Annotated in this window: 41 protein-coding genes (1 of these 41 only partly in view); 29 read left to right on the forward strand and 12 right to left on the reverse strand. The window is 43.2% G+C overall.

The window, feature by feature from the left end:
* From lgt to H6G05_RS06085, 6 genes are all read right to left on the reverse strand, one after another.
* A protein-coding gene (gene lgt / locus H6G05_RS06060) for a prolipoprotein diacylglyceryl transferase (protein WP_190577205.1) crosses the window boundary here: on the reverse strand, positions 1–535 show its 5' portion. It extends 320 nt beyond the left edge of the window; only the first 535 of its 855 coding nucleotides appear in the window; the start codon lies at positions 533–535; its stop codon lies beyond the left edge, outside the window.
* Positions 536–611: 76 nt separating this feature from the next.
* Entirely contained in the window at positions 612–1,541 is a 930-nt protein-coding gene (locus H6G05_RS06065; protein ID WP_408962462.1) for a vitamin K epoxide reductase family protein, read from the reverse strand.
* Between the two features lie 143 nt (positions 1,542–1,684).
* Positions 1,685–2,716 carry a tetratricopeptide repeat protein gene (locus H6G05_RS06070; RefSeq protein WP_190577207.1) on the reverse strand — a complete coding sequence of 344 codons (1,032 nt, stop codon included), beginning with the start codon at positions 2,714–2,716 and terminating at the stop codon, positions 1,685–1,687.
* A gap of 158 nt (positions 2,717–2,874) precedes the next feature.
* Positions 2,875–4,821 carry a heavy metal translocating P-type ATPase gene (locus H6G05_RS06075; protein WP_190577208.1) on the reverse strand — a complete coding sequence of 649 codons (1,947 nt, stop codon included), beginning with the start codon at positions 4,819–4,821 and terminating at the stop codon, positions 2,875–2,877.
* A gap of 147 nt (positions 4,822–4,968) precedes the next feature.
* A complete protein-coding gene (locus tag H6G05_RS06080; RefSeq protein WP_199310356.1) occupies positions 4,969–5,364 on the reverse strand; it encodes an ArsR/SmtB family transcription factor in 396 nt (131 codons plus the stop codon).
* An 82-nt stretch (positions 5,365–5,446) separates the two neighbouring features.
* Positions 5,447–6,931 carry a multicopper oxidase family protein gene (locus H6G05_RS06085; RefSeq protein ID WP_190577209.1) on the reverse strand — a complete coding sequence of 495 codons (1,485 nt, stop codon included), beginning with the start codon at positions 6,929–6,931 and terminating at the stop codon, positions 5,447–5,449.
* A gap of 245 nt (positions 6,932–7,176) precedes the next feature.
* Between H6G05_RS06085 and H6G05_RS06090 the strand changes: the two genes are divergently transcribed.
* From H6G05_RS06090 to H6G05_RS06100, 3 genes are all read left to right on the forward strand, one after another.
* On the forward strand, positions 7,177–10,308 hold the full coding sequence (locus H6G05_RS06090) for an efflux RND transporter permease subunit (RefSeq protein WP_190577210.1): 3,132 nt from the start codon (positions 7,177–7,179) through the stop codon (positions 10,306–10,308).
* A gap of 172 nt (positions 10,309–10,480) precedes the next feature.
* Complete coding sequence (locus tag H6G05_RS06095) at positions 10,481–13,612, forward strand: efflux RND transporter permease subunit (RefSeq protein ID WP_190577212.1); 3,132 nt, start codon at positions 10,481–10,483, stop codon at positions 13,610–13,612.
* 8 nt (positions 13,613–13,620) lie between these two features.
* Positions 13,621–14,121 carry a hypothetical protein gene (locus H6G05_RS06100; protein WP_190577214.1) on the forward strand — a complete coding sequence of 167 codons (501 nt, stop codon included), beginning with the start codon at positions 13,621–13,623 and terminating at the stop codon, positions 14,119–14,121.
* Positions 14,122–14,306: 185 nt separating this feature from the next.
* Here H6G05_RS06100 and H6G05_RS25265 read toward each other — a convergent pair whose 3' ends face one another.
* Positions 14,307–14,456, reverse strand: a complete 150-nt coding sequence (locus H6G05_RS25265) for a hypothetical protein (protein ID WP_242025289.1) — start codon at positions 14,454–14,456, stop codon at positions 14,307–14,309.
* A 25-nt stretch (positions 14,457–14,481) separates the two neighbouring features.
* Between H6G05_RS25265 and H6G05_RS06105 the strand changes: the two genes are divergently transcribed.
* Together H6G05_RS06105 and H6G05_RS06110 are read left to right on the forward strand one after the other, a co-directional pair.
* Positions 14,482–14,997: a DUF305 domain-containing protein gene (locus H6G05_RS06105; RefSeq protein ID WP_408962463.1), complete on the forward strand. Its 516-nt coding sequence runs from the start codon at positions 14,482–14,484 to the stop codon at positions 14,995–14,997.
* A gap of 101 nt (positions 14,998–15,098) precedes the next feature.
* On the forward strand, positions 15,099–16,166 hold the full coding sequence (locus H6G05_RS06110) for a F510_1955 family glycosylhydrolase (protein ID WP_242025292.1): 1,068 nt from the start codon (positions 15,099–15,101) through the stop codon (positions 16,164–16,166).
* Positions 16,167–16,189: 23 nt separating this feature from the next.
* Here H6G05_RS06110 and H6G05_RS06115 read toward each other — a convergent pair whose 3' ends face one another.
* Positions 16,190–16,663: a hypothetical protein gene (locus H6G05_RS06115; RefSeq protein ID WP_190577218.1), complete on the reverse strand. Its 474-nt coding sequence runs from the start codon at positions 16,661–16,663 to the stop codon at positions 16,190–16,192.
* Between the two features lie 216 nt (positions 16,664–16,879).
* Between H6G05_RS06115 and H6G05_RS06120 the strand changes: the two genes are divergently transcribed.
* The 4 genes from H6G05_RS06120 to H6G05_RS06135 all read left to right on the forward strand — a co-directional run bounded on the left by H6G05_RS06120 (position 16,880) and on the right by H6G05_RS06135 (position 20,810).
* Positions 16,880–17,641, forward strand: coding sequence for a DUF305 domain-containing protein (locus H6G05_RS06120; protein ID WP_190577220.1), 762 nt, complete (start codon positions 16,880–16,882; stop codon positions 17,639–17,641).
* 117 nt (positions 17,642–17,758) lie between these two features.
* The gene (locus H6G05_RS06125; RefSeq protein ID WP_190577222.1) at positions 17,759–17,986 is read left to right on the forward strand and encodes a hypothetical protein; all 228 of its coding nucleotides are present in this window, start codon (positions 17,759–17,761) and stop codon (positions 17,984–17,986) included.
* Between the two features lie 72 nt (positions 17,987–18,058).
* The gene (locus H6G05_RS06130; RefSeq protein WP_190577224.1) at positions 18,059–20,293 is read left to right on the forward strand and encodes a heavy metal translocating P-type ATPase; all 2,235 of its coding nucleotides are present in this window, start codon (positions 18,059–18,061) and stop codon (positions 20,291–20,293) included.
* 10 nt (positions 20,294–20,303) lie between these two features.
* Positions 20,304–20,810, forward strand: a complete 507-nt coding sequence (locus H6G05_RS06135; RefSeq protein WP_175358519.1) for a cupredoxin domain-containing protein — start codon at positions 20,304–20,306, stop codon at positions 20,808–20,810.
* 34 nt (positions 20,811–20,844) lie between these two features.
* On the opposite strand, the gene H6G05_RS06140 is transcribed toward H6G05_RS06135, so the two are convergent.
* The 3 genes from H6G05_RS06140 to H6G05_RS06150 form a co-directional block, all read right to left on the reverse strand.
* A complete protein-coding gene (locus H6G05_RS06140) occupies positions 20,845–22,269 on the reverse strand; it encodes a TolC family protein (RefSeq protein WP_190577226.1) in 1,425 nt (474 codons plus the stop codon).
* A 237-nt stretch (positions 22,270–22,506) separates the two neighbouring features.
* Positions 22,507–22,980: a hypothetical protein gene (locus H6G05_RS06145; RefSeq protein ID WP_190577228.1), complete on the reverse strand. Its 474-nt coding sequence runs from the start codon at positions 22,978–22,980 to the stop codon at positions 22,507–22,509.
* A 277-nt stretch (positions 22,981–23,257) separates the two neighbouring features.
* On the reverse strand, positions 23,258–24,241 hold the full coding sequence (locus H6G05_RS06150; protein WP_190577238.1) for an SDR family NAD(P)-dependent oxidoreductase: 984 nt from the start codon (positions 24,239–24,241) through the stop codon (positions 23,258–23,260).
* A 303-nt stretch (positions 24,242–24,544) separates the two neighbouring features.
* Here H6G05_RS06150 and H6G05_RS06155 point away from each other — a divergent pair, with 303 nt between their 5' ends.
* The 20 genes from H6G05_RS06155 (at position 24,545) to H6G05_RS06250 (ending at position 54,817) form a co-directional block, all read left to right on the forward strand.
* Positions 24,545–24,793, forward strand: a complete 249-nt coding sequence (locus H6G05_RS06155; protein ID WP_055076498.1) for a helix-turn-helix domain-containing protein — start codon at positions 24,545–24,547, stop codon at positions 24,791–24,793.
* Positions 24,794–24,969: 176 nt separating this feature from the next.
* Positions 24,970–25,551: a hypothetical protein gene (locus H6G05_RS06160; RefSeq protein WP_190577239.1), complete on the forward strand. Its 582-nt coding sequence runs from the start codon at positions 24,970–24,972 to the stop codon at positions 25,549–25,551.
* A gap of 4 nt (positions 25,552–25,555) precedes the next feature.
* Positions 25,556–25,876 (forward strand): hypothetical protein, encoded by a 321-nt coding sequence (locus tag H6G05_RS06165; RefSeq protein ID WP_126390629.1) that lies wholly within the window; start codon positions 25,556–25,558, stop codon positions 25,874–25,876.
* Complete coding sequence (locus H6G05_RS06170; protein ID WP_190577240.1) at positions 25,863–28,610, forward strand: hypothetical protein; 2,748 nt, start codon at positions 25,863–25,865, stop codon at positions 28,608–28,610. The genes H6G05_RS06165 and H6G05_RS06170 overlap by 14 nt, the downstream gene beginning before the upstream one ends.
* Before the next feature lie 31 nt (positions 28,611–28,641).
* Complete coding sequence (locus H6G05_RS06175) at positions 28,642–29,607, forward strand: hypothetical protein (protein ID WP_190577241.1); 966 nt, start codon at positions 28,642–28,644, stop codon at positions 29,605–29,607.
* Positions 29,608–29,618: 11 nt separating this feature from the next.
* Positions 29,619–30,656 (forward strand): hypothetical protein, encoded by a 1,038-nt coding sequence (locus tag H6G05_RS06180; protein ID WP_190577242.1) that lies wholly within the window; start codon positions 29,619–29,621, stop codon positions 30,654–30,656.
* Between the two features lie 5 nt (positions 30,657–30,661).
* Complete coding sequence (locus tag H6G05_RS06185) at positions 30,662–31,495, forward strand: hypothetical protein (protein WP_190577243.1); 834 nt, start codon at positions 30,662–30,664, stop codon at positions 31,493–31,495.
* A 31-nt stretch (positions 31,496–31,526) separates the two neighbouring features.
* On the forward strand, positions 31,527–33,026 hold the full coding sequence (locus tag H6G05_RS06190; RefSeq protein ID WP_190577244.1) for a TrbI/VirB10 family protein: 1,500 nt from the start codon (positions 31,527–31,529) through the stop codon (positions 33,024–33,026).
* A 39-nt stretch (positions 33,027–33,065) separates the two neighbouring features.
* The gene (locus H6G05_RS06195) at positions 33,066–33,641 is read left to right on the forward strand and encodes a hypothetical protein (RefSeq protein WP_190577245.1); all 576 of its coding nucleotides are present in this window, start codon (positions 33,066–33,068) and stop codon (positions 33,639–33,641) included.
* A 2-nt stretch (positions 33,642–33,643) separates the two neighbouring features.
* The gene (locus H6G05_RS06200; protein ID WP_190577246.1) at positions 33,644–34,909 is read left to right on the forward strand and encodes a hypothetical protein; all 1,266 of its coding nucleotides are present in this window, start codon (positions 33,644–33,646) and stop codon (positions 34,907–34,909) included.
* Between the two features lie 6 nt (positions 34,910–34,915).
* Positions 34,916–36,844, forward strand: coding sequence for a type IV secretory system conjugative DNA transfer family protein (locus H6G05_RS06205; RefSeq protein WP_190577247.1), 1,929 nt, complete (start codon positions 34,916–34,918; stop codon positions 36,842–36,844).
* 9 nt (positions 36,845–36,853) lie between these two features.
* Complete coding sequence (locus H6G05_RS24970; protein WP_199310358.1) at positions 36,854–38,065, forward strand: hypothetical protein; 1,212 nt, start codon at positions 36,854–36,856, stop codon at positions 38,063–38,065.
* 9 nt (positions 38,066–38,074) lie between these two features.
* Entirely contained in the window at positions 38,075–38,782 is a 708-nt protein-coding gene (locus tag H6G05_RS06215; RefSeq protein ID WP_190577248.1) for a hypothetical protein, read from the forward strand.
* A gap of 37 nt (positions 38,783–38,819) precedes the next feature.
* On the forward strand, positions 38,820–41,087 hold the full coding sequence (topA, locus tag H6G05_RS06220; RefSeq protein ID WP_190577249.1) for a type I DNA topoisomerase: 2,268 nt from the start codon (positions 38,820–38,822) through the stop codon (positions 41,085–41,087).
* 159 nt (positions 41,088–41,246) lie between these two features.
* Positions 41,247–44,570: an HsdM family class I SAM-dependent methyltransferase gene (locus H6G05_RS06225; protein ID WP_190577250.1), complete on the forward strand. Its 3,324-nt coding sequence runs from the start codon at positions 41,247–41,249 to the stop codon at positions 44,568–44,570.
* Entirely contained in the window at positions 44,567–45,391 is an 825-nt protein-coding gene (locus H6G05_RS06230) for a hypothetical protein (RefSeq protein WP_190577251.1), read from the forward strand. Before H6G05_RS06225 ends, H6G05_RS06230 begins: the two co-directional genes overlap by 4 nt.
* Positions 45,392–45,502: 111 nt before the next feature.
* A complete protein-coding gene (gene mfd / locus H6G05_RS06235) occupies positions 45,503–48,844 on the forward strand; it encodes a transcription-repair coupling factor (protein ID WP_190577252.1) in 3,342 nt (1,113 codons plus the stop codon).
* Between the two features lie 60 nt (positions 48,845–48,904).
* Complete coding sequence (locus H6G05_RS06240; protein ID WP_190577253.1) at positions 48,905–50,851, forward strand: P-loop NTPase fold protein; 1,947 nt, start codon at positions 48,905–48,907, stop codon at positions 50,849–50,851.
* A gap of 40 nt (positions 50,852–50,891) precedes the next feature.
* Complete coding sequence (recD2, locus tag H6G05_RS06245; protein ID WP_190577254.1) at positions 50,892–53,096, forward strand: SF1B family DNA helicase RecD2; 2,205 nt, start codon at positions 50,892–50,894, stop codon at positions 53,094–53,096.
* A gap of 104 nt (positions 53,097–53,200) precedes the next feature.
* Entirely contained in the window at positions 53,201–54,817 is a 1,617-nt protein-coding gene (locus H6G05_RS06250; RefSeq protein WP_190577255.1) for an alpha/beta hydrolase, read from the forward strand.
* On the opposite strand, the gene H6G05_RS06255 is transcribed toward H6G05_RS06250, so the two are convergent.
* On the reverse strand, positions 54,814–55,776 hold the full coding sequence (locus H6G05_RS06255; protein WP_190577257.1) for a hypothetical protein: 963 nt from the start codon (positions 55,774–55,776) through the stop codon (positions 54,814–54,816). The two genes, H6G05_RS06250 and H6G05_RS06255, sit on opposite strands and share 4 nt — an antisense overlap.
* Between the last annotated feature and the right edge of the window lie 164 nt (positions 55,777–55,940).

Here is a 55,940-nt window from a genome sequence, read left to right on the forward strand (position 1 = left end):
ATGACTCGCTTGCAAATTCAGGGGGACGGCGATCAATGGGAATAAATAATTTCCAAGGGAGATCGGTGGGTCGACCAAAAGCCTCAGAATTAAAGAAATTGCCCCAACGCCCGATCGCTTGACCTAAAATCAGCGCAGGCATAATAATATCCGCCATTAACCATGCTGAGATTTTTTGACGTTGACAAAAAATAATTGTGGCAACTGCACCGCCAATAATTGCACCATGAATCGCGATGCCGCCTTCCCAAATTGCAAAAGCCTTATAAGGTTGATTTTGGAAACGTTGCCATTCAAATAAAACATAATATAGACGGGCGCAGGGAATAGCGCCAACTATTAGCCAAATTACGAGATTGCCGACCACATCTGGCTCGATACCACGTTTTTTTGCAAGGTTTTGGGCTAATAATGTGCCGATAATAACTGCGGAGGCAATCAACATTCCGTACCAACGGATCGAAAGTGATCCGATTCCAAAAGCGATCGGACCTGGAGATGTAAACTCAAATGCAAATGGTAAGAAGTTAAGCATTAGAAATGATGTTGTGTGAAGTTGAAACAAGAATCTATTCAAAAACAAAAAATGCTATAAACAGCATTTTTGAGCGTTAATGATCAGGCAGCATATAAAGGAAGTTACGATCGCCTTGATAGCCTGACAAATCAGCAAGCTTTTGAAGTGTTTGCTCACCCTGATAAAACTTGCCATTGATATCCCATGTAGGTACTGTCTGAATTTTGGCTGCTTCACATAATTGAGGTTGAGCATTCTTTCCATCGGGTAAGCATTCAATCCAATTCAATTCAGCTAAAGCTTCTTTGCCAAATAATTGCTTTTGCTTGTAGCAATGAGGACAGGTATAGAGGACATACATCTTTGCGCCTATTTGCTTGAGATGCTTTGCTAGGGCAATTTCGGCAGCACCTGAAGTTGTCGTAACTTCCCATCCTATTCCCCGTTTAGGTCTTGCTGTTGGTGATTGGATGATTTGTTTCCCTGTGACGGCATCAACGGGTAAAGTCGCACTAGCGATCGGTTTATTCACACTTCCATAAACAACAAATGTACCAACAATAGTAAGAGTGGCGATGAGCGCACCTGTGAAGAATAATTTTCCGATGTCTTCCCATTTGCGACCAATGACCGATAACACAAATAGACTGGTAGATAGAAGCGCAGAAGCGATGCAATAAACACAAGCTGCCTGAATTACCGTAACTAACAAATAAATCAAGTAGCCACTAAATATCATCATGGCAGTACCACCCATAAAGAGTAGTAATCCTGTCCAGTTATCTAGCTTAGTACGAAGTTCTTTTTGTTCCTGCTTAACCAATAAGGGCGCGATCGCAAAAGCAATCATACTGGCATATCCCAAGCAACCAAACAGAGATAGCGGCAAGCCAAAAATTTTGGCATAGGGAGAAGTAAGCACGACATCGCAGGCATTGGTCGGGCAGGCGACCGATGATTGGGAAAAACTGACAAAGGTTAGATAGGCAGTAATAACCACTCCTAACGTGGAAATACCGGCCATAATCGGGCGTTGATATCGCTGTAACCAACTATGCGATCGCTGTTGCTTGCGGAGTTCTTTGACTTTTTGAGCGGTGGATGAGATGGTCTCTTCAGGAATGTTTTCGTTCATAATTTCTAATTCAGATTTGATTAATAAATTGACTATTTGAGATCTTTAATGGCTGCTTGGACTTCGTTTATAGCTTTAAGATCACCTAGGCGGGTATATAGTTCTTCTGCCCGTTGAAATGACATCACAGCCTCTTGGTTACGCTTTTGTTGTGCCAAGATTTTACCCATATTAAAGTGGGCAAGGGCATCTTCAGGATTGTTTTTGATGATTTCACGGTAGGTAATGATTGCCATAGAAAGTCTGTTTTGCCCAGTATATAAAGTTGCGATTACTTGTTGTATAAGGGGATTGGGTCTAAGTTTGGCAGCAGTCTGATAAAAACCAATAGCTTCATCTAATTTGCCTTGTGTAGTTAGAGCTTGGGCGAGCATTAAATTTGTTTCAAGATGACGAGGATTAATTTTAAGAATCTGCTGATACCTTGCGATCGCCTCTTCTGTTGTAATCTTTGCGCGGTCTAAACTTACGCTAGTAAATAGAACATCTGGATTTGTGGGGGCAAGGCGCACAGCTTTGGCATAAATATCTGAGGCAGCTTGGATGTTCTGCTGCTTTTCAAAAACATGACCTAGATCAAGATATGCTTTCACATTGCTTGGAGCAATGGTAATCAGTTGTTGATATGCTCTAGCCGCATTTGCAAGATCATTTTGACTATCGAAAATATAGCCAATACTTTGATAAGCATCAATATTTTTAGGATCGATGGCGATCACCCGCTGATAAAATCCCAATGCTTCTGTAAAGTTTTTCTGCTGTGTGTATATGAAACCTAGACCAATTAGAGATTTTACATCTTTGTTATCTAAACGGATGGCTTGTTGAAATGCGGCGATCGCCTCTGGAAACTTACTTTGTTGGGTAAACAGAAAGCCAATACTTGCTTGAATTTTGGCATTTTTAGATTCGATGGTGGCGGCTAGTTGATAGTCAGCTAATGCACTGGCTATATCCTTTTTATCCCACAACTCTTTACCATGTTTGACTAAATCTGTAACCCTAGGCTTAGTTTTGTCTGATGGCGAGATTACGTGGGAAAACGCTGCCGTATTCCCAGACATTAAAAACACAAAAAAAGTAATGAATATCTTTTTGAACATAAATTAGATGAAATTTATTTAAGAACTTTAGTTAATAAGTAGATACGCCAAAGAGAAGTTAACACTTTTAATAAAAGTTTTTAACAAACATCAATTGGCTCATACAAGAGTAATAGGTACTATTTTAAAACTCTGGACGCATTGGCGATCGCCAACAAAGCCATACCGACATCGGCAAAAATCGCTTCCCACATATTCGCCACACCAAAGGAGCCAAGGACAATGAATAATCCCTTGATTCCCATAGCTAGGTAGATATTTTGAAGGACGATGCGGTGCGTTTTTTGTCCGATGGCGATCGCTTCAGATACCTTAGAAGGAGCATCAGTCATAAGCACCACATCCGCAGTCTCAATCGCTGCATCAGAACCCAATCCACCCATAGCAATCCCAACATCAGATCTAGCGAGAACAGGAGCGTCATTGATGCCATCACCGACAAAGGCAACTTTCTCTCCCTTTTTGACATTTTTTAAGAGCTTGTTGAGGACATCAACTTTCCCTTCAGGTAAGAGATCAGCGTAGTAGCTATTTACGCCTAAACGTTCGGCAATAATCTTTGCCACACTGTCGCGATCGCCTGTGAGCATGACTGTATGAATGCCCTGTTGTTTTAGTGATCGGATTGCCTGATCTGCATCATCTTTGAGTTCGTCAGCAATCTGAATATAGCCAGCATAAACATGGTCAATTGCTAGATGTACAATTGTGCCTTTATTGGAAGGAATTGTGTAAGCAATTTTTTCGCGTTGTAAAAAGCGTTCATTACCCGCAAAGATAGTTTGATTGTTAATCTGCGATCGAACACCATGACCAGCAATCTCTTCAAACTCACCAATATCAGACAGATCAGGAGCTTTCCCGTATGCTTCCAGAATCGACTTGGCAACAGGATGATTCGATCTCGCTTCTACTTTTGCGGCAATCTCTAGTAGTTCTGATTCTGTAAATCCATTGCTAGGAGCAATCTTAGCCACCTTAAAGTTGCCTTGAGTTAAAGTTCCTGTTTTATCAAAAGCAACTACCTTCACCGCCGCTAAGGTATCTAGGAAGGTTGACCCCTTAACCAAAATGCCACGCTTCGCTGCACCACCAACACCCCCGAAATATCCTAATGGAATACTAATCACCAAACCACAAGGACAGGAAATCACCAGAATAACTAAGGCTCGATAGAACCATTCGGCTTGCGTCGCCCCTTGCATTACCAATGGTGGAATCGTTGCCACTGCTAAAGAGATAAACACCACAATCGGCGTATAGATTCGAGCAAACTGCGTGATAAATTTCTCGGTTTCCGCCTTCTGACTACTGGCATTTTCGACTAAATCGAGAATCTTGGAAATTGAAGACTCACCATAAACCTTGGTCACGCGCACAGTGAGATATCCTGTCTCATTGATCATGCCCGATAAAACCGTATCGCCAATGCCAACAGCACGAGGGACAGATTCTCCCGTCAGCGCCGCCGTATTTAGTTGAGCATTACCTGCAATGACTTCACCATCAAGGGGGATTTTCTCTCCTGCTTTGACGATGATTACTTCACCTACAGATACAGATTCTGGAGAAATTTGCTCCACACCTGACTCGGTTTGACGAAAAGCGACATCGGGACGAACTTCTAAAAGAGACTTGATTGATCGCCGCGAATTGCCGATCGCCATGTCTTGAAACAATTCACCGATTTTGTAAAACAGCATGACCGCAACTGCTTCAGGTAATTTGTGAATGGCAAATGCGCCTACTGTAGCGATCGTCATTAAGAAATTCTCATCAAAGAAGCGACCACGCAGAATATTTCTTCCCGCAATTTTGAGAACGCTCCATCCACTCAGTAAGTAGGCAACTGTGAATATCGCATGATCTACTACCCAATAGTTCATCTCATGTAATCGCTCTTCAAAAATGAGACCAATTGCGAATAGCACAATTGTCGCTCCAACTGCGATCACTTCTCTCTTGATTCCTGAAGAGTCATCACCATGACTATGATCATGGTCGTGATCATGATCAGACTTCTTAGAATTTTTAGGCTCATTATCACCGCAACAACTTTTTGCCATGCATACCTCTGAATGATTGAACAACTATTCAATAGATTAGCAAAGAATTTAATTTATAGCCAGTATTGTTAAAATATAAAGCCCAGAAGAGAAACGGCGCGAAGCGCCGTTTCTCTTCTGGGCTTTTGGGCAAAAAATCAATAAACTTTACAATTCGCCCTCTTTTAAATGGTCTGCGACTTCTCGATAAAGATTAACTATATGCTTGTCTGCAAGGCTGTAGTAAACATTACGCCCTTCCTTACGGTAAGTTACCAATCTAGCCGATCTCAAAATTCGCAGTTGATGAGACACCGCAGAATCGCTCATTTTCATAGCTATAGACAAATCACAAACACATAACTCTTGTCCTGCAAGAGCAGATATGAGACGCAATCGGTGAGGATCAGACAGCACTGCAAAAAAATCTGCCATTTGTTGTGCTTCTTTGGACGAGAATATCTCAGACTGACAAGCAACCACCTTATCTAAATGCACCAGATGAATCTCACAGTTTGGTGCATCATCAGTTGTTATAGGCTGTGTTTTCGACTTGGCTGGCATGGCAATAAAAATTGATAATCATTTTCAACTTTAATCTTACCAGAGCCTTATTTTTACTTTGAACCTTAATTTAGTCCTTAAGCTATGCTTGCATATCCACAAGCCCCATCATGCCAAGATCTTCATGGTCAAGTATATGACAGTGATATACTGTTTTTCCTACAAAATCGCGGAACGGAATCCGAATCCGTACTGTTTCCTTAGCGCGAACACGCAGAGTATCTTCCCATGCTTGATAGGGATCGGGTTTGCCATTGCGATCGATTACTTGGAAAGGATTTGTATGCAAATGAAACGAGTGTTCCATCCCATCGGGATCTACGTTTGCAATCTCCCAATCTTCAGTAGTTCCCAATTTTACGGTGGCATCCACTCGATTCATATCAAAGGTTTTGCCATTAAATAGAAATGTCATTTGCATCCCCATTCCTGTCCCCATTGCCATCGACATTTCAATGCGGCGAGTTTTGACTGGTTGAGGTAATATTTCAACGGGAATGAGTTTTTGTGGTAATGGGAGGGGCTTTGCTAGTGCGTCTTTATAGGTAATCGTAGCGATAACTTGAGTTGCATTAGCTTCTGTTATACGATTGCCCATCATCATGCCGCCGTTATTCATGCCTCCCATCATCGCTAATCCACCGCGATCGTAAGGTAAATTTAGCAATCGATATTGTTTGGGAGTGCGATCGCCCCGAACTAATACTTCTGCGCGTTCACCGGGGGATAACAGTAGTTCTTTTAGCTCGACAGGTTCGGCGATCGCACCACCGTCAGTAGCAATCAAATAAAACGGATGATCTTCGAGACTGAGACGATAAAAACGAGATGTTGAAGCATTGATCATCCGCAAGCGCAACAAACCGCCAGAGGCTAAAGAGAATGTGGGATTTACTTGTCCGTTAACGGTAAGAATTGAGCCTTCCCGTCCGCGCATAACGTCCATATGATTAGGGACAGGAATTTTGCCATTTGCATCAAGTGCAAAATCTTTCAAAAATAAAAACTCTTCTTTAGCGGCTCGGATTTCGGGAATATCATCCAATGCACCACGCACAATAAAGATACCTCCCAATCCGCCAAACACTTGTTCTGCAACCGTTTCATGTATGTGGGGATGATAGAAAAATGTTCCTGCAGGATGATTTTTTGGCAGAGTAAATTCATAAATCTCGGTTGCGCTGGGCGGAACGGAAAGAAAGATATTGTCAGCTTTTCCAGTCGGTGGAATGTGCAGCCCATGATAGTGGAGATTTGTAGCTTGGGATAGCTTGTTGGTAAAATGGATGCGTACAGAGTCCCCAGCTTTTGCTTCTAATCTTGGTCCTGGAATTTGTCCGTTATAGGTCAATAAGTTGCCCTGCTGTTGCCCCAATTTGATGAGACTGGGACGTGCTTCTAAAGCCACATCTAATAAACCGTCGGGATTAGTTGTAAATACTTCAGCACCATTAGTTTTTTGAGTAAGTTGCCTTGAGGTACTAGCCCAACTGCATTGGGTTAATAGTACAGATCCAGTAGCACCAGCACTAAGGGAGAGAAACCTACGTCGATTAATGGAATTCATATACTTTTGTTCGGGCTATGAGCTAGGAACTAATGGCATAGAGACTTGATTGAAGAGGGTAATGTATCTCTAGTCATTACTTTTATATCTAGTTTGACTTGGCACAATGAAATCAGTATGAAATCTCCTGTTTGCTTACAAACCTTAATAAAGTGAAAGCTAATGATTCAGTTAATTTCATAGTGGCTTCATAATTCTATGAAAGTATGATTTGAGTTCTAATTTGCTGTAATAATTAAATCACCATGCTAAGTTCCATCATTAAATGGGCGATCGCCCGCCGTTGGTTGGTGATTGTCGGTGCGATGATTCTTAGTATTTGGATATTTCGTACTATTGTCCAAATGCCTTTGGATGTGTTTCCCCCCTTTGCACCACCGCAAGTTGAAATTCAAACCGAAGCACCAGGATTAGCGCCCGAAGAAGTGGAATCACTGGTAACTTTGCCCATTGAGAGTGCGATTAATGGTACTGCTGGAGTGAGTGCAGTGCGGTCTTCGAGTGCCGCTAGCATCTCAGTTGTGCGCGTAATTTTTAATTGGGGAACTGATATTTATCAGGCGAGGCAGTTGGTAACGGAGCGATTACAGTCTGCTCGGAGTAAATTGCCAGCATCGATCGAGACTCCGCAAATTGCTCCCATTAGTTCGCCAATCGGCACAATTCTTACCTATGCATTCACATCGAAAAATAATGACTTAATGGAAACTCGGCGACTTGTGGATTGGCAAGTCACTAACCGACTGTTGGCAGTACCAGGAGTAGCACAGGTAATTGTTTTTGGTGGGGATGTGCGTCAATATCAAGTGCTGGTTGCTCCTGAAAAATTACAAGCTTTTAACGTCTCACTGCAAGATGTATCGGATGCAGTGGCGGCGGCAAATGTGAATGCTCCAGGGGGATATTTGATTACGCCCGATCGCGAAAAGTTGATACGTGGCATTGGGCGCATTGAGGATATTGAGGCTCTCAAACAATCAGTAATTAAAGCTCGTAATGGTGTGCCTGTAAGAATTAGCGATATTGCCGATGTAAAAATTGGGGCGGCGGTGAAACGTGGTGATGCCAGTGTCAACACGCAGAAAGCAGTGGTAGCAATCATCAATAAACAGCCGCAAGCGGATACACCCACTGTCACCCGTGCCGTAGAAGCTGCGATGAATGAGTTAAAAGTAGGATTGCCTGCTAGTATTCAAGTGGAAACTACTTTCCGTCAAGAAGCTTACATTGATGCATCAATTGAAAATGTTAAGGAAGCCTTAGTCGAAGGCAGTATTATTGTGGCTCTAGTTTTAATTCCATTTTTGATGAATTGGCGGAACTTAGCCGTATGTTTAGCAGCTTTGCCTTTGTCTTTGTTGATCGGCGTGTTAGCACTCAATTGGCTAGGACAAGGCTTAAACACAATGACCTTGGGTGGTTTAGCGGTGGCGATTGGTTCGGCAGTGGATGATGCGATCGTTGATGCCGAAAATGTGTACCGATGCCTCCGCGAAAATAAACATTCTGATCATCCCCGACCCGTTTTAGAGGTGGTTTTTGATGGCTGTCAGGAAGTGCGCGATTCCGTATTTGGAGCCACGATTATCACAATCGTTGTCTTTTCACCGATCTTTGCGCTCACGGGTGTGGAAGGCAGTATTTTTATTCCGATGGGTTTGGGGTACTTAGCCGCAGTATTAGCATCTAGCTTTGTGGCGCTCACGGTTACACCTGCTCTCTGTGCAATTTTGCTGCCTCACGGACATTTACCTGAACGGGAACCTTGGGTAGCGCGATTTTTCAAAAAACTATATTTACCGCTCATCAAATTTGCGATGCGCCGATCGCAGATAATCATTGCGATCGCGGCGGCAAGCTTACTGATATCAGCGATCGTTGTGCCATCCTTTGGGCGCATCTTTTTACCAGAATTTCAGGAGCAGTCTCTAGTCAATACATTACTGCTCTACCCTGGCTCATCTCTAGAAGCAACTAATAGCGCAGGCTTAGTGCTAGAGAATAAGCTGAAAGACAATCCCAACTTCCGCAATATTCAAGTGCGTTCGGGAAGAGCAGAAGGTGATGCCGATGCCGCAGGGGTAAACTTGGCACATATTGATGTGGAGTTGAGTGAAGCTGGCATGAAAGATCGGAAGGCAAGTATCGATTTATTGCGTCAAGAGTTTGGGAAAGTGATCGGTGCGGCTCCCAATGTGGGTGGATTTATTTCGCACCGCATGGATGAAGTGTTGTCAGGAGTGAGAAGTGCGATCGCTGTCAAAATATTTGGTGCAGATTTAGCGCAACTGCGGATACTTGGACAGCAGGTAAATGATGTGATGCGATCGGTTGAAGGTGTAGTCGATCTGCAACTAGAACCACAAATTCCTGTGGAGCAAGTGCAGATTCAGTTCGATCGCATGGCGGCAGCAAGGTATGGATTAACTGTGGGTAAGCTTTCGGAAACCATTGAAATAGCGCTGAATGGGCTGGTGGTTTCTCAAGTTTTAGAGCAGCAGCAAACTTTTGATCTAGTCGTATGGCTGAAGCCTGAAGCCCGCAAGAGTATAGATACCATCGGTAATTTAATGGTTGATACATCTGATGGCAATAAAATTCCCCTAGCTCAAGTGGCAAAACTAATCGATGGAAAGGGAGCAAATACAATTAACCGCGAGAATGTCTCTCGATTGCTAGTGGTCGCGGCTAATGCACAGGGGCGAGATTTACGTTCTGTAGTGAGTGATATTCAGGCAAAAGTCAAAGAACAGATCCAAATCCCTACGGGTTACTACATTCAATATGCAGGACAATTTGAAGCTGAAGGAAGAGCTTCTCAGAATATTTTGCTGTTTAGCGCGATCGCCTTTGTTGCTATCACCGTAATCATGTATCTTTCGGTGAAATCCGTCGCATCTACAGTGATGATTATGATTAATTTACCTCTGGCATTAGTGGGCGGCGTGATTGCTGTCGCGCTAACGGGAGGAGTTTTGTCGATCGCTTCCCTAGTCGGATTTGTGACCTTGTTTGGGGTTGCTACTCGCAATGGTTTATTGTTAGTCGATAACTACAACACCAAATTTGCATCAGGAATGCCCCTAAGAGATTTGCTGATTCAAGGATCTATGGAACGACTCAACGCGATTCTGATGACCGCATTTACTTCAGCATTAGGATTAGCGCCGCTAGTAATAGCAGGTGGTGCTGGGAAGGAGTTATTACAACCATTATCAATTGTCGTTCTGGGTGGGCTGTTCACATCTACCGCCTTAACTTTGTTAGTATTACCAGCTTTGTACTCTCAATTTTGGAAGTACCTCATACCTACTCAAGTTCAATTAGATACTCAAGGTAAAACTGGTAGCGATCTAGATGGCAGGATTTTAGGGTAAGGATGTGCGGCGCTTCGCGCCATCCTTACCTCTAGATCACCACCGTAAATCTCCAGTCTTGAAAAAGGCAAATGTTTGAATTTTTTATTTGTGATAGCTTGCTCCAGCTAGTTTCACAGTGTTTTCATAATTGTATGTAAGAATCATAATTTAGTTCACCATAATTCAATTCATGCTCAATGCCGTTGTCAAATGGTCGATCGCGCAGCGTTGGCTGGTAGTGATTGCCTCAATCTTAATCTTACTCTGGGGATTTCGGGTACTAACCCAAATGCCCCTAGATGTATTTCCTAACTTTGCGCCGCCACAAGTGGAGATTCAAACTGAGGCGACAGGGCTAGCTCCTGAAGAAGTAGAATCTTTGGTGACACGACCGATTGAGAGTGCCATTAATGGAACCCCTGGTGTAGAAAAGGTACGTTCATCTTCGGCAGTGGGCATTTCGGTTGTGAAAGTAATTTTTACATGGGATACAGATATCTATCGGGCGAGACAATTAGTTACAGAAAGATTACAACAGGCTCAGAGTCAGTTACCTAAAGGCGTTGGTATACCCCAGATTTCTCCGATAAGTTCACCAATTGGGGCGATCGCTAAATATGCCTTCACGATAGAAGAAGGTGGTAAAACTGACTTAATGGAAGTACGGCGAATTGTTGATTGGCAGGTAAAAAATCGATTGTTAGCCGTTTCAGGGGTAACACAGGTTGTAATTTTTGGTGGTGATATTCGTCAGTATCAGGTATTAGTCGATCCAGTTAAATTGCAGCAGTACGATGTGACCTTATCAGCAGTTACCGAAGCAGCCCGAAAAGCAAATGTGAACGCGGCGGGTGGATTCTTGACTAGTCCAGATCGAGAACTCTTGATACGCGGGATTGGACGGATTGAATCAGCAGAACAATTGCAGAAATCGGTAATTAAATCGCAAAAAGGAGTGCCAGTATTACTCAGTCAAGTCGCCGATGTCAGAATTGGTGCAGAGCTAAAGCGGGGAGATGGGAACCTCAATGGCAAAAAATCGGTTGTGGTAATTGTGAACAAACAGCCTAACGCTGATACGCCATCAGTTACCAAAGCCTTAGAAATAGCGATCGCGGAAATTAAACAAGGACTGCCAAGCGATGTAAAAGTCGAAACGACTTTTCGTCAAGAAGAATTTATCGAAGCATCCCTTAAAAATGTCGAGGAATCCTTGCGGGATGGCACGATTATTGTCTCCGTCGTTTTGATTCTATTTTTGATGAATTGGCGCACTGCCATAATTTCCTTGAGTGCGATTCCGATTTCGCTATTGCTAGGGATGATGGTGCTGTCATGGACAGGACAAGGCATCAACACGATGACATTGGGAGGATTAGCGGTCGCGATCGGTTCGGTGGTGGATGATGCGATCGTGGATATGGAAAATGTCTATCGCCGTTTGCGAGAGAATCAACTCGCAGGCACACCAGTACCGCCTTTAGAAGTAGTTTTTAACGGCTCAGTGGAAGTTCGAGTTAGCGTTCTCTTTTCGACTGTGATTATTGCGGTGGTATTTGCGCCAATTTTTGCCTTATCGGGAGTGGAAGGTCGAATTTTTACGCCGATGGGTGTAGCTTATTTGCTCTCGATTGTTGCATCGACGCTAGTAGCACTAACTTTAACTCCTGCTCTTTGTGCCTTGCTTTTGGTAAATCGTCCCTTACCTCCCGATGAGACTTGGTTAGCGCATAAATCTCAACAAATCTATCGTCCTGCTTTAGTCTTCGCCATTCGTCGCCCTAGTATTGTTTTGGGAGTAGCGATCGCGGCTTTGATTGCTTCGATGATTATCTTGCCATCCCTCGGTCGAGTATTTTTACCCGAATTTCAAGAGCGATCGCTAGTTATTTCCACAGTTCTTTATCCTGGGGTTTCACTGGAAACAACCAATCAGGTTAGTTTGGTTGTTGAAGAGCATCTTAAAGATGACAAACATTTCAATGCTTTGCAACTGCGATCGGGACGCGCCCCTGGGGATAGCGATGTCGGAGGTGTAAACTTTGCGGAACTGGATGTAGAACTGAGTGAATCAGGGGTAAAAACACGTGAGGAAAGCGTCGAAATTCTTCGCAAAGAATTTGCAAAAATCCCGGGGGTGGCGGTAAATATTGGCGGCTTTATTTCCCATCGACTTGATGAGGTGCTTTCTGGTGTGCGAAGTGCGATCGCCGTCAAGATCTTTGGTGCTGATTTAGAACAGTTGCGAACCATTGGGCAACAGGTGCAAGCCGCAATGAATAACGTTAATGGCATCGTAGATTTGCAAGTGGAACCACAAGTCCCGATTAAACAATTACAGATTCGATTTGATCGGGATGCTGCATCTCGTTATGGATTGCAAGTCGGCGATTTGGCAGAAACTATTGAAACGGCTCTGAATGGCAATATTGTCTCTCAGGTTTTGGAACAACAGCAGGTATTTGATTTACTAGTGTGGCTAAAAGAAGATTCGCGCAATAATCTGGAAACAATCAGTAATTTATTAGTAGATGTGCCTGATGGCAAGAAAGTTCCACTTTCACAAGTTGCTAAAGTTTCTTTCGGTGAGGGACCTAACACGATTAATCGAGAAAACGTTTCACGTTTGATCGTGGTTTCCGCAAATGTGAATGGTCGAGATTTAGGCTCAGTGATTAAAGATATTCGCGATCGCATTAAGACTCAAGTGCAATTACCCTCTGGTTATTACATCCAATACGGCGGTCAGTTTGAATCTCAAGAACGCGCGACTGAGACTTTATTATTTGCTGGGGCGATCGCCTTTTTTGCCATCACCATCTTGATTTACTTCGCAGTTAAATCTATCCCAGCTACTTTTATGATCATGATTAATCTTCCACTTGCTCTCGTTGGTGGTGTAATATCTGTAGCACTGGGAGGTGGGATTATCTCAGTCGCTTCAATGGTAGGATTTATTACGCTTTTTGGAGTTGCGACTAGAAATGGATTGCTGTTAGTGGATAACTACAACACCAAATTAGCAAAGGGGATGTCCTTACAAACGGTACTAGTGGAAGGTTCCCTAGAGCGCCTTGTTGCGATCCTGATGACCGCCCTCTCTTCAGCCTTGGGCATGGTTCCTCTGGTTATTGGCACTGGCGCAGGCAAAGAGATTCTGCAACCGTTAGCGGTTGTAGTTTTAGGCGGGCTGTTTACTTCGACAGCCCTCACCTTGCTGGTTTTACCAGCTTTATATTCCCAGTTTGGGAAATACATCATTCCCAAATCTAATTTGGATAGACAGGTTGAAGTACTGTCTATCCAAGAATCTATCTCCTAAGGAAATCTATGCGATTATTTCAACCGATTCTTCTCAGTCTGAGTTTGGCTAGTTTAGCTGTACTAGCAGCCTGTAGTAACAGTACCCCAACGACGACAAGCTCAACACCTGCAACTACAGTAGCTAAGTCTGTTGAGACACCTAAAGCTAGTTCTTCTCCTAGCATGACAAAATCTGAAACTAAGAGTGATAATCCTAAAAAGGGAGGACAGGTGATTGAATCAGGAATCTATCATTTAGAGTTAGTTCCAGAGCCTGAAGAGAATGGTATCCATCTTGATTTCTTTCTACAAAAGGGTGACAATCACGAAGCAATTCCTGATGCCAAGGTAACTGCACAGGTACAGCTACCTGATGGCACTCAAAAGAATCTTGATCTAAAATACGATGCCCCTGAAAAGCACTATACAGTAGCGCTATCAGGTAAAGCGGTGGGCGAGTATAAAGTCGCGATTTTGTCAGATATTAAAGGTGAAAAGGTAAACGGGCGATTTAACTTTAAGTTGTAGTCATGTTCTTCTAAAAATAGAGATCAGGAAGGGGAAAACATCTTTCCCCTCTATATTCTTGATATTTAAAATCGAGCTACCTAGAAAATAGCTCGATTTCATCTTGATTTCATTATCTGGCTTTAAACTATTCAGTAACTAAGAAATTTGAGTTCTATGAATTTCACTAAATTGAACATCCTATCTCACAGTTTGAGTCTAGTAGCAATTATCTCGATTGCAACTGGAGCTTTAGCAGCCTGTTCCACAACAACTCCAGAAACATCTGCTTCTACTTCTACTGTTGCGATTAAACCTAGCTCTACGCCTGCGGCTGAGACGTCAATGCCTAGCATGGACAATACGCATAACATGAGCAATATGCATATGACAATGGATTTAGGACCAGCCGATGCTAATTTTGACCTTCGATTTATTGATGGTATGATTCCGCATCACAAAGGTGCAGTTGAAATGGCAAAAGAAGCTCAACAAAAATCACAGCGTCCTGAAATTAAAAAACTAGCCGATGAGATTATTACCGCTCAAGCTAAAGAAATTACTGAACTACAGACTTGGCGCAAACAATGGTATCCCAATGCTAGCAACAAGCCAATGGCACACAATGCTCAAATGGGACATATGATGGAGATGAGCGATGAACAAATGAAAGGCATGATGATGAGCCAAGACTTAGGGGCGAAGGATGCTGAATTTGATCTACGCTTTATCAATGCGATGATTCCTCATCATGAAAGCGCGGTGACGATGGCGAAAGACGCTTTAGCTAAGTCAACCCGTCCCGAAATTAAAAAGCTTGCACAAGATATTATTTCTTCTCAGCAAGCAGAAATCAAACAAATGCAAGAATGGAAGCAAGCTTGGTATAAGAAATAATAGAAATCAGGAGAGGCGGCGCGAAACGCCCCCTCTCCTGATTTCTAAATTCTTTGACGCGCCTAAAATGAGCTTGAAAGTAAACTTGGAGAAAACAGTCAATGAATGATCAGAAGCCAAATAATCATGAAAGCGGAAAATTGAAAGAACCGCAAAATTCCAGTATGTCTGGAATAAAGATGATGATGGCGATGATGATTGCCTGTTGTGCTATTCCAATCGCTTTGATCTTTTTTACAGGAGGCGGTTTAGGCTGGTGGCTAGGACGCTCTAATCAACAAATAGCTAGCAATCAACCAACTAGCCAGCCAAGCACTCCCAAAAAATCGCCAAAGTTAGCTAATAATGTCACCCTAACTCCTGCCCAAAGTTGGCAAGCCGATAACCACATTCATGGTTTAACTATTAATCCTGAAAACCCAAATATTATCTATATTGCTAGCCATAATGGACTGTTGCAACGTGCTGAATCAGGACAATGGTTTTGGGTCGGCAAAGATCGATCAGACTACATGGGCTTTACTGGCGATCGCACTAACTTTCAACGCTTTTACTCTAGTGGACACCCTTCAAGTGGCGGCAATCTTGGTTTCCGTATTAGTGAGAATGGAGGTGAAGACTGGCAGTTTATCGCAATGGAAGGAGTGGATTTTCATGCTTTAGGTATTTCTCCAAGTAATCCCAAAGTTCTTTATGGATGGGCTAGTTCAGGGGCAAAAGGTTTGTTTGTCAGTTCCGATAGCGGCAAAACTTGGACACAACCCAAGATGATAGGACTAACTGACTCCCCATTCGATCTAGTTGTCGATCCTGAGAAACCCGATCGCGTGTTTGCGACCACCCGTTCAGGTATGTATGAGAGCGTAAATCGTGGTGATGACTGGACTGCGATCGGTGAAACTCAAACTGCGCCAATTCTGGCTTTGAATTTGGTCAAGCAAGGTGATCGCACAATTATGTACGGCTATCGCTTTGATAAATTAAATTCTGGTATCTATCTTAGTAATGATGAAGGTAAGACTTGGGAGAAACTTTGGTTAGAAACAGATGGAGTGATCGTCAAGCTAGCTGTTGCTCCTAGCAATTCCCAAATTCTTTATGCTGCTAACGAAAAGAATCAAGTTTTTCAATCTCAAGATGCTGGCAAAACTTGGAAAATATTGAGCTAAGAATAAGTAAAGTTACACTTGATTTACGCAGACTGGGCTGTACTCAACATATAACGTTTAGCCATATATAGAACTAGCGGTGGCAAGATTATCCATTGCAATAGTGGCAGCCAGCTAATGGCAATAACTGGGACGAGGAACACTGAAACGCCGTAAAGTTTAGCAATGTGGATGCGATAAATTTCTGAAATGAGGGTGTATATCCAACCTAGAGCCGTAAATAGTAATGTTGATTTCCAATTATTTCTGAGCATCCATTTGCGCGATCGATATAACCCAGCTACCATCCATCCACTAATCACAGTAATTACTCCATCTCCTACAGTGCAGTGGGTAATGTAGTTAACCTTGTCTGATAGAGAAGACATCGCGTAGAAGTCAAAGTAGGGTGATTCCCAAACTTCATAAACGAAGTGCAGTAAAAAGGCGAATAAAAACAAGTTTGTTTCTGGTGCAGCCAAAATTTGAGCTATCCATTGGTTTATCAGCTTTTTCATCACAATGCTATTTTATCTACAGAATTTTTGCTCAACATTACAGAAAGATTAAAAGTAACCCTCTATTGTACTAAAGAGTAGATTAAATATTGGTTAACAATCATTTTGTTTTGTAATGTAATCAATCAATTTAATTAAATCAATCTGCAAATCAATCACAGGGTTGAAATAATAAAAGAGAACCAGCCTATGTCATTCCTTAACTGAAATAGAATTATGAAAAACAAGTTTTTGATCTACAGCCTAGCAGGGCTTCTTAGTAGTGTTGCTGTGACTGGTTTTGCCGATAGCATACAGGCTCAATCACCGACTACACCTGAAAGTTCTCAACAATCCCGATCAATGCAAGTCGATCAGCATTTTATCGAAATGATGATTCCTCATCACCAAGATGCGATCGCTATGGCTGACCTTGCTTTAACTCGTTCTCAACGCCCAGAAGTTAAAAAAATCGCTGAAGCGATTAAACAAGATCAAACTCGTGAAATTCAGGAAATGCGTACTTGGTATAAACAATGGTACGGCAAAGAAGTTCCTCTAACCTCCATGACTGACATGGGGATGATGGGAAACTCTCCTAAACAAGGTTCTGGCTCTCCCATGATGAATATGGATAAAAACATGATGAGCATGATGAGCGAAGGCTCTCCCATGATGAGCATGGGAAAGGACAGTATGAGTATGAGTTATAACATGATCGCCATGGGACATAGCATGATGAGCATGGGACAGAACATGATGAATATGGGGCATAGCATGATGAGTATGGACATGGATGCGCTCAAGACGGCTTCGGATTTTGATAAGGAATTTGTTCGCCAAATGGTTCCGCATCATCAAATGGCGGTGATGATGGCTCAGATGGCATCGGGACGTACTACTCGTCCAGAAATCCGTACTTTGGCTCAGTCAATCATCAAATCTCAGAATGCTGAAATCATGCAAATGAAGGGATGGCAGCAAGCTTGGAATCGATAATCTAGTAAAGTTAAACGTTCATTTTCAATAGATTAGCACTTACGCAAAAGAACGAACCGTAGGGGCAATTCATTAATTGCCCCTACGGTAAAATAATTAATTTAGAGGATGAATTTAATGAATCTTAAAGAGCCAAGTAATCAGGACAGTAATGAATCGAAAGATTCTGATAAGTCTGGAATGAAGATGATGATGTGGATGATGATCGCCTGTTGTGCTATTCCACTTGCCATCATCTTTTTTACAGGAGGAGGTTTAGGCTGGTGGCTAGGACGCTCTAACCAACAACCATCTAACCCGCAACCAACAATCCAGCCACCCAATTCCCAAAAATCCCTGAATTAGTAATGTTATTCTAGATTTCGCTCAAAATTGCTAAGTCGATAAAATAAAACATTGATTTAAAAAGGATTCAAAATGAGTAAAGTTACACTTAACTTACGTGGAATGCATTGCGCTTCCTGTGCTAATAGTATTCAATCAGCGACTCGTTCTATCTCTGGTGTTGTTAGTAGTAATGTTAATTTTGCCACCGAAGAAGCGGTGGTTGAATTCGATGATCAAAAAACATTTACTTCTGCTATTCAGAAAGTAATTAAGGATATTGGCTATGAAGCGATTCTGCCAGATCAAGTAGATGCCGACTCTGACAAGAAAGCTAGACTGACTGAGAATCAAGACTTAACCCGTAAAGTGTGGGTGGGTGGAGTGATTAGCGTAGTTCTAGTAACTGGCGTGCTGTCCATGATGACAGGGATACAGATCCCTTTGATTCCCGATTGGTTGCACAATCCTTGGTTACAACTTTCTCTGGCTCTGCCCGTGCAGTTTTGGTGCGGTAGTTCCTTTTATACTGGTGCTTGGAAAGCCTTTAAGAATCACACAGCTACGATGGATACATTGATTGCATTAGGAACTCTTGCAGCATTCTCCTATTCACTTACTGTCACCTTCAATCCTAGTTTCTTCATCTCTCAGGGCTTGAATCCTGAAGTTTATTATGAAGTGTCGGTAGTTGTGATTACGTTGATTCTTTTAGGTAAATTATTTGAGAATCGTGCCAAGGGAGAAACTTCGGAGGCAATTCGTAAGTTAATTGGATTGCAAGCAAAGACAGCGCGAGTCTTGCGTGATGGCAAAGAGTCAGACATTCCCATTGAAGATGTGCAAATTAACGATATCGTGCTGGTGCGCCCAGGAGAGAAAATTCCCGTCGATGGTGAGGCGATCGCAGGTAACTCGACAGTCGATGAGTCAATGGTGACAGGCGAAAGTATTCCCATTGAGAAAAAGGTGGGCGATCGCGTAATTGGCGCAACGATGAATAAATCTGGCAGTCTGCAAATCAAAGCGCTTCATCTTGGTAAAGACTCAGTTCTCTCGCAAATTGTGGGACTTGTGAAGGATGCTCAAGGCTCAAAAGCACCGATCCAGAGACTTGCTGACCAAGTGACAGGTTGGTTTGTGCCAGTCGTAATTTCTATTGCGATCGCTACATTTGTAATTTGGTTTGAGATTATGGGCAACATCACCCTAGCCACAATTTCTGCTGTGGGTGTACTGATTATTGCCTGTCCTTGCGCTCTTGGCTTAGCGGCTCCCACTTCGATCATGGTTGGAACTGGTAAAGGCGCAGAAAATGGAATTTTAATTAAAGATGCAGGTAGTTTGGAACTTGCTCATAAAATTCAAACTATTGTTTTAGATAAAACGGGAACTTTGACCGAAGGGAAGCCAGTTGTTACGGATGTCTTTGCCCTTAACAAGAATGATGATGAATTATTGAAATTAGTCGCAGCAATTGAGCGTAATTCGGAACATCCTTTGGCTGAAGCGGTTGTGAACCATGCTAAGCAGGAGAATATTACTATTCCTGAAGTGACTGAGTTTAGCGCGATCGCAGGTAGTGGCGTGCAAGGAAAAGTAAATAACTCATTAGTACAAGTTGGCACAAGGCGATGGATGGATGAATTAGGAATTAACACAAGTGAGTTGCATCAATATCAAGACTCATGGGAAACAGGCGGCAAAACTGTCGTCTTAATCGCGGTTGACAATGTGGCTCGAGGCTTGATTGGTATTGCTGATAAGCTCAAACCTTCATCTCAAACAGCAGTGGCAGATTTGCAGAGAATGAAAATAGAAGTAGTAATGCTGACAGGAGACAATCAATCAACTGCCGAGGCGATCGCTCGTGAGGTTGGGATTAAACGAGTATTTGCGGGAGTTCGACCCGATCAAAAAGTTGCCAAAATCAGAGAACTGCAAGCTGAGGGTAAAGTCGTAGCGATGGTCGGTGATGGCATTAATGACGCTCCTGCCTTAGCTCAAGCTGATGTTGGTTTAGCGATTGGTACAGGAACAGATGTGGCGATCGCGGCTAGTGACATCACTCTAATCTCAGGCGATCTGCAAGGAATTGTGACCGCGATTCAACTCAGTCGAGCTACGATTAGTAATATTCAACAAAATCTGTTCTTTGCTTTTATTTACAATGTCGCAGGAATTCCCATCGCCGCAGGGATTCTTTACCCGTTATTTGGCTGGCTGCTCAATCCAATTATTGCGGGTGGTGCGATGGCGCTTAGCTCTCTCTCTGTCGTCACCAATGCTTTAAGGTTGAGAAATTTTCATCCTTCTTCAATTAAATAAGAGAATAACCATGAAAAAACATCAAGCGATCGCTATTCTAATAAGCATTGGCTTATCCGTTGGTATAGTTTCTAGTATGTCTGCACAGGATATGACAAAGCACAATTCAAGCTCCAAGGGATTTCAACCGATTGAACAACCGATCGCTCTTAAAATTGCGATCGCTGTAGGTGGTTTATCACTAATGGTTACGCAATTATGGTGGTTCCTTTTGAGTAAACCCAAATCGCAACAAGCAGAAATTAGTGATGGCATTCAGGAAGTCACAATCACCGTCGATGGTGGCTATGTACCTTCTTTGGTAACAGTTAAACGCGGTCAGCCCGTTCGATTGCAGTTCGATCGCCGAGATCCAAGTAGTTGTCTAGAGAAAGTTCTCTTCCCTGACTTCCATGTTGCTCAAGACCTAGTTCTTAATCAAACTACACCTGTAGAATTTACGCCGCAAACTGTGGGAATGTTTCAGTTTAGCTGTGGCATGGGGATGTTTCACGGCGCGATCGCTGTGGAGAATTAGTCCAGACAATTTGGAGATTAAGAAATTTTAATTATTATTTGGAAACCTCTTTGGATGAGTTTCTATTGCTTACTGCACGCTGTAAAGCAGCTAGAGCGCGGTTGTAATTAAGAATGGATTTGATACGATTTACTTCTGCACGAGTAAGTTCATTTTCAGCAATGATCACATCAAGCTGAGTAGCTACTTCTGCCTTAAACTGCAAACGGGCTATTTCTAAACCTTCTTTTGCCTGTTTTAACGCAAAATCTGATGTCTTGATATTTTTAGTGTTTGCCTGTAATGTTTTGTAAGCTCGCTCTACTTGAAAGCGAATCTGATTTCGGGTATCAATAAAACGAGTTTCGGCGATCGCCTTATTTGCTTCTTCTTGTTGCGCCCCTGCTAAGGCTGCTCCACCATCAAATAAGTTCCAACGCAATCTAATGCCAACAGCATAGCCATCTACTGTATTGAAGCGATCGCTCAAGTTGTCTCGCACTTGATAGTTGGCAAATAGACCAATTTGGGGCTGCGTTTCGCTAAGCGCAATAGTGCGTTGCTGTTCGCTAATTTGACGTTGTGAAAGTTGTTGCTCTAATTCGGGACGATTTTTAAAAGCGAGAATGATGCTCTCTTCAAGGGATTGTTGCCACTGTCCTTGTGCCTGCACTGGATCGGAGGCTGTGAAATCAATAGATTGTACTAAACCGAGTAGTGGCAATAATTGACGACGTGCAATTTCTAAAGCGCTCTGTGCTTGAACAAATTCTTGTTCAGCATTAGCCAGTTGAACTCTTGATTTGAGAATGTCGTATTTTGAAACCCTGCCTCCTTTTTCTAATGCTTCAGCGTCAACCAGACTTTTTTGAGCATTTTGGGTTGCTGCTTGGGTAATTCTTACTTGCTCCGCAGTTTCCTGTAGATCGTAGTAAGCATTAGATATCTCTAGTCGAACTTGCTCTTTTAGTCGGGTTACTTCTAATTGGTCAGAGCGCACTAATGCTTCAGCGGCAGAAATCTTTGCAGATCGTCTTCCGCCATTAAATAGGTCATAGCTCAATTCGAGCTTACCTGTAAGCAGGTTTCCTGTTTGCTCAACCTCACCTTTTTTCAACTCATCAAGAGTATCTTTCGCATCTCGTTCGTTTGCAAATTCTGTTTCTAAATTAAGAGTAGGGAGTTGGGTTGCTTGGACTTGCCTTAATGCAGCTTCACTACGTTGAAGTGTACGTTCAGCAATCTGTAATTCACGGTTATGTTCTTGGGCTATTTGGATTGCTTGTTCTAAGGTAATTGGCTGTACAATTTGTAGCTTGACCTCTTCAGGCTTTGTTGGTAACTGTAAGGGATCAACTTTCTGATCTAGCTTAATTGGCTCTAGATATCCCTGACCATCAGAGCTTTTAGGGGGTAATGGGGAATTAGTTATCGAAGGCTCAGCAGTAATTTCTCTTACCCAGAATAAAGAAAATGTCATACTAGTGCTAATCCCAATAAGAGCAGCGATCGCAAAGCATTCTAGGGAGAATATTGGTTTTTTAATGTGTTGATGCAAGATTCAGTTATCCTAACTCAGTCTGTATTTGCTTATAACTATTTAGCTAATAGCTTGACAATAAATTAAGAAAATGAAGCCATGATGAAATTGCCTAAAAAAAGTCGATTTTGTCTTGTAATTTCCCGATCAATGAAGTTATCTGAAGGTAAATATTGTTTATCTCTCTTGCCCGTAGCCCAACATATGACGTTTAGCCATATATAAAATCAGAGGTGGCAGGATTATCCATTGTAGAAGTGGCAGCCAGCTAATATTAATAACTGGCACGATTAGCATGGAAACGCCGTAAAGCTTAGCAATACGAACGCGGTAAATCTCCGAAATGAGGGTATATATCCACCCTAGAGCCGTAAATAGCAATGTTGATTTCCAAGTATTTCTGAGTATCCATTTGCGCGATCGACATAACCCAGCTACCATCCATCCGCTAATCACAGTAATTACTCCATCTCCTATAGTGCAGTGAGTAATGTAGTTTACCTTATCTGACAAAGAAGGCATTGCGTAGAAATCAAAGTAAGGTGATTCCCAAACTTCATAGATAAAGTGCAGTAAAAAGGCAAATAAAAATAAATTTGTTTCAGGTGCCGCTAAAATTCGATCTATCCATTGGGTTAATAACTTTTTCATTGCAAGTCTATTGGTTTGAACTATTTACTTTGAAATTCAAGATGGAGTTTGATGATTGTTGATAAAATTAATTAATTATCATCAAGTGATAATTAATTAATATTAAGTGGAAAGAAGAGCTAGTTTTTTGAGTTTTGAGAATCAATCTCCAATAGCATAGCAGTGCTTTCAGAGATTGATTTACATAGAGGTCTTGAACCGTTTTACTGCCGATCTAAAATCAAGCCTCAATTTGTATCGTGAAGCCGAAAGCTAATCCCATGATTTAGGATTATATTCAAATTTTCGGAGACTTAAGAATTGCTAAAAGGATTAACCACCATGGAACTCGGAGAGATGGAATTAACTTGGCTCTAGATTTAAGTATCGGTAAACCTTGTGGCAATAAAAATCTGAGGGAGCGTAACGAAGCAGGGCAATGACCATATTCATCAACTACTCCGTAATAATTTGCTAGTTCCGCCACAATTTGAACTTTACCATTTCTCTGCATCAGGTTCGAGTCATTACATAGGGCCGCAATAACTCTACCGACAAACAAAGGAGTTTCCCAATTAAACTTATCAGCGATCGCCGTAACATCGACATTGTTATCAGCACTTTCAAAGTTTGCGTCCGCCAACTGATGAAAATTTTCAGTGCCGACAATCCCCGTCCAAAGCGAAATTGAAGCAACATTAAACGGCTTTAATTCGACAGCCATATCAGCCGCAAGTCGATCGCAAGCCGATTTACCAGTACCATAGGCAACGCCAAAGATAGGAGCTAATCCACCCCAAGAAGAAATCGTCACGATCAAACCTTGTTTGCGCTGGGTCATCATCTTCGCGGCAAAATGACTTGCCATATAGTGACTTCGCAAACCGACTTGATTGCAAGCATCCCAAAGACTCAGATCTGCTTCCCAAAAAGGTTTACCCTTAGCAGCAATTAGCGATCGCACCCCACCGAAAGCATTATTCACTAATAGATCCAATTGTCCATTTTGTTCCCGATCAATTTGCTCAAATAGAGATTTAACCTGTCGATCGTCACTGTGATCAACGGGAACTGCAATACAAATTCCACCCGCCTTTTCTACTGCGACTTTAGTTTCTAGTAAGCTTCCCGAGCTAGTTTCTGTAGAATTTGTCTGATGCACACTGCGCCCCGTGGTATAAACCAGTGCACCAGATTCGCCTAAACCAATAGCAATACCTTTGCCAATTCCCCGTGAAGCCCCTGTTACCAAGGCAATTTTCCCTTTTAAATTTCCTACCATGCAAAAGCCTCTCTATTTTGCGAACCACTTTCCAATTATCGCTTACCGATGAACTCGCGATTGGCATGACCAGTCTCTTGTATTGCTTGATTTTCCCTCACTCATCTTCAACAATAGCTACAAAATATGCTGAATCTTCCCTATGAAATATTTCCAGAGATTAGTTGAGAAGATTATGCTTATAAAATTTGTGTTACATAAAACATTCTAGTCAGGAAAGTTAACAAATAATTGTCCGACAAAAGTAATGATTAGCAAAAAAAAGTAGCCCCACGCCAAACTTTACAAAACGTTATTTGAAACATGGAAAGACTAAAAATTACCCTCACCAACACCGATTATCGCCAATGCGTGGCTCTATGCCTAAAAGGTAATGGTCATGCGTCAACCATCAATCGTGCACAGGTATTACTTGCTCTGCATGACGGTGTGGACATCTCCGAAGTAATGCGAGTGCTGCGGGTTAAAAGAACCCGCCTCTGGAGGTTGCGGAAGCAATATCTGCAAGGTGGATTAAATGATGCTTTAGCTGATCGGCGGAGAAGATCGTAATGTTTCAAATACAGCCTCAATTGCCTGTGTGTATGACGTTTGGTTATTGACGAGAAAAGAACTATCGATCAGAATGCTCTTCAAAAGCAGATCTTCGAGGGCAAGGCGATCTCATTGCTGCCTATGCCTTTTGCCTATCTATGCATCACGTCTTAAATTTTTCCTAGCGAAACACTATGAAAACCTATCCAATTAATCCTATGAGAATTACCCATAGAACCCACCGCAGCAAATTCCTCAACCAAATCCAAAATCTTCAGACAGCCACATTGACAGCTGCGATTGTGGGAATCGTCATCACCTTTACTTGCTCTAAAGGGATGTATCTCACGGCGCTACTTGCCTTGATTGGCTTACTATTAGCCTTCCCGAAGGTATTGCTGATGCTCTATGGCAAATTCGAGCAAATGATTCGGCATTACAAGTACAGTCCCGTTTTATTACTGGGCATAGCGATCGGCTTCCTGATTGGTTTACTGCTAATTTTTACAGTGGAACCAGCCCAAGCCCAGTTTTTTAATAAGACTCAGACATGGATGACGGGTGCAATTCCTGGTATCGATACAGGACTAGTTGCTTTGATTTTCAATGTGCTGAGAGCCTTGTTTGTAATTTATCTGGGGATTGGACTAGTGAAGGTGATTCAATCAGCCAGAAACGATGATGACTGGCAGCAAATGGCTAGGACACCATTGATTCTGGTAGTGACGGTGACGATGGGCGATATTTTGGCAGGCATTATCACGGGTGCAGCCTAAAACTATGGCCGAAGAGTACAAATTCCGTAAGGTCAATGCCATTTTGGGTGCAAGTCCCAAGATTGGACCTTTTCCCACTGAGTTAATTATTCCTTGGGCAATTATCAGCTTTACCCTGTTCATGATTTGCTATGCGGTGCTGAATCTGCCTTGGTTGTGGGTATTGCTGATTGTGGCTTGGGGCGATGCGACATGGTGGATCTTGACAGGTTCAAAACCCTATCGATTTTTATCAAAGTTTATCCCTGTGCCGCGATGGACAAGAGGTGTTTATCAGTACAGAGGGATGCGTAAGCAGGAGGTTAGGAAGTATGCAGAGCGTTAATCAAAAACGATATCGCCATTTTGAAAAAGAACTCGCCGTAGAATGTCTACTCAAGTTTGAACTACGCGGTCGCACCGTCAGTTGCTTTGTGCTTAAGCAAGGTCAATCATCTCTGGAATCATTACAGTTTGTATTTGGCTGGGAGTCAAAGGGGATTCACACGACGCTATCAACCGAGCAGGAAGAATCGCTCTTTGAGGCGATTCAATCAGGTTTAAAAGATATTCCTGATGGTGAAAAGCTGACGGTGCATTTTGGTTCGGTTAGCTCCGACAGCGATCGCCAACAGCAACTCCAAGAACTCTACGAACAAGCGGATACGCCGCAACTAAAGTTTCTGGTGATGGGTGAAAAGCAAAGGGTGCAGGAATTAGCGAAGTCAGGACTACGCAAACCTAAATTCCTGAGACTTTATGCCACTTATACCCTGCGTGGCTCGACGGCTGGAGGTAATGATGTGCTGGAAAAAGCACTGGCTTGGATACAGAAGCTGTCACAGCAATTGATGGGACAGGAAAAGCAAATCGAGCAGGAGCGTCATGAGATTGCCTTTGCGAAGGCATTTACCGATGGTTTCTTGAACTGGGAACAGATTCTAGTAAATCGCATGGGTTTAGACCTGCGCCCACTGACCGAGCAGGAACTATGGGAACACCTCTGGCAGCAATTCAATAGCAGTAAACCACCAGCAATTCCGCAATTGCTAGTGATGTCCGATCACGGTGTGGAAGAGCGCATCAATACGCAAGTGCATCTGAAAACACTATTGCTAGAGCGTCCCGATTCAATCCCCTTTGCTGACAATGGGTTTGTTCACCTCAAGGGTGAATATATCGGCGTACTCACCTTCATGGATAAACCAGGGGGCTGGGTATCCAAGGGTAAGCAGATGCGCTATCTCTGGGAGGCGATCGCCCGCGACTCGGTGGCAAATACGGAAGTGTTTTGCCAATTCACGAGAGCCAATGAAACCATTGTCAAAGCAAATATGCAGCGGGTTACCAAGCAGAGCATTGTTTCGCAAGAGCAATCCGCTTCCTTGAATAACATCAACGTCAATGCGTCGCTGAAACAGCAAAAAGCAGTCAAGGCACAGGAAGCGCTTTATGAGGGAGCCATGCCCATTAATGTGGCAGTGGCGGTGTTGATTCGTCGTCCTAACTTGATTGCTCTTGATGATGCCTGCCGTTATTTTTGCAGTTGCTTCCAGCGTCCTGCATGGGTCGAGCGCGAGACTGAATATGCATGGCTAATGTGGAAACAGACCTTACCAGTAACAGTGGGTAATTTACTAGCTCAACCCTTCCCTCGTCGTCATGTTTATCTATCCGATGAAGCAGTCGCGTTTACAGGTTGTGTGATGCCCAGATCGGTCGATGAGAGTGGCTTTGAATTGATTACAGAAGAAGGCGGAATGCCTCTTTATATCGATGTGCGAAAGCATCGCAATATTGGTATTTTCGCCACTACTCGTGCGGGTAAGTCGGTATTGGTATCGGCAGTTTTATCCCAAGCCCTATGTCACGAACAGCAAATTGTGGCGCTAGATTTCCCTAAGCCCGATGGCACGAGTACGTTCACGGACTACACCCATTTCATCGGTGAACTGGGAGCCTATTTTGACATTAGCAAAGAGTCCTCGAATCTGCTTGAGCTGCCAGATCTACGAGCCTTTGACCCCGAACAAGCCGAAGAACGGCTGCGGGATTTCAAATCCTTTGTGGAATCTGCCCTGATGACAATGGTATTTGGGGCAAGTCAGCATGACCTGTCCTCATCAGAAAGACAACTGCGGCAATTGATTCGAGCTTTGTTAGTGCCTGTGGTCAATAGCTTCTTTGACGATCAGCAGATTAAAGCCCGATATGACAAAGCGATCGCTGATGGATTCGGGACAGAAGCATGGAGCAATATGCCCACCCTATCAGACTTTCTCGATTACTTTTTGACAGAGGGCAAAGCGGAAATTACCTCCGATGTTGCCGATAGCGAACAGATCGATCAGGCGACTAACCAAATTGTGATTCAACTGCGATTCTGGCTTAATTCCAGAATCGGTCGCGCCATTTCCCGTCCATCGACCTTTCGCAGTGATGCGAGGTTGTTGGTATTTGCCCTGCGAAACCTATCGGAAGCGGAGGATGCGGCGATTTTAGCTTTATCGGCATATTCGGCAGCCCTGAGACGCGCTTTATCATCACCCGCCAGCATCCTGTTCATCGATGAAGCACCAATTCTATTTGAATATCCGACGATCTCGGAAATGGTAGCAAGGCTCTGTGCCAATGGAGCCAAAGCGGGTATCAAAGTAATTATCTCGGCACAAGACCCTGACACGATCGCGAGATCGCCCTCTGCCCCAAAAATCCTCCAAAACCTATCAACGAGATTGATTGGTCGCATTCAACCCTCGGCGGTAGATAGCTTTGTCAGCATCCTCAAATATCCCAGAGAGGTAATTGCCCAGAATGCGGAGGAGCGATTCTTCCCCAAACGCGAGGCGATCTATTCGCAATGGTTGCTGGATGATGCGGGTATTTACACCTTCGTGCGCTTTTTCCCTAGCTATATCCAACTGGGCGTTGTAGCAAACAATCCCGACGAGCAAGAGGCACGTACCGCTTACATGCTGGCGATGGCAGATCCCTACAAAGGGCTAGCTGCTTTTTCGCGCGAGATGGCAAGTGCTTTGAGGGATGGGCGCAAGCTGAAATTACCCGAACTGGCTGCTTAATTTTTCATCTCTAGAAACTCCTGACACCGCCATGAATAAACCAAAAACCCGTCAGATTTCAGTCATCAGCCTCGCAACCTGTTCGCTTTTGCTACTGAGTCCCCACCCTACGGATGCTCAAGTGCCATTACCACCCGAACTCACAGGATTAATCCAGCAGGTCAATCAACTGATTACCTCGATCAACTCTGGCGATTTCTTAAAAGCTCAAATGGACAAGCTATTGGGGCAGTACTTACCACAGGTACAAACCGCCATTACTGAGTCAATCGGACAACTGGGATTACCAGATCCCAGTAAAGCCGAAGCCACAGTCCTCGCCCAGATCACGGGAACCTTTAACAGTGCGGGGCTAAATGACACATTGATCAATCAAGGTGTAGTCACATCTGCGATTACCAATACCTCGATCCAAAATGTATTGGGAGAAGAGGGGCAAGCAAGGCTGAAGAAAACCCTAGAAGATATGCTTGTCAATGCCCAGAATGTCGGGCAGCTATCTTTGAATACGGCGACAGGTGCAGCCAACAGCACGGCGATCGCCGATGTCTCCCAACAGATCGCCGCGAACTCCGTCACCTTTGCTCAAAATTCATTATCCCGTTCCCAACAGGTGAATGGCTTGTCGCAGCAAGCGCAAGCCGCCCTATCAACACAGGATGTTCTCAAGATTGTGGCGCAACAAAATGCGGGTAATTCGACAATCCTTGCCAATATCGCCTCCCAGTTTGGTAACAATGCCAGTCAGGTCGGTAATGTCGCTAATCAACTGGGGTTGCTATCGGAGCAGAACTCACAGGTAGCCGAACAAAATAGCCAACGCGCCCAGATTGACGCTCAACAATTAGCCCTACAAGTGCAGCAAACCCAACAGGGAGCTACATCTTTGCTCAATCTCGACCAGATTAATGCCTCACTCAAGGGCGATCGCCAAGATCGTTTGATCGAGCGTAACTCCACCGTGCAACAACGGATGCCCTATACCTTTTTAAGATAGCGAGATAACCGATGCTGATTGCTCAAGCGATTGTCAACAATTCCGAAGAGGTGTCGCTAGCGGTGCAAGGCGCATGGCAGAACACTTGGGAACTTGCCTTTAATGGCACGCTCTATAAAGCGCTCACCAATCTGGGATTAATCATTGCTGTGGCTTCGCTGTTGCTATGGACAATCCAATTCACCAAAAACTTGATTGATGACCAGAGCTATCGACAATTTGGCGAGTTAATCTGGCCCGTAATTGTAATTGTGCTGCTCACCAATGGCGGTCAAAACCTAATTGGACTCACCAATGGGATGCGGACAGTGATTAACAATGCCAATAACTCGGTCTTAGGTGCAATTACTTCAACTGCCCAACTAGAGAAAACCCTATCCGCCCTAGCTGATTTCTCGGTCGCCCAAGAACAAATTATTGCTTACCGTCAGCAATGCAATGGGCTTACTAAGAATGAGGAGATGCAGGTCTGTTTACAAGAGGTAAATGCTAAAGCTCAGGCTTTGCTCGGTAATTATCAATCTAACTACGGTGCGGTTGCTGCGGCTCTGGTTGGCAAGTTACAAAAACAAATTGCGAAGGCAAGTGAAAATCCTCTCGAAGCCGTTACTAATCTCTTTCCTGGCACAGTGATTTCAAGGTCAATCATGCTGGCGGCGATCGAGACTTTTATGGTGGCGATGCAGTCCGCGTTTCAGGCTTTGATTGAGGTCGGGTTTCTGCTCACAGGTTTACTCGGTCCTCTGGCGGTTGGTGCTTCCTTACTGCCCATTGGCGCAAAGCCCCTCTATGCATGGATGACGGGATTCTGGTCGCTGGGGATGGCAAAGCTGAGCTTGAACATTGTTACGGGACTGTCGGCTACAGCGATCGCCGCTTCAGCACAAATGGATACGCTCTCGATCGCAATTGTTCTGGGTCTACTTGCGCCAATTCTTGCCCTGTCCCTATCGGCAGGTGGAGGCATGGCAATCTTTAGCGCCATTCTCTCAGCGGCAAGTGCCGCCGCTTCCGCAGGTTTAAATATCGGTCTACGCATCTCTAGGTAATTCCCATGAACTCATATCCAAATTCAGAAGTGAATACTGAACCAAACCCAGAAACAGATGAAACTAATGCTTTCCATCGCTTTATTCCTGCTGGTCTATCCCACCGTAGTAAAGCCAAAACTCCTAAAGACGTATTGGTGGTATCGATTTTGTTCGGCATACTTGGCTTATCGGCGCTCAATAGCTTAGGGCTGATCGCTCTGATCGGAGCCTATGCCTCCCTTGCTTCCCAGAAACCGCCTACGCTTGTGCAATTGTCGGGCGGGAAAGCAATTACCGCGATCGCCAGTGAGAATAAAACCAGATCTCCTGAAGTGGTAAAACAGTTTGTTACCCAGCAGGTGATGGCGCTAATGACGTGGACAGGAGAACTGCCCTCTGATGCTAGTCAAAATGGGAAGCCGCTTTTAGATACTGGCGTGGAAGTTACGGCGGACAAGGGCTTGAAAAAGAAAATCACCACCACGGCATGGCAAGCCAGCTTTGCTTTTTCTGAAGACTTCCGTAAGGGATTGCTCTCATCGATCGCCGAACTCACTCCGATAGAGGTTTTCTCAGGTGGCAGCAAGGTGATTTTAGTGCCTCAGAGCATTACCGCACCTGAAGAGATTGAAAAGGGGAAATGGAAAGTGAATCTCGTGGCAAATCTGGTTACTTTCAGTCCCCTCAATCAAGTTGGCGAATCGGTTCCCTTCAATAAGGAAATCTTTATTCAGGCGATCGATGTGCCGAATCTGAAAGCGGATGCTTCGCCTCTGGAGCAAGCCATTTTCAAAGTGAGATCCTCTGGGCTAGAAATCTATGCCATGCGAGATCTCACCCGAAATGATTTGAAATAACTTTTCCCTGTCGATACTTCAAGGAGTTGTGATGAGTACCGAAGTTCAAGAACCACAATCAGCAAGCATGACCGATGAAATTGACTTTGCTCGGTTAACTGGGTTTCAACCCGATGTTGTCAATGATGCGGGCTTGGGAATAGATGATTTTAGTGAAGACCCAGATCCAGAACAACATCGGACGATACGCGGTATCGTTGGTAGCCCCTTTTCTAAGATGGCTTTGGTTGGTGGGGTCGGTTCTCTAGGATTTTTGCTGGTTGGACTATTCATGAATAGCATCATGTCGCCATCTAATGCCAAGCAATTAACAGCTAAATCCAGCGATGAAAAGCTTGCTCTAACTTCAACTGTCGATCCTAAGGATGCCGAAATTGCCAAGTTCAAGACGGATTTAGCTTTAGGCAGCCAGCTTTCTGCGGGTAAATCGAAAACACTGCGTCCAGCAAATCTACCAAAGTCAGATGCATTGGCTTCTAAAGGTGACTCTAAAGACAAGTTAGAAACCAATCCCGTCCAGTCTGCCGATCTCCCAACCGTCTCACCCGTAAGGAACCTATCGGCTCCGCCCCTTGAGCCAATACCGATGCGTCAGGTGATGTCACAGCCTACGCCTGTGATGCTTCCGCCTCGTAACTTTTCCGCTAGTCCCACTGAAGCTAAAAATCCCGCCGATGAATGGCAGCGTTTGGCAAGTATTGGCAGTTATGGCAATCTGGCTGCACCTACGGAAATGCCGAAAGCGATCGCGGTCAGTCCCGTTGCTACGAATAGCGCTAACAATAGCAATTCCGCAAGTCCTCCGATTGAGAAACCACCCTTAAATTCACTCACCAGCTATCTCGCTCAAGCGGAAAAATCTTTGCCAAGCGCCACACCTGCGAATACTTTGCTGGTCGGGACGACAGCCAAAGCCGCTTTGAAAACATCGGTCGTGTTCTCCACCGATGGCAGTCGAATTATGGGTAGCGCTCCTGGAATTGTTCCTAAATTTATTGTCACTCTCCAAGAGCCAATTACGACGGCGGATGGTAAGCCTGTGATTCCTGCGGATGCGGTTTTAATCGTTACCGCGCGTCCCCTTGATGCGAAATCAGGGCTAGCTGAATTGGATGTGGTTGGTATAGCGATCGCTGGGCGCGAGTTGATTCCTCCACCTAATGCGATTACCTTGCGTGGTGCAGAAGGTTCGCCTTTAGTCGCGGACAAGTACTTCGATCGCGGGTCGGAAATTAGCGGTATGGATGTGGCGAGCTTCATTACTTCGGCACTAGCGGAAGTTGGCAAACTTACCAACAGTCCTACAACTACTAGCAGCATCTCATCCATTGGCGGTAGTGCCACGGTCAGTACCGCGCCGCCGCCCAACTATCTGGGTGCGGCGATCAGTGGTGGCTTTGGCATTCTCTCGGAAACTTTGAATCGTCGCAGTCAACAGGCGATCGAGGATATTAAAACCCGTCCTAATGTCTTCTTTATCCCCGCAGGTAAGGAACTGCAAGTGTTTGTCAATCAAACTGTGACTTTCTAGCTAATACCAATCTTCTATCAACGATCCAGTTCTATGGTTATGAACTTTTTGCCATGTCGAAAATATGCCATCTCAGGGATAGTCTCTGCTCTAGTCTTGTCGATGCCCGCGATCGCTTATGCCGAAACGATCTTTCCTGCCAAGCAGCAAATTGGTGTCAGTCAGGCGATGGGTGTAAGCGGCGTGACATCAGTAGTGAGCCTATCGCCGAGGCAGTCGTTAAATATTAGCTTCATCAAGACAGGCGAGATTATCAAAAAGGTGTGGTTAGGCAATCCTTCTAAGGTGGTCATGGATTATGACAGTCCTCTTTGTAAGGACGGTGCGAACGATAGCAATTGCGGGGCAACGGTAATTAACCTGCGGCAACTTGCTCAACCGATTGATTTGGATATGAATTTACCTGCCTCGGCGCGAGGAGATCTCACATCTCTAACTGTGATCACCACAGGAGCAGGAGGGCTGAGAAATCTCTATCAGTTCCAATTAGTTCTGAATGTCCCGATTCCTGCCTACAGCATTTTGGAAGTCGTTCCCGATGCTCAAATCCCTCGCCTTGCTCCGCTTACACCGACTGCTCCTGCTCAAACGAATAAAACCTCGTGGGATTTCTAATTATGTTGTATAAACGTATCGTCCAAATAACGGCGTTAGCGATCTCCTCTTCGGCGATCGCTATTTTCAATCCTGATTTTACTACGGCTCAGTCTTTGCCCATGTCCACGCAGCCAATTGGGAATGCTCAATCGGTGATGATTCCTGATTTTACGAAAATCAGTTTCGAGAATTTACCGAAAATCCAAGTTACCACCCAATTGCAGCAACAGCTATCGCAATTACTTTCTCCATCGGCATTAACCAATCTGGCGATCGGTAGTTTTGTTAGCCCAGATCGCTACCTGACCGTGGGTTCGCTTCAGTCTCTGGGGCTGGAGCAAATGAGCCTACAGGCGATCGCTAGTCGTGCTGGTGTTTCCCTTGGCAATGTCAGTCTTGGTCAACTGGGCGAACTTACTTCACAGCAGACGATTAATAGTTTGTTGCAGTCACTGCCAGATCTGCGCGATCGGTCTATGAGCCAAGTTCAACCCTTCCTCGATCTGGTTACTCAGAAATCTGGATCTGCCAATCTGAGTGGTGAAATGTCCGCTCTTACTGTGGGGCAGTTAGTCAATACTTTTCCCGACCTTGGAAATTTATCCTTGAGCAGTCTTGGCGATCGGTTGAATAGCTATAGTCTCGAATCAATTTCAGGATTTGCCCAATTACCTTTAAGCAATATTCAAGGTGCATCGGGCGTGGTTTTATCGGATTTGAATGCTACGGGTTTAGGTAAACTCAGCCTTTCCCAATTTCCTAATGCTCCCGCGTTACTGCCGAATGTCAGGTTTGGCATGGTGGATATTGCCCTTGGCAATAGGGAAAAGAATCGCATCAATCCGATTAGTGGTGGCGTTACCGAGTCTGGATTTCAAGCGGTGGGTTGCGATGGTAATACTGATTGCCCGCACATTGAGGTTACAGACTTTGCGGGTGGTTACTATACTGGCAAACAATGGATGACCGCATCGCAACAAGTACCTGATGGTTACGGCTTTTTAGGTGGTCTATTTGGCAATCGCGGCCCCGCAGGCAATCATCCCTTTGGCGATGCTTTTCGCGTCACCATTGAATCTCTAGATGAGGCTACAGGCACAATTACCCTCGGTCTGCGGTTTCGTTGGTGTCAGCGATCGTGGTTTGTGGATTTAGGTTGTACTCCCTACATTACGCCGCCCTTACCCTTGGTTGTTCTCCAAGAAAAGAGCACGATTCCCTATGCCGTTCCCAGTAACGCGACAGCCAATACGCCGATTTCCACTAGCAAACCTTTCAGCCAATAGATTGCCATGAATTTTTTGATGTTTTGGTTTAGCCCAAAGAATCTCTCAAAGAGACTATTTTGGCTGGCGATCGCGGTTTTGATCACTTGCCTATTTCCAGTAGAGATCGGGTATTCACAGAAGATTGATAGTTCACCAGAAGCAGAGAAGAAGTCTTCAGCCAATGGTTTGCCTCCTGAATTTGCTGCCATTGCTAATCAGCTATTCACACCCACAGGCGGCATTATTGCGGCTTGTGCGATCGGTATGGTTTTCTTGAGCATAAATGGTGGCGGCAATAGTAAAAATAAGCTGGCTAATGCTCATTGGGCAAATGGTGCGGAGATTGCGGCGGCAAGGAAAAAGGCTAAGGAACAGATTAATCGCCGCGAACGTAATAAGCTGTCTCTGTTTATCGTTAAGCCTAAATTGATTTTTCCACCCGAATTGATTTCTCGTCCAGGGGTGGCTACACCCAACCATGAACTACCTATTACGGGACAAAAGCCTAAAGTGATTCAGGTATCGCAAGCGGATCGGACGATCTGGCTTCCTGATGCTAATCGTGGCATTGCCGTACTCGGTGGTACGGGTTCGGGTAAAACCTATGGCGTGATTGACCCTGCGATTCGTAGTGCGATCGACCAAGGGTTTCCGATTATTCTCTACGATTACAAATATGCTGAACAGTCCTCACGGATTGCAGGCGTGGCGGCGGCGGCAGGATATCAAGTCAGTATCTTTGCCCCTAGTTTCCCTGAAAGTGGCATCTGTAATCCCCTCGATTTCATTCGTGATGCGGCGGATGTGGATATGGCGCGACAGGTAGCGATCGTGCTAAACCGCAACTTTAAATCAGGTGGCAAAGGTAGTGAAGATCCTTTCTTTACTAATAGTGGCGACCAGTTGATTCAAGCAGTGCTGTTACTAGCCAAGACCACTCCCTATCCCGATATTATTTTCTGTGCCAAGGCTTTGGGTGCAAATAACTTGCCCGCTAGAGTCCAGAATGCCAATTTGCCAACTTGGGTGGAAACTAGCTTTGGGCAGTTGATTTCCATGGCAGATTCTGAGAAAACCGTTGCTTCGGTCATCTCGACGGCAAGTATTCTCTTTAGCCGTTTTATGTCCCCTGATATCCTCAGCGTATTCTGTGGCAAGACCACAATTCCGATGCAGTTGAAAGGCAAGCAATTGCTGATTATTGGCATGAAGCGGGAAAAGCAGGATGTGGTTGCACCATTATTGGCGACGGTTTTACATATGATTGTCACCCGTAATGTGGTGTCCACTAAGCGTGAAGATCCTCTGCTGGTGGCGATCGACGAGTTGCCAACGCTTTATTTGCCAAGTCTTGTCCAATGGCTGAACGTTCACCGTGAGGATGGCTTGTCCTGTATGTTGGGTTTCCAAAATTTGGTGCAGTTAGAAGAAACCTATGGCAAGGAGGTATCAAGAGCGATCTTTGGTGGTTGTGCGACTAAGGCAATCTTTAATCCCCTTGAGCCTGAATCAGCGAAGATTTTCTCTGATTATCTTGGTGATGAGCATTTGAAGTACAAATCCAAATCCCGTAGTTCGGGTGGTGGTCGGACTAGCACCAGTACATCAGATCAGGAACGTACCCGCAAACTATTTGCTCCCGAGGACTTTCTGAAGTTACCGCAGGGTAATTGTATTCTCATTTCCCCTGGCTATAGCTCTAAGAAAGAAGCAAATGTACCTCGGCGTTGCCATATTAAAATTCCCAAAGTTGATGCAGAGAGATCTGATAGAAGCAAGTCCAAATGGGAGTCTCTAAAAGCTAGGTTGATTAAATCTGGCAGTCAAGTACCAATTACAGATGCGGCGATCGCTTTGCGTAAAGATTACTTTCAAGAGCATTTTCCTTTACCTGCCAAAGATGCTCCCAATGCTCCTAAGTCCACTGTGCCTGCTTGGGCTGAAGGTTTATAGAGGTAAATTATGGTTTTTATACAGTCATCGGAAGCGTCTCAGGCTAATGCTCAACAATTGGCGATCGCTCAAACTACGATTGAAGCTCTAGCAGAACTACTGAGCCGATTGTTAGGCAAACAGGAAGAGTTATTGCACAATCCTGATGGCAATAAACAACAGCTTGATGCTCCATCATCGGGATTCAGTGATGCGGAGTGGGATCGGGTATCTCAGCAATGGGAGCAGGACATCATGGATGATTGGTGGCGCAGATATCAGGCTACACCAGATCGCTCTACTGCTCCTGAGACTTCCCAAGCTTTGACTGTCACCTCGAATAATCCTCGGGATAAAGGTGATCCAGATTTTGCGATGCTTCCCAATACACCGATTCAGCCATCACCGCTATCTGGCAGTAATCTACCGCCATTGCCTGTTCCTGTTGAGCAGAACTATATCGATGTGGATTGGCGAGAACTCCCGAAAATAGAGTTAGCAGAGCTACTGCGTCGCGATTTAGATGGAGATGGGATTACTGATGTCGATGAACTGCGGATGGGACTCAATCCTCGCAGCATTGATACTGATGGCGATGGCATCAGCGATCGCGATGAGTTGGGACATTCTAATTCTCTGTCGTTTGATGATTTCCGTCAACAAGTAATGGCTGCGGTGTCGGTTGCCCTAGTTGCTAAATTGGGTGTCGATGGCAAGTACGAAGCAGAAAACTATCGCATTCAATCTCAGGATAATTTCTATGAGATTTCTAATCTTGATAATGAGGCGATCGCTAAGTTTGAATTGCAAAGCGATCGGGCTGTGTTTACTGAGGATAGGACTACTGTTGACCAACAGATTGACTTTACTAAAACTGCTTTTAAGACGACGACTGTGGATATTGCCAGTTTGACTCAAAATCAGGGTTATCTTGCGTCAGTAGATAAGCTGGGAGATCTAGCTCCTGCTGGGGCTAGGGGTGTGGTGGTCGTGGAAAGTGTCCTTAATGAGACTGGTCAGGAGTCGTTTAAGGGTGGATATTATGATTTTCAAAGGAATCAGGATGGTGATATTGCGATTGTCAATAACCATACTGGCAAAGATATTTTGCGGACTACTCAAGGGCAAATCTCTCTTAATGCGATGACTCCTAGTGATTTAAACAACTTCCAGCAAGCATTTCAGCGGATGAATTTACCTCAGCCGATGCTAGAACAATCCAGCCCTGATTTAGAGCGTTAGGAAAAGGCGATGATTACTGCAAACCCAGAGATTGATATGGCTCAGTTCATGGCTGTATTTAACCAAGTTGTGGAACTGCATAGCGTCCATATTTTAGCGATCGCTGAACGAGAAATGTCTTCTATTACTTTGACGGATTTAACGATGATCGATAAAGATGATGTATTTGATGAAGAGTGGCAACCATCTCAGGTGCAGAGCAAAGATAGCGATACTAATTCAGGTGCTGCCGATTCTCAACAGGTGAATGCTGTTAACCCAGAACATAACCAGAACAATTATGCAACCCAGATTCAGAATTTAGCTCTATCAATGTTTGATGGTTTGAGTAATCTGCGTAAGGATAATTCTGAGAGTAAATCTGAAGATGTTGAAACTGCTGCTATTCCCAGTTCTCCTAGTCAAATTACTGATGCAGAGCGAGATCTGAAACTGGCGCGGGATTGTCGCGAACTGTTGCAAGTAAAAGGCAAAGATGATGGTAATAATCTTATCTTTGAGCGTCCTGATGGCAAGGGGAATTACAAGTTCAATCTCGAAAAAGCCTCGGATACAATTACTTTAAAGGCAAAAGATCGTCCTGTTAATCCGATCCTTGTGGAGTCGCAGGGAAAAATCTTAGAGTCTCATGTTACCGACCTTGATGCGGCAAATATTGCTAGGGCTGTGGAGATGTTAAACGTACAACAATCTAAAACTATTGAAAATTATAAGTAAGTCTGTTTGGTGGTAAAATTTACACAGGTACAAAAACATGAAAAAGCTGTTACTCGTTGAATCTCCATCCAAGTGCAAAACCATTCAAGCAATCCTTGGTAGTGAATGGCAAGTGGAAGCCTCCTTTGGTCACTTTACAGAACTTGCCAAAGATGGTGAAGATAGCTTGGGCTTTACTATGCATTCAGATACCAACAAAATTGAATGTCGCTACCAATTGACGGAAGGTAAAGGACAACAGGTAGTTGCTAAACTACGCGCTGCTGTGAAGAATGCTTCAGAAGTCGTACTTGCTACCGATGGCGATCGCGAGGGTGAGGGGATTGCATGGCATTTACAACAGCAACTCCATCTGCGTAATCCTAAACGCGCTGTCTATAACCAGATTACGCCCACGGCGGTTAAAGCAGCGATCGCCAATGCTCATCAGTTGGATTTAAACTTGATTTCGGCTCAGAGAGCAAGACAATGCTTGGACAGGTTGATTGGGTTTAAGGTTTCGCCTTTGGTGCGTCGTACTAGTGGCGGTAGCTCGGCTGGTCGGGTGCAGTCGGTAGCTTTGCATATTGTCTGTCAGCGTGAACGAGAGATTAATGCCTTTGTGCCGATTACTTACTGGTCGGTATGGACGGAATATGCTGAAGGCTTCACCGCTTTCTATGCGGGTAGTAGCGAGATTGAACCTGTGCTTGACGATCAGGATGTCACCGATGATGCGGCGGAAGTGAATGCAGAATCTACGGTTGAATCAAAACGAGTATTGTCGGAAGCGGAAGCTGCCCGAATTATTCAAGTAGCGCGTAATCATCCCCATGTCGTTCGTGAAGCTACGGGTGTCACTGCTCAGAAATCGCCTTTGCCGCCTTTCATTACTAGTTCGCTCCAGCAAGCTGCTTCTGTGAGATTAGGGCTATCGCCTGAAGAGACGATGAAGGTGGCTCAAGAATTATTTGAGGGTGTCGATTTGCCGAACGGACGTAAGGGTTTGATTACCTATCACCGCACTGATAGCACTAGTCTCGCTCCTGAGTTTTGTGCTGAAGTGAAGGAATGGCTATCGCAGCACGATCCTGATAATGTCCCTAAGAAAACTACTCGTCATCGCGAACAAGCGACTGCTCAATCCGCCCATGAAGCGATTCGTCCTACCTATTTGAGTATTACTCCAAAAACGGTTAGAGATCATCTCAGTGCCAAACAGCATCAACTCTATGAGTTAATCTGGCGCAGAGCCGTTGCTTCTCAATGTGCTAATGCTTTAATTCAAAAAAGTCGGGTGATTATTCAGGCAGGTTCGACGCTTTGGCAGACTAGGGGTAGTATTCTCACCTTTGCGGGTTATACGCGCTATTGGAATGATTTGAGTAAGGATAAACATATTCCTGCGTTAACGAGTGGTCAGACTTTGGCTTTGGGAAATGCAGGGTTTACGCAGAAACAAACTCAACCTCCTGCTAGGTATAGTGAAGCAAAGTTAGTACAGGTGTTAGAGCGTCAGGGTGTGGGTAGACCGAGTACGTTTGCGGCGATCGTCAAGACGCTTAAGGATAGAACCTATGTATTACTCAAGGGTAAGGTTCTCGAACCTTCGGCTTTGGGGATGTCTACGGATGATGTGCTGCATAAAACTTTTCCCGATCTGCTCAGAGCCGATTTTACCGCAGGGATGGAGACGACTTTGGATGAAATCTCGGTGGGTAAGTTGGAGTGGCAAAGCTATTTGATTGGTTGGCATCAGTCCTATTTTCAGCCGATGTTGGCGCGGGCTTATACAAATCTCGGTGCAGATTTACAACCAAGTAATCGTAAAAATGAGCTTTCGGATGTGGCTTGTCCTACTTGTAATCATCCTCTCAGTAAGATTCCTTCTAAGAAGGTGAGTGGTGGGCATTTTCTCAAGTGTGAGCATGGCTGTGAGAATCTGGTGATGTTTTGGAGCGATCGCCGTAATCAGTGGGAGATTCCTCAACCGAAGGGCGAAAATGCAGTGACGGCGGAGGTGACTAGTTTTGCTTGTCCAGTCTGTGGCAAGCCTTTGGCTAAGTTTCCCTATGCTAAGGATGGTGTGGATAAGGTGATGTTGAAGTGTGCGGATGCTCAGGCGCGTCAACGCAAGGATCATGCGGATGTGGTCTTTTTCTGGTCTTCTCAGGAGAGGTGGTGGTCGAAGAAGTTTGGTGATTTGGATGAGGCGGCTAAGCCGAATTTGGGTAAGAGTTCAACTGCTAAAGAGAAGAAAGCTGCTCAGGGAAAGCCAAAGCGAGCGAGTAAAGTGGCTAAGCCTAGTCCTAAAAAGTTGTGTTGATAAGCGAAATATTTATGAAATTTAGTATTATTTTTCCCTAACAATATTGATAAATCTTAAAACATTTAATACTAAAATTAGCCATAAATGCTATCATGCATTGACTTGTAAGTTTAGGAGCTTGTCATTTTTTACAGATGATAAGTAATTTTGAGAGAAATGGTTGTAGGAACTAGCTCTGCTAGTGAGTTATTGGAATCTGTTTATACTGCACTCGATCTTGATCAAGGTGAGCTTTTGAGTGCGGAATTTTCCCCTACCCAAGAAACTAAGTTAGAACAGTGGCTAAATAAGGGGGACTGGTTATCACTTGCAAAGCAACTAAAAGCCGAAAAGATTTTTTTTGTAAAAGACGATCCTGTTATAGTTTTTGCTAGCTCGAAATCTCAAGACGTTTCAGCTTTGAGAAAAATATTTAATGATATTTGGTGTATGGCAAGACCTCAAAGGTTATTCCTCGCTACTGATGGGGAGTTAGCTGTATATGATTTGACAAAGCCTCCTATCAGAACCGATGAGGATTGGGAGAAGAATAAACCTTTAGCCTTAGTTAGAAATATCTCTGATGTTGCTAGAGAATTAAAGAGCTATCGTCGAGGGAATATAGAATCTGGGAAATTATTTGAAGAAGAACATTTTGGGAAAGATGATCAACGTGCGGATCAATCTCTAATTCGTAATTTAAAGATTGTTCGCGACAATTTAACAAGCTCTATTTCAGGCAAAGAACTAGAGCCGAAATATGCTCATGCACTAATAGGCAGATCTATATTTATTCGCTATTTAGAAGATAGAAAAATCCTTACAAAAGAGTATTTTGAGAATGTTGCAAAAAAACATAATAACCCCGAATGGAAATCAATACTTGATGCAAAACTGAACAAGCCAGACATTAATCAGGATATGGGAAAGCGCTTATATCCAAGAGTTTTAGAGAATAAAGAGTTTACATATGCTTTATTTGATCAATTGTCAGAAGACTTTAATGGAGATATGTTTCCTTCCGATCCTGACGAGAGACAAGCAGTAGATGTTCAACATCTCAGATTACTACAAGGTTTTTTAAGAGGAGATGTAGATAGCCAACAAAGTCTCTTCTTTTGGGCATATAAGTTTGACATTATCCCTATCGAGCTAATTAGTAGCATCTACGAAGAGTTTTATCTGACCACAAATGCTGATGCAGGAAATCATGGAACACATTACACTCCAAGCTCATTAGTTAGATTCGTTTTATCACAAGTTCTAACACCAGATTGTCTTGAAAAAAAACCTAGAATTCTTGATCCATGTTGTGGATCGGGAATCTTTCTAGTTGAAGCTTTTAGAAGAATTGTGCGATATAGCTTCTTTAAGAAAGGTAAAATGCCAAGTCCAACAGAGCTTAGAACAATTATCAGAGATCAATTAGCTGGCATTGAAATTAATGAAGAAGCAGTACGAGTTGCAGCTTTTAGCTTGTATTTAGCCCTTCTACATTTTCAAAAGCCCCCAGCAATTTGGCAACAGATTAAGAAAGGGCAACGTCTCCCCAGTCTAAAATATCAAGCTAATTCGATTAATGCTGGGGAAAAATTCAATAACTTAATTGAAGCAAATGCTTTTGATGTTGCAGAAAAAGTTAACGATGAAGATGTATTGAATAAGTTTAGTAGCAATTGTGCTGATGTTGTAATTGGAAATCCTCCTTGGGGGCAACCTAAAAAAGGTGATAAAGCAGGAGCATTTGCTTTGCAGAAAGGACTTGATTGGTGTGAACAAAACAATTATCCAGTTGGGGATAAGGAAAGATCACAGGCTTTTATATGGAAAACTCTTGATTTCCTGAAAGATGGTGGTGTTGCATCTTTACTTGTTTCTACTGGAGTATTTTTTAAACATCATGAAAATAGCCAGAAATTCCGAAATCAATGGTTATCTTCAATCAAACTAATAGAAGTTATCAACTTCTCTCATGTTAGAGATATTTTTTTTAGTGGCGCAATTTCTCCGTTCGCTTCTGTAGTTTTCCAAAAATCTTCTACAGTTGATCCTCAGTATCAATTAGTTAACTATTTTTCAGCCAAGAAATCATCTCAAGCTATTCGTTTAAAGTCAGTTATTCTAAGTTGTTCAGATCTTCAAATGGTTCACCAATCAGATTTACTTGAGAATGATAAGCTTTGGAAAATCTATTGGTGGGGTAATCACAGAGATCTCGCTTTGATCAATAATTTACAACTCAACCCATCTCTCGAAAAATTTTGCGACCCTGAAAATTCAGGGAGGGGATTTGAAGAAGGCTCAGGACAATCATCGATTGGAAATATTTTAAACTATAAGGAACTTCCTACTAAAGAATTTAAAAAATATGGAAGCATTAACAAAAAATTACTAAAGTCTGTCCCGCTAAAAGTAAATCGCAGGGGAAAGAGTGAGGGCTTATATTTTGGAAAGCGTATTTTAGTAAAGCGTGGTATTACTCAGCAGTCTTTCCCAAAAGGACAAATTATTTCTCGCTTAGAATCAGAAGAATTTTGTTTTCGGCATTCTATTTACTGCATTAAACTTGCTCAGCCAGATGATTGGAAATATAAGATTATTTTGGCAATTATATGGTCATCACTTTCTCGATATTATTTTTTCCTGACTACTAGTACTTGGGGAATGTGGCATCATGAAATTCATTATCAAGAATTACTAGATTTACCAATTCGGCTTCCTGATTCTCAAGAGAAAATAGATCAAATAGTTAATATAGTTGACCAACTCAACAGTGTAGATTTATCGCATCAAAAAACTTCGAGATCAAGAAATAAGAACCAACTAGAAATAAACATCAATACAGATATACCAAATCATAATAATCTATTGGAAGGTATAAAGGCTCTCGAAGACAAGCTCGATGAAGCTATATTTGATTTGTATGAACTCAGGATATCTGAGCGTGATTTGATTCGCGATATGTGCGATATTGGTATCGAATTTTTCTACAATGAAATAGAAAGTCAAGCCATCAAACCAATTATAACTAGAAATTCTAAATGTAAGTATGGGCTTCTACAAACGACTTCATCTCTCAATGACTCTGATCTGCCAGTTGAGCTTAAGAATTACCTCAAGATTTTACTAAATACTTGGAATCGAGAATTATATCCAGAAGGGGAATTCAGTTGGCGAATAATCCCCTCTGATCAAGCAACAGCAATGCTATGTGTTGTTTTGTCTACACAAGAAGTAGGACATATTCCCCAATTTCTTGACAATGATGAGGATGCTTGGGCGACAGTCCTCAGTGAACTTAATGATGCCTTGTTAGTTCCGTACCAGAGTAATCGCGTCTATATTGATGGAATTGTTCGTGCTGTCACAGATACTGACATCATCATTATTAAACGTAATGAAAAAAGACTATGGACAAAAAGTATGGCTCGTGAGGATGTAGAGGCAACTCTTCTTCAAGCAATTAACTTACAGGAGTCTAAACAAGGTATTTCAGTATGAGCCGACCTCTGATTAGCAAGAAAAATTCATGGAATAATTTCGAGAAATGTGTTTTGGAAGTATTCAATATTGCATTAATGATGCTACATGAAAAACCAACTCTTCCGATAGAAGAGGATAGTGTAAAAAGTGTTGACACTCTAAATCGTCAATTAGATTGCTGTTTACCTCACGCCATCATGAAGTGGGAGAAGATTAATAATGCAGAAATTCCAACAACTCCAAAACCAAATCTTCGTCAACAGCCTGACCTTAATAATGATCAAGTGATTAATGATTATGAGAGGACAAAACCTGATTTCCAATGGGAACTTAGGGACAGATCGGGAAGTAGCGATAATCTAAACTCAATTTTTATAAATTATGCGATTGAATGTAAGCGGTTAGGGAAAGACTTGTCGTCACAGAGAAATCTAAATAAGGAATATGTTTACAAAGGTATTCTTAGGTTTACAACAAATACACATCGTTATGGTCAATCTACTTCTTCAGGATTAATGATTGGATATGTCCAAAATACTGACTTACAGATAATTCTGAATGAAGTAAGTAATTTTACTTTGTCTACTTCTTTACCTGAACCTTTGCTTTCATCCAAAGGTTGGGAAAAGGGTGTTAGTAGACTAGATCATAAGTTAGATAGACCAGATATTGAGCCTACACTTTTTGAATTAAGACACCTGTGGATAGATTTACGCCATCATTATCAACAACCATCAAGTTCTTCCATAAAAAAGGCTAGTACACGAAAGAAATCAACAGCACAGAAATCTAAATCGTCAAAAAGTAGACCCAATAAAGATTCTAGCGTTGCAGAATAATACATAAATTAGGCGGATTTCAGAAATCAGCGGTTAGTCTAAATCTTGTTTCTAAGCCTCTAACAAATCTTTGTTTTATATTCAAATCAGCAACGCCTTTAATCCCACCCCATGACCTTCACAGCAGTCCTAGAGAACATAGCCCGATCGCCGATCGCCACAAAAATAGGCGAGAAACTTAAAACAGCAAAAAGCATATCTCTATCAGGACTATCACGCTTAGGCAAAGGACTGATTAGCACCCACCTATGTCAACAACAAGCCCAACCATTAGTCATCGTCACCGCCACCGTTGAAGAAGCAACTCGCTGGGCTTTACAACTCCAGTCAATGTCATGGTGCGTTTATCTATATCAACCCCTTGACACATTTCCCTACGAATCAGCCCAAATCGATTTAGAAACCGCTTGGACAAGGATTGAGATATTAGCGGAATTGCTTGCCAAACCACAGCATAATCTAGCGATCGCTACCACCATTAACGCACTACAACCCCATCTACCATCCACTCAAGTATTCCAAAAACATAGCATCTATCTCAATATCGGCAATTCACAATCAGTTAAATTACTTGCCGAGGCTTTTTCCAGATTAGGATATGAAGAAGTCAAAGAAGTAAAAGAATCAAAACAGTGGAGCCGCAAAGGATTTAGTTTTGAAGTGTTTCCAGTTAATCGAAATCTACCAGTGCGCCTAAGCTGCAATCGCGGTACTGTCGAGAAAATCAGAGAATTTGACCCCACTAATCCTAAAAGCTTCACCGACCTATCCAGCATCGCGATTGCCCCTGTCGATTTGGATGAGTTGGTTTCTGCTCATAAAGCTACATTACTGCATTACTTACCCAAGAACTTTGTCGTTGCTATTGATGAACCCGAACAATGTCAGAGCTATGGCGATCGCTGGTACGAAGCTGCGGAAGAACTTTATCAAAATCAATATCCTCAAGCCGATACACTGAAACTGCATTGGGACTTTGCTAAGTGTATGAGTGAGGCAAAGAAATTTCAGATGCTTCAACTTAGTGAGCGATCGCTTAAACCCAAAGCCAATATTTTTGATTTTGCCAGTGCTTCTATTCCCATAGTTCCCCATCAGTTTGACCAGATTGCGACGTTGATTCGTGAATATTTCAAATCAGAATATCAAGTCACGCTGATTTCGGCGCAACCTTTGCGCGTGGCAACTCTGCTCAAGGAGTATGACTGCATTGCTAACTTTGTCAGTGATCCTGATGATTTACAGTCCATTGCGCGGATTCAGAAAGCTGGTAAACCTGTGATTTTGAAATATTCGGGACTGATGGAGATGCAAGGCTTTGTTTTGCCTAGTTGCAAGATGGCGCTCTTGACCGATCGCGAATTATTTGGACAGCAATTACTAGCCTCACCAACTTTTGTGCATCCCTCACGGATGAATACGGCTAAGTCAGTTAATCCTGACGAGCTAAATGTGGGTGATTATGTCGTGCATCGTAAGTATGGGATTGGTAAGTTTACGCGCTTTGAAACCATTGAAGTGAAGGGAGAAAAGCAACCGCATTATATCGTTGAGTTTGCTGATGGTAAGACTGCGGTGGCGATCGCGCCAGAAAATGAGAAGATCCTCTCCCGCTATCGCAGTGCTTCTAATAAACCTCCTAAGTTAAGCAGCATCGCCAATACAAAGGGCTGGGATAACGCTCTCAGCAAGTGCCAAAAGGAGATTTACAAGTTAGCAAGGGATTTACTGCAACTCTATGTCCGTCGTGCTAATTTAGTCGGCTATGCTTTTCCATCTGATACCGATTGGCAACAGGAGATGGAGGATTCTTTTCCCTATCAACTTACGCCCGATCAGGTCAAAGCTGTTCAAGATGTGAAGCAAGACATGGAAAGCGATCGCCCGATGGATCGTTTAGTTTGTGGTGATGTCGGATTTGGTAAAACAGAGGTAGCGGTAAGGGCAATTTTTAAGGCGGTTTGTGCGGGTAAGCAAGTAGCTCTGTTAGCACCGACGACGATTCTGGCGCAACAGCATTTTCATACGCTCCAAACTCGGTTTGCGGCTTATCCCTTCACGGTAGATATCGTGAATCGGTTTCGCCCTGCGAAGGAGCGCAAGCAGGTTTTACAAGAGGTTGCGGATGGGAAAGTACAAGTCATTGTTGGTACGCATCAACTGTTGTCTAAAGATGTTGAGTTTCACGATTTGGGTTTGCTGGTAATTGATGAGGAACAACGCTTTGGGACTTTGCAGAAGGAGAAAATCAAGACGATGAAGGGGAATGTGGATTTATTGACTCTGAGTGCTACACCGATTCCGCGCACTCTCTATGCGGCTCTTTCTGGAGTACGGGAAATGAGTGTAATTGCGACTCCTCCTCCCTCAAGGCGATCGATTCAAACCCATTTGTCTGCCTATGATGCGTCACTGGTGAAAACAGCAATTCGGCATGAGTTAGATCGTGGTGGTCAGGTGTTTTATGTTGTACCGCGTATTGAGGGCATTGAGGCGATCGCTGTTTCTTTGCAAGCGATGTTGCCAAATGTGAGATTGGCGATCGCTCATGGACAGATGCAGGAGTCGGAGTTAGAAGCGGCGATGGTTGCTTTTAATAACAATGAGGCGGATATTCTCCTCTGTACCACGATTATTGAGTCGGGTTTGGATATTCCGCGTGTGAATACGATTGTGATTGAGGATGCTCATAAATTGGGTTTGGCGCAACTTTATCAATTGCGTGGTCGGGTTGGTCGGGCGGGGATTCAGGCTCATGCCTATTTGCTGTATCCGCCTAACCTTGAGTTGACAGATTCAGCGAAGAGGAGATTGGATGCAATTCAGGAATTTAGTCAGCTTGGTTCGGGTTATCAACTGGCGATGCGTGATATGGAAATTCGTGGGTTGGGGGATTTATTGGGTGAGGAGCAGTCGGGTCAGGCGGATGTGATTGGCTTTGCGCTATACATGGATTTACTTCAGGAATATATTAATGAGTTACGGGGGAAGATTTTGCCTGAAGTTGCGGATACTGAGCTTCAGTTGCCACGTTTGGTGGCTTTTATTCCTGACACTTATATAGAGGACAAGGAGACGAAGATTAATGCTTATTTGACTTTGGCAAAGGTGAAGTCGAAGGAGGAGATTCTCAAGTTGGCTGCGGTTTGGGAGGGGGTGTATGGGGCTTTGCCTGAAGAAACTCAGGTATTGCTCAGGGTAATGGAATTGAAGTTGGTGGCGAGGAAGGTTGGGGTGTTTCGCATTTATGCTTCAGAGGATGGGCGCGATCTGTTTCTGGACTCGAAGCTTACGGATTCACTTTGGGAGTTACTTCATGCCAAGATCCCGATTGAGTTCTATTATCGTTTTACTTTCGATAAGGGGAGAATTAAGATCACGAGTCTGGCTCTCCTTCCTGGGGATAAGCAGGTGCATTTCTTGATTGAGTGGTTGGGCTGTTTTTTAAATTGAGCATTGGGTAATCTTTCAGTATAAAATTTACTATTAACATCAGTTACAGTGTGAAAATCAATGAGTCCAGATAATCAATCTCTTAACGATCATATAGATAAATACCTAGAATATTACTGTAATTTATCTCATTCACCCAGCTTTGCTGTTCTTTTAAAAGGTCAATGGGGATCGGGGAAAACGTGGTTTATCAATAAATATAGAGAAATACTAAAAAAGGAAAATCAAAAGTGCCTATACGTCAGCTTATATGGAATGACAAGTTTTTCCGAGATAGAAGATGCCTTCTTACAACAGCTTTTACATCCTATTCTTACTTCAAAAGGGGTAGCAGTAGGCTTTAAAATTTTCAAAAGTTTACTAAAAGGTACACTCAAAATTGATTTAGATGGGGATGGTAAAGACGATGGAAATTTGAGTATTCAGATCCCAGAGATTAACCTACTTGAACAGTTTAAAGATATCAACAATAGCATATTAATATTTGATGACTTAGAGCGCTGTAAAATAGATCTAAGTAACTTACTAGGATATATTAACTATTTCGTAGAGCATCAAGGATTAAAGGTAATACTAATAGCAGATGAAGACAAATTAGAGAATAATCCTGATTATCCTTCTATCAAAGAAAAATTAATAGGAAAAACTTTTGCAATATCTGCTGATTTTGATAGTGCGTTAAAAAACTTTATTGAGGTGGTTAATTACAAGGAAGTTGAAAAGTTTCTTTCTGAAAGTACCATATTAATAAAAGAAATCTATAAACAAGCTAAATATGAGAATCTAAGAAATTTAAAGCAAATTATTTTAGATTTTGATAGAATATTTGCAGTATTGCTACAAAAAGCAAAAAATAATCCAGAAATTTTGCAAGATATTTTGCAGTCACTTATGGCTTTTTCTATTGAAATTAAGCGAGGTGATATGTCGCCTAAAGATATTACTAAACTAGAAGATGTATATATATCAAAATTGACCGAGGAAACTAATTTACAACAGTCGTTTAATCCTACTAATAATCAAAGCGATACAAAATTAACGAAACTTCAACAAAGTCTCGGCAGATACACTTCTATTAACCTATATGATCCTCTTCCAAGTAGACAGTGGTGGGAAGTTTTTTTTGATAAGGGGATCATAGATGAAAAAGAATTAAATCAGTCAATACTTAACAGATATTTTCAGAATAAAAATACTGCAAATTGGATTAGATTGTGGCATTATTCTGATGTCTCTGATGATGAATTTAATAATTTACTTAATGAAGTAGTTCTAGAGTTTAGCAATAGAAAATACAATGAAATTGGAATAATTAAGCATGTAGTTGGTTTACTTTTAGTGTTCTCTGATGCTGAACTTTATGATAAATCTAAAGAAGAAATTATTAGAGATTCAAAGCTTTATATTGATTATTTAAAAAATAATAGCCCTAATGTTTTGACGAGTCCATCAACAATTGGAGATGTAGTTGGTATGTATGCTGGGCTTGGTTTTCAGGGCAAAGAAATCGATGAATTTAAAGAACTATTATCTTATATTAGTAATATTAAAGAAATAGCAAGAGAAGAGGGGATGTCCAGTGCTTGTGAAGAATTACTTAATATTATGCAGAATGATAGTACAAAATTCCGTAGAATGGTCTCTCTAAGTGAATCTCGAGATGGTGATACAGTGGAAAAAAGATATTATGAAACTCCTATATTTAAATATATTAACCCCACTATTTTCATAGAGAAGCTACTATCAATGAATCTTGAAGATCAACGTGATATTCTTTGGACACTGAGTGAAAGATATAGATATAATAATATTAATGAAAATCTAGTCGAAGATTTAAAATTTCTCAAATCTATTCAGGAATTATTGCAAGTGGAAATAACTGATAGAAGGAAACACAAAAAAGTTAGTGGATTTGTTCTAGAGCAATACGTCAACCACTATCTAGATAAAGCTATTGACTATCTAGATAGTGCTATTAAAAGACTTAAAAACGAAGTTGCTATATAAATGGTAAAGCGATCGCTACATTTATCCATCCTTTTGGCTTATGCCTGACAACATCGACTACCTCCAAGGCATCATCGAACGCCTCACCTTTCACTCCGAAGAGACAGGCTATACCGTGGCGCGGCTAAAAGTACCCAAGGCTCAAGACTTAATCACTGTAGTCGGTAACTTTGCCAATATCCAAGCAGGACAGACTCTCGCCCTAGAAGGCACATGGCGATCGCATCCTAAATTTGGCGACCAGTTCCAAGTCACTCAATACCGTGAAACTAAACCCGCCACGATTACAGGAATTGAGAAATATCTTGGCAGTGGTCTGATTAAAGGCGTGGGACCAGTCACCGCCAAACGCATCGTCACTCATTTTGGCTTAGATACCCTTGACATCATTGAAAATGAGATTGACCGTCTGATTGAAGTTCCTGGCATTGCCAAGAAACGGGTGAAGATGATCAAAACTGCTTGGGAAACGCAAAAGGCGATTAAAGAGGTGATGGTATTCCTGCAAGGGCATGGTGTATCCACTACCTATGCGGTCAAAATATTCAAGCATTATGGCAATGATTCCATTCAGACCGTTTCCGAAAATCCCTATCAACTGGCGACAGATATCTATGGCATTGGTTTCTTTACTGCTGACCAAATCGCTCGGAATATTGGTATTGAAGTTAGTTCTGAGTTTCGCAGCATTGCGGGAATCTTCCACTGTTTAGGGGAAGCTGCTGAAGATGGTCATTGCTATTTACCGCGAAAAGAGCTAGAAGAGAAAGCGATTAAACTGCTTGCCATCGAAGACTATCAGCCAGATCCTGAAACCATCTCTAAAATTGTTCTCCATCTCTCAATTAACGATCGCTTGGTGATGCAAGGCTTAGAAGGAGAGTTCATCTGCTACAAACCTACTTACTTCCATACTGAACAGAATCTTGCCGAACGGGTTTATCAACTATTGCAACACAAACATCATCCAGATCCTGAACGAGTCAAGGCTTGGATCGATCGCTACACCACCCAAAGAAATATCCAACTCTCGCCTAAACAACGGGAAGCCGTGGAGATGGCGGCTAGTTCATCGGTGCTTATTCTCACAGGTGGACCGGGGACAGGTAAAACTACCACCACCCGCACGATTGTCGCGCTCTGGAAATCGATGGGTAAGGAGATTGCCCTTGCTTCGCCAACGGGTCGGGCGGCTCAACGATTACAGGAAGTCACGGGTTGTGAAGCGAAGACAATTCACCGTTTTCTAGAGTTTGACCCGAAATCAATGGGATTTAAACGCAATCAGGAATATCCTCTGACCGCTCAAGCGATCGGTATTGATGAAGCATCGATGCTAGATCTGTTTCTTGCCTTTTCTCTGGTGAAAGCGATTCCATTAGGCGCTCAACTACTTCTTGTCGGCGATACCGATCAACTTCCCAGTGTTGGTGCGGGTAATGTTCTCAAAGATTTAATTGATTCTCAGCAAGTCCCTGTGATTACTCTAACTGAAGTATTTCGTCAGGCTCAGGCAAGTCAAATTATTCAGAATGCTCACCGTATCAATATGGGTAAGTTTCCGAATATCGAAAAGGTCTCTAATCAGCCTCAATCTGATTGCCTCTGGCTAGAAATGCCGAATGCTGAAGCGGGTCAGCAGGGTATTTGCGACATTATTACGGAGTTGTTACCCAGTCTGGGCTTTGACCCTCAGCAAGATATGCAGGTTCTCTGTCCGATGACTAGAGGTGATGTCGGTACGCGCAATCTCAATGCTGTACTGCAACAGTTACTCAATCCCCCTGACGCGATGAAGCCCGAAATTAAGTATGGGAATACGATCTTCCGCTTGGGCGATCGCATTATGCAGCAGGTGAATGACTATAACCGTGAGGTTTTCAATGGGGACATTGGTACGATTACGGGTGTAGATTTGGAGGAGCGTGAAGTCACGGTGGTATTTGGCGATCGGCAAGTGGTCTATGATTATGCCGATCTCAATGAGATTGCTCTCGCTAGGGCGACGACAATCCATAAGGCTCAGGGCAGCGAGTATCCTGTGGTGATCATGCCTCTGTTTATGCAGCATTTTCTGATGCTTTCTCGTAATCTGTTCTACACTGGGCTGACTCGTGCGAGAAAGCTTGCCATTATTGTTGGTGAGTCGAAGGCTATCGGGCTGGCGGTTAGACAAGTCAGCGATCGGCAGAGATATACTTATCTTGCGAAACGGTTAGCAAAGTTTGCCGCTCCTCAATCCTGATTCTTGCTGATAAAGTTTCATGAAAGGAATTAGATAGATTATTGCCAAGAGGTATAGTGTGGCTCAGTATAGGCTATTTCCCTCAGAGGGGAATTGATGAGGATATGCAAAAAGCGAAATTTATGTTTAGCAAACTGGGGATTTGGCTGGGGGCGATCGCTTTGATCGCTGGGTTATTGCTCAATCAAATCTTTTATCCCCACAATATCGCCACCGAAACAATTAATCTAAAACGAGATCGAGATCGCCCCCTTGTAGGCAGATTGTATATCCCCGACCAAATAAAAACTCCCTATCCCACGATCATTCTCTGGCATGGCGTTAGCTCTTCTAAAGAAATGATGGAGCCACTTGCAGTAGAACTAGCCCGCCAAGGTATTGCTGCCATAGCCTTTGATGCTGGCGGATTTGGCGAATCCTATGACAGACCATTTAGCTCAGAAGAAAATCTCAAGGATGCGAGTGTGGTATTTGATTATGTAAAACAACATCCCGAACGCTTTGACCGATTACATTTGGGCATGGGTGGTCATTCCATGGGAGCCGCCACAGCGATCGCCTTTGGTTCCGAAACAGCAAGTTCCAAGCAAATCCGCGTTACCATCGCTCTCGGTATGAGTGCAGAGATTAGCCGCACAATCCCTGCTAACCTCTTGATGGGAATCGGATTGTACGAAGAGTTGCATAGTCCCGCAGCCATGCGCGAAACTTTACAACAGGGAACTGGTGAAGCAACTCAGGAATTTCAAATCAAGGGGGATTTTCAAAATGGTTCCGCTAGAAAACTGGTCATTTCCAGTACTTCTAACCATTTGATTGAGCCTTTTGACCCCACCTTAATTCAAGAAGCTGTAGTTTGGGCTGTGAAAGCCTTGGGTTTACGTGAGAGGTCGGTACTTTTAACGATGCCATTTGTCATGTGGGGATGGTTTCTGATCTTCATCGGTTCAGTTTTAAGTATTAGTTATGGTCTACGTGAGCTTAATTTTTTGAAGACAAAATTGCGCTTAGTAACAGTGGGAATGGTGGTGATCGCTGCGATTTTTCTCTGTTTGGGTATGATCGGAGCGATCCCTAGCAGAATGGCAACCAGTCTAGTCTTTCTAGTGGCGACAGTTTTGCCTATCAGTACCTATGCGATCAGTCAACCCAAGAAACTGACATCATTTTTACAACTGGGCGGACTTTATGTTAGTGCTATCCTCATAGCCTACGCGATCGTCTCCCTTGTCATGCGTTGGCAAGAGTTGTTGACTAATCCTTCATATCTATTAGGACTACCACAGTTCCTTGTCCAACTTCCAGTGGCGATGATTTATTCGAGGGTTCAAGAATTGAATGCGGCTATGTTTCCTGTCTACAGCAATGGACTTGTTCCTAGTTGGCATCTTTCCCTTCTCTTTTTGCCCGAACTGATTTATCCCAGTGTGCTTTTAAGCGTGGGGACTAGATCGGCTGCATGGTTAGTCAGATGGCTACGCCAACCACTAAAACTAGCAAAAGTAGATCGTCCCAGTAAGAAATCTCTGCAATTATTAGGCGGACTCAGTTTAGTTTTAGCGATCGTTCTCATTCAACAGGCAAGGATGGGAACTGTCTCTATGGAATATGCGATCATTGCCATAAGTCTACTCGCTCGGATGGCTTTATTTCCTGCTCTACTAGTTATATTGATTGTGCGATCGCCTCAATTTCAAGCATTAGAAAAACGATGCTTTTAGATGCGTAAGGATTCATGTACTGCTTGTAGCTGAGATCGCTGCTGCCAAGCCTGCTCAAATTGTTGGATGTCCAATTCGCTTAAATTGGCAAATTCAATTTCTTGTCCCTTAACCTTCAAGATGATCTGGCGATCACCCCTTAAACGCTCAACTGTCAGAGCATCTCCGCTTCGTTGGATACTGTAAGAATTCTTGCCCGTTTCTCCAAATCTATCAGTCTCTAACTCATTGAGTAGTTGATGGCAGATTGCCGTAACCATCTGAGCGTGATCGATTCTGTCCTGTTCTGGGTTAACAGGAATTTCTGATTTAGCAATATTTTCAGATTGGTTTGGTTTGGGTACTTTAAGCGATCGCTGTTTTTCTAACTCAACCACAAGTTCGTTCAACAAACTATCTGACAAACCCTGATCGGCTTGATGAAACGAATCTACAGGCTGGTTTAACACCTTTCGATCAGCACTTTGCATCTCTAAAATAATCGAGCGATCACGTGCTGGATAGTAACTGACCTGTAAATACTTCTGAAGCCCTCCCCAACTAAACTCTTTGCCTAGCTCATTACCTTGAATGCTATTACTTCCCAAACTGTAGGAAATACCTTTAATCTTCTTGGTGCGGGTGTATTTGACATGAGCATCTATTCCTGAATGTTTCAACTGCTCAATCAACTGGGACATGGTCATTCCTACTTTTACTTGCTCTCTAATTACTTGTGATATGTGAGAGGCCATAGTAGGAATATTAGGATGTATCCCCTGCTCGGAGATGCTTTCAATCCGCTTTAAGATACGCGGTAAGGAATAAGCCTTGCCCACACTGGAGCCTGCCATGCTCACTCCATCAAATTTGTAAGCAATCCCTTTTGGTTTTCCCTTGCGATCTCGGTCAACCCTGACTTCAATCCCTTCAAGATTTAACTGCTCAATAAAATCTGGTAGTGACGTGGTATTTACCAAAGTTGCATCGATCTTGTCTGCAAGTTGACGCTTTACAGTAACTTTGCCTGTTTCTAATTCCTTAGGAATGAAAAATAAATAACTTATGCATTTCAGTTATTTTGAGGAATAGCTCTATAATTCCATTTAGGAAGATATTCATCAAAAATGATAGGTAGATTTTC

Origin of the sequence: Phormidium tenue FACHB-1050, assembly GCF_014696925.1 — a bacterium.
Lineage (GTDB): Bacteria > Cyanobacteriota > Cyanobacteriia > Pseudanabaenales > Pseudanabaenaceae > Pseudanabaena.

Coding starts and splice junctions, on each gene's coding strand:
- H6G05_RS06065 (WP_408962462.1), bottom strand. CDS start 1,541: ATGGCCGGTATTTCCACGTTAGGAGTGGTTATTACTGCCTATCTAACC.
- H6G05_RS06070 (WP_190577207.1), bottom strand. CDS start 2,716: ATGTCTGGGAATACGGCAGCGTTTTCCCACGTAATCTCGCCATCAGAC.
- H6G05_RS06075 (WP_190577208.1), bottom strand. CDS start 4,821: ATGGCAAAAAGTTGTTGCGGTGATAATGAGCCTAAAAATTCTAAGAAG.
- H6G05_RS06080 (WP_199310356.1), bottom strand. CDS start 5,364: ATGCCAGCCAAGTCGAAAACACAGCCTATAACAACTGATGATGCACCA.
- H6G05_RS06085 (WP_190577209.1), bottom strand. CDS start 6,931: ATGAATTCCATTAATCGACGTAGGTTTCTCTCCCTTAGTGCTGGTGCT.
- H6G05_RS06090 (WP_190577210.1), top strand. CDS start 7,177: ATGCTAAGTTCCATCATTAAATGGGCGATCGCCCGCCGTTGGTTGGTG.
- H6G05_RS06095 (WP_190577212.1), top strand. CDS start 10,481: ATGCTCAATGCCGTTGTCAAATGGTCGATCGCGCAGCGTTGGCTGGTA.
- H6G05_RS06100 (WP_190577214.1), top strand. CDS start 13,621: ATGCGATTATTTCAACCGATTCTTCTCAGTCTGAGTTTGGCTAGTTTA.
- H6G05_RS25265 (WP_242025289.1), bottom strand. CDS start 14,456: ATGCTAGGCATTGACGTCTCAGCCGCAGGCGTAGAGCTAGGTTTAATC.
- H6G05_RS06105 (WP_408962463.1), top strand. CDS start 14,482: ATGCATATGACAATGGATTTAGGACCAGCCGATGCTAATTTTGACCTT.
- H6G05_RS06110 (WP_242025292.1), top strand. CDS start 15,099: ATGAATGATCAGAAGCCAAATAATCATGAAAGCGGAAAATTGAAAGAA.
- H6G05_RS06115 (WP_190577218.1), bottom strand. CDS start 16,663: ATGAAAAAGCTGATAAACCAATGGATAGCTCAAATTTTGGCTGCACCA.
- H6G05_RS06120 (WP_190577220.1), top strand. CDS start 16,880: ATGAAAAACAAGTTTTTGATCTACAGCCTAGCAGGGCTTCTTAGTAGT.
- H6G05_RS06125 (WP_190577222.1), top strand. CDS start 17,759: ATGAATCTTAAAGAGCCAAGTAATCAGGACAGTAATGAATCGAAAGAT.
- H6G05_RS06130 (WP_190577224.1), top strand. CDS start 18,059: ATGAGTAAAGTTACACTTAACTTACGTGGAATGCATTGCGCTTCCTGT.
- H6G05_RS06135 (WP_175358519.1), top strand. CDS start 20,304: ATGAAAAAACATCAAGCGATCGCTATTCTAATAAGCATTGGCTTATCC.
- H6G05_RS06140 (WP_190577226.1), bottom strand. CDS start 22,269: ATGACATTTTCTTTATTCTGGGTAAGAGAAATTACTGCTGAGCCTTCG.
- H6G05_RS06145 (WP_190577228.1), bottom strand. CDS start 22,980: ATGAAAAAGTTATTAACCCAATGGATAGATCGAATTTTAGCGGCACCT.
- H6G05_RS06150 (WP_190577238.1), bottom strand. CDS start 24,241: ATGGTAGGAAATTTAAAAGGGAAAATTGCCTTGGTAACAGGGGCTTCA.
- H6G05_RS06155 (WP_055076498.1), top strand. CDS start 24,545: ATGGAAAGACTAAAAATTACCCTCACCAACACCGATTATCGCCAATGC.
- H6G05_RS06160 (WP_190577239.1), top strand. CDS start 24,970: ATGAAAACCTATCCAATTAATCCTATGAGAATTACCCATAGAACCCAC.
- H6G05_RS06165 (WP_126390629.1), top strand. CDS start 25,556: ATGGCCGAAGAGTACAAATTCCGTAAGGTCAATGCCATTTTGGGTGCA.
- H6G05_RS06170 (WP_190577240.1), top strand. CDS start 25,863: ATGCAGAGCGTTAATCAAAAACGATATCGCCATTTTGAAAAAGAACTC.
- H6G05_RS06175 (WP_190577241.1), top strand. CDS start 28,642: ATGAATAAACCAAAAACCCGTCAGATTTCAGTCATCAGCCTCGCAACC.
- H6G05_RS06180 (WP_190577242.1), top strand. CDS start 29,619: ATGCTGATTGCTCAAGCGATTGTCAACAATTCCGAAGAGGTGTCGCTA.
- H6G05_RS06185 (WP_190577243.1), top strand. CDS start 30,662: ATGAACTCATATCCAAATTCAGAAGTGAATACTGAACCAAACCCAGAA.
- H6G05_RS06190 (WP_190577244.1), top strand. CDS start 31,527: ATGAGTACCGAAGTTCAAGAACCACAATCAGCAAGCATGACCGATGAA.
- H6G05_RS06195 (WP_190577245.1), top strand. CDS start 33,066: ATGAACTTTTTGCCATGTCGAAAATATGCCATCTCAGGGATAGTCTCT.
- H6G05_RS06200 (WP_190577246.1), top strand. CDS start 33,644: ATGTTGTATAAACGTATCGTCCAAATAACGGCGTTAGCGATCTCCTCT.
- H6G05_RS06205 (WP_190577247.1), top strand. CDS start 34,916: ATGAATTTTTTGATGTTTTGGTTTAGCCCAAAGAATCTCTCAAAGAGA.
- H6G05_RS24970 (WP_199310358.1), top strand. CDS start 36,854: ATGGTTTTTATACAGTCATCGGAAGCGTCTCAGGCTAATGCTCAACAA.
- H6G05_RS06215 (WP_190577248.1), top strand. CDS start 38,075: ATGATTACTGCAAACCCAGAGATTGATATGGCTCAGTTCATGGCTGTA.
- topA (WP_190577249.1), top strand. CDS start 38,820: ATGAAAAAGCTGTTACTCGTTGAATCTCCATCCAAGTGCAAAACCATT.
- H6G05_RS06225 (WP_190577250.1), top strand. CDS start 41,247: ATGGTTGTAGGAACTAGCTCTGCTAGTGAGTTATTGGAATCTGTTTAT.
- H6G05_RS06230 (WP_190577251.1), top strand. CDS start 44,567: ATGAGCCGACCTCTGATTAGCAAGAAAAATTCATGGAATAATTTCGAG.
- mfd (WP_190577252.1), top strand. CDS start 45,503: ATGACCTTCACAGCAGTCCTAGAGAACATAGCCCGATCGCCGATCGCC.
- H6G05_RS06240 (WP_190577253.1), top strand. CDS start 48,905: ATGAGTCCAGATAATCAATCTCTTAACGATCATATAGATAAATACCTA.
- recD2 (WP_190577254.1), top strand. CDS start 50,892: ATGCCTGACAACATCGACTACCTCCAAGGCATCATCGAACGCCTCACC.
- H6G05_RS06250 (WP_190577255.1), top strand. CDS start 53,201: ATGCAAAAAGCGAAATTTATGTTTAGCAAACTGGGGATTTGGCTGGGG.